Annotated in this window: 37 protein-coding genes; 18 read left to right on the top strand and 19 right to left on the bottom strand. The window is 39.5% G+C overall.

Translation table 11 applies throughout. From position 1 onward, the window contains the following. Positions 1-734 precede the first annotated feature (734 nt). Positions 735-3,212 carry an EAL domain-containing protein gene (locus tag AN944_RS19440; RefSeq protein WP_055026309.1) on the top strand — a complete coding sequence of 826 codons (2,478 nt, stop codon included), beginning with the start codon at positions 735-737 and terminating at the stop codon, positions 3,210-3,212. An 81-nt stretch (positions 3,213-3,293) separates the two neighbouring features. Here the strand turns inward: AN944_RS19440 and AN944_RS19435 are convergent, their stop codons facing one another. After that, a complete protein-coding gene (locus AN944_RS19435; protein ID WP_055026308.1) occupies positions 3,294-3,629 on the bottom strand; it encodes a hypothetical protein in 336 nt (111 codons plus the stop codon). 1 nt (position 3,630) lies between these two features. Beyond that, positions 3,631-3,900 (bottom strand): hypothetical protein, encoded by a 270-nt coding sequence (locus AN944_RS19430; protein ID WP_055026307.1) that lies wholly within the window; start codon positions 3,898-3,900, stop codon positions 3,631-3,633. Positions 3,901-4,127: 227 nt separating this feature from the next. Here AN944_RS19430 and AN944_RS19425 point away from each other — a divergent pair, with 227 nt between their 5' ends. The 5 genes from AN944_RS19425 to AN944_RS19405 all read left to right on the top strand — a co-directional run bounded on the left by AN944_RS19425 (position 4,128) and on the right by AN944_RS19405 (position 9,357). Beyond that, entirely contained in the window at positions 4,128-5,615 is a 1,488-nt protein-coding gene (locus tag AN944_RS19425) for an ATP-binding protein (protein WP_055026306.1), read from the top strand. A 6-nt stretch (positions 5,616-5,621) separates the two neighbouring features. Next, positions 5,622-6,317: a response regulator gene (locus AN944_RS19420; RefSeq protein WP_055026305.1), complete on the top strand. Its 696-nt coding sequence runs from the start codon at positions 5,622-5,624 to the stop codon at positions 6,315-6,317. A gap of 155 nt (positions 6,318-6,472) precedes the next feature. Next, the gene (locus AN944_RS19415) at positions 6,473-7,342 is read left to right on the top strand and encodes a 6-carboxytetrahydropterin synthase (protein WP_055026304.1); all 870 of its coding nucleotides are present in this window, start codon (positions 6,473-6,475) and stop codon (positions 7,340-7,342) included. A 301-nt stretch (positions 7,343-7,643) separates the two neighbouring features. Further along, on the top strand, positions 7,644-8,504 hold the full coding sequence (locus tag AN944_RS19410) for a M23 family metallopeptidase (RefSeq protein ID WP_055026303.1): 861 nt from the start codon (positions 7,644-7,646) through the stop codon (positions 8,502-8,504). Positions 8,505-8,592: 88 nt separating this feature from the next. Beyond that, positions 8,593-9,357: a DUF4344 domain-containing metallopeptidase gene (locus AN944_RS19405; RefSeq protein WP_144430231.1), complete on the top strand. Its 765-nt coding sequence runs from the start codon at positions 8,593-8,595 to the stop codon at positions 9,355-9,357. 104 nt (positions 9,358-9,461) lie between these two features. Here AN944_RS19405 and AN944_RS19400 read toward each other — a convergent pair whose 3' ends face one another. Together AN944_RS19400 and AN944_RS19395 are read right to left on the bottom strand one after the other, a co-directional pair. Beyond that, positions 9,462-10,019 carry a VOC family protein gene (locus AN944_RS19400; protein ID WP_055026302.1) on the bottom strand — a complete coding sequence of 186 codons (558 nt, stop codon included), beginning with the start codon at positions 10,017-10,019 and terminating at the stop codon, positions 9,462-9,464. A 53-nt stretch (positions 10,020-10,072) separates the two neighbouring features. Continuing rightward, the gene (locus AN944_RS19395) at positions 10,073-10,579 is read right to left on the bottom strand and encodes a murein L,D-transpeptidase family protein (RefSeq protein WP_055026301.1); all 507 of its coding nucleotides are present in this window, start codon (positions 10,577-10,579) and stop codon (positions 10,073-10,075) included. 181 nt (positions 10,580-10,760) lie between these two features. Here AN944_RS19395 and AN944_RS19390 point away from each other — a divergent pair, with 181 nt between their 5' ends. Together AN944_RS19390 and AN944_RS19385 are read left to right on the top strand one after the other, a co-directional pair. Beyond that, positions 10,761-11,609: an ion transporter gene (locus AN944_RS19390; RefSeq protein ID WP_055026300.1), complete on the top strand. Its 849-nt coding sequence runs from the start codon at positions 10,761-10,763 to the stop codon at positions 11,607-11,609. Further along, positions 11,606-13,120: an MATE family efflux transporter gene (locus AN944_RS19385; protein ID WP_055026299.1), complete on the top strand. Its 1,515-nt coding sequence runs from the start codon at positions 11,606-11,608 to the stop codon at positions 13,118-13,120. Before AN944_RS19390 ends, AN944_RS19385 begins: the two co-directional genes overlap by 4 nt. Positions 13,121-13,216: 96 nt before the next feature. On the opposite strand, the gene AN944_RS19380 is transcribed toward AN944_RS19385, so the two are convergent. The 4 genes from AN944_RS19380 to AN944_RS19365 form a co-directional block, all read right to left on the bottom strand. Then, positions 13,217-13,429, bottom strand: coding sequence for a DUF2986 domain-containing protein (locus AN944_RS19380; protein WP_055026310.1), 213 nt, complete (start codon positions 13,427-13,429; stop codon positions 13,217-13,219). Positions 13,430-13,676: 247 nt separating this feature from the next. After that, positions 13,677-14,132, bottom strand: a complete 456-nt coding sequence (locus tag AN944_RS19375) for a hypothetical protein (protein WP_055026298.1) — start codon at positions 14,130-14,132, stop codon at positions 13,677-13,679. Positions 14,133-14,336: 204 nt separating this feature from the next. Continuing rightward, the gene (locus AN944_RS19370; protein ID WP_055026297.1) at positions 14,337-14,693 is read right to left on the bottom strand and encodes a glutathione S-transferase N-terminal domain-containing protein; all 357 of its coding nucleotides are present in this window, start codon (positions 14,691-14,693) and stop codon (positions 14,337-14,339) included. A 199-nt stretch (positions 14,694-14,892) separates the two neighbouring features. Then, positions 14,893-18,003 (bottom strand): DUF748 domain-containing protein, encoded by a 3,111-nt coding sequence (locus AN944_RS19365; protein ID WP_055026296.1) that lies wholly within the window; start codon positions 18,001-18,003, stop codon positions 14,893-14,895. 304 nt (positions 18,004-18,307) lie between these two features. Between AN944_RS19365 and AN944_RS19360 the strand changes: the two genes are divergently transcribed. The 4 genes from AN944_RS19360 to AN944_RS21450 all read left to right on the top strand — a co-directional run bounded on the left by AN944_RS19360 (position 18,308) and on the right by AN944_RS21450 (position 20,410). Next, entirely contained in the window at positions 18,308-18,739 is a 432-nt protein-coding gene (locus tag AN944_RS19360; RefSeq protein WP_055026295.1) for a GNAT family N-acetyltransferase, read from the top strand. A gap of 92 nt (positions 18,740-18,831) precedes the next feature. Further along, entirely contained in the window at positions 18,832-19,533 is a 702-nt protein-coding gene (locus tag AN944_RS19355) for a DUF445 domain-containing protein (RefSeq protein ID WP_080917476.1), read from the top strand. Between the two features lie 264 nt (positions 19,534-19,797). After that, entirely contained in the window at positions 19,798-20,148 is a 351-nt protein-coding gene (locus tag AN944_RS19350; RefSeq protein WP_055026293.1) for a VOC family protein, read from the top strand. Next, entirely contained in the window at positions 20,117-20,410 is a 294-nt protein-coding gene (locus AN944_RS21450) for a DUF1289 domain-containing protein (RefSeq protein ID WP_408005094.1), read from the top strand. Before AN944_RS19350 ends, AN944_RS21450 begins: the two co-directional genes overlap by 32 nt. Before the next feature lie 141 nt (positions 20,411-20,551). Here the strand turns inward: AN944_RS21450 and AN944_RS19345 are convergent, their stop codons facing one another. The 6 genes from AN944_RS19345 to AN944_RS19320 all read right to left on the bottom strand — a co-directional run bounded on the left by AN944_RS19345 (position 20,552) and on the right by AN944_RS19320 (position 27,834). After that, positions 20,552-21,046: a GNAT family N-acetyltransferase gene (locus AN944_RS19345; RefSeq protein ID WP_055026292.1), complete on the bottom strand. Its 495-nt coding sequence runs from the start codon at positions 21,044-21,046 to the stop codon at positions 20,552-20,554. Positions 21,047-21,094: 48 nt separating this feature from the next. Beyond that, the gene (locus tag AN944_RS19340; RefSeq protein WP_055026291.1) at positions 21,095-21,322 is read right to left on the bottom strand and encodes a hypothetical protein; all 228 of its coding nucleotides are present in this window, start codon (positions 21,320-21,322) and stop codon (positions 21,095-21,097) included. 128 nt (positions 21,323-21,450) lie between these two features. Continuing rightward, complete coding sequence (asnB, locus tag AN944_RS19335) at positions 21,451-23,115, bottom strand: asparagine synthase B (RefSeq protein WP_055026290.1); 1,665 nt, start codon at positions 23,113-23,115, stop codon at positions 21,451-21,453. Positions 23,116-23,573: 458 nt separating this feature from the next. Beyond that, positions 23,574-25,247, bottom strand: coding sequence for a M28 family metallopeptidase (locus tag AN944_RS19330; RefSeq protein WP_055026289.1), 1,674 nt, complete (start codon positions 25,245-25,247; stop codon positions 23,574-23,576). Between the two features lie 299 nt (positions 25,248-25,546). After that, complete coding sequence (locus tag AN944_RS19325) at positions 25,547-26,293, bottom strand: HAD-IIA family hydrolase (protein ID WP_055026288.1); 747 nt, start codon at positions 26,291-26,293, stop codon at positions 25,547-25,549. 164 nt (positions 26,294-26,457) lie between these two features. Continuing rightward, positions 26,458-27,834, bottom strand: a complete 1,377-nt coding sequence (locus AN944_RS19320) for an L-serine ammonia-lyase (RefSeq protein WP_055026287.1) — start codon at positions 27,832-27,834, stop codon at positions 26,458-26,460. Between the two features lie 413 nt (positions 27,835-28,247). On the opposite strand from AN944_RS19320, the gene nagZ reads away from it, so the two are divergent. Continuing rightward, a complete protein-coding gene (nagZ, locus tag AN944_RS19315) occupies positions 28,248-29,267 on the top strand; it encodes a beta-N-acetylhexosaminidase (RefSeq protein WP_055026286.1) in 1,020 nt (339 codons plus the stop codon). Positions 29,268-29,396: 129 nt separating this feature from the next. On the opposite strand, the gene AN944_RS19310 is transcribed toward nagZ, so the two are convergent. From AN944_RS19310 to AN944_RS19300, 3 genes are all read right to left on the bottom strand, one after another. Further along, positions 29,397-30,434: a peptidoglycan binding protein CsiV gene (locus AN944_RS19310; protein ID WP_082420071.1), complete on the bottom strand. Its 1,038-nt coding sequence runs from the start codon at positions 30,432-30,434 to the stop codon at positions 29,397-29,399. Further along, the gene (gene mfd / locus AN944_RS19305; RefSeq protein ID WP_055026285.1) at positions 30,434-33,916 is read right to left on the bottom strand and encodes a transcription-repair coupling factor; all 3,483 of its coding nucleotides are present in this window, start codon (positions 33,914-33,916) and stop codon (positions 30,434-30,436) included. The genes AN944_RS19310 and mfd overlap by 1 nt, the downstream gene beginning before the upstream one ends. Positions 33,917-34,086: 170 nt before the next feature. After that, a complete protein-coding gene (locus AN944_RS19300) occupies positions 34,087-34,665 on the bottom strand; it encodes a PilZ domain-containing protein (RefSeq protein ID WP_055026284.1) in 579 nt (192 codons plus the stop codon). A 163-nt stretch (positions 34,666-34,828) separates the two neighbouring features. Here AN944_RS19300 and AN944_RS19295 point away from each other — a divergent pair, with 163 nt between their 5' ends. Genes AN944_RS19295 through lolE form a run of 3 tightly spaced genes read left to right on the top strand, consistent with a single transcriptional unit; the run spans position 34,829 to position 38,036 of the window. Next, positions 34,829-36,061 carry a lipoprotein-releasing ABC transporter permease subunit gene (locus tag AN944_RS19295; RefSeq protein ID WP_055026283.1) on the top strand — a complete coding sequence of 411 codons (1,233 nt, stop codon included), beginning with the start codon at positions 34,829-34,831 and terminating at the stop codon, positions 36,059-36,061. Further along, complete coding sequence (gene lolD, locus AN944_RS19290) at positions 36,061-36,789, top strand: lipoprotein-releasing ABC transporter ATP-binding protein LolD (RefSeq protein ID WP_055026282.1); 729 nt, start codon at positions 36,061-36,063, stop codon at positions 36,787-36,789. The genes AN944_RS19295 and lolD overlap by 1 nt, the downstream gene beginning before the upstream one ends. Beyond that, complete coding sequence (lolE, locus tag AN944_RS19285; protein ID WP_055026281.1) at positions 36,789-38,036, top strand: lipoprotein-releasing ABC transporter permease subunit LolE; 1,248 nt, start codon at positions 36,789-36,791, stop codon at positions 38,034-38,036. The genes lolD and lolE overlap by 1 nt, the downstream gene beginning before the upstream one ends. 44 nt (positions 38,037-38,080) lie before the next feature. Here the strand turns inward: lolE and AN944_RS19280 are convergent, their stop codons facing one another. Then, a complete protein-coding gene (locus AN944_RS19280) occupies positions 38,081-38,512 on the bottom strand; it encodes a hypothetical protein (protein ID WP_055026280.1) in 432 nt (143 codons plus the stop codon). A gap of 144 nt (positions 38,513-38,656) precedes the next feature. Between AN944_RS19280 and AN944_RS19275 the strand changes: the two genes are divergently transcribed. Beyond that, on the top strand, positions 38,657-39,229 hold the full coding sequence (locus AN944_RS19275; RefSeq protein WP_055026279.1) for a DUF924 family protein: 573 nt from the start codon (positions 38,657-38,659) through the stop codon (positions 39,227-39,229). A gap of 313 nt (positions 39,230-39,542) precedes the next feature. Here the strand turns inward: AN944_RS19275 and AN944_RS22035 are convergent, their stop codons facing one another. Continuing rightward, positions 39,543-39,611, bottom strand: a complete 69-nt coding sequence (locus tag AN944_RS22035; RefSeq protein WP_327272842.1) for a hypothetical protein — start codon at positions 39,609-39,611, stop codon at positions 39,543-39,545. A gap of 421 nt (positions 39,612-40,032) precedes the next feature. Here AN944_RS22035 and AN944_RS19270 point away from each other — a divergent pair, with 421 nt between their 5' ends. After that, the gene (locus tag AN944_RS19270) at positions 40,033-40,329 is read left to right on the top strand and encodes a hypothetical protein (RefSeq protein WP_144430230.1); all 297 of its coding nucleotides are present in this window, start codon (positions 40,033-40,035) and stop codon (positions 40,327-40,329) included. Positions 40,330-40,479: the final 150 nt, after the last annotated feature.

Here is a 40,479-nt window from a genome sequence, read left to right as displayed (position 1 = left end):
GAACTCAGTAGTGAAACGCAATCGCGCCGATGATAGTGTGGGGTCTCCCCATGTGAAAGTAGGTCATCGCCAAGCGCCTAATTTCTCTTCTAAGAGAGCAGATAGCCCGTTACTCACGTAACGGGCTTTTTTGTGTCTGATTGTTAAGTGAATTGAGTGCAACTAAAGACAGTGTGGACGATATGCCTATGTAAAAGTAGGTCATCGCCAAGCGCCTAATTTCTCTTTTAAGAGAGCAGATAGCCCGTTACTCACGTAACGGGCTTTTTTGTGTCTGTTTGTTAAGTGAATTGTGTAGCGTAAGAAAGTGCGGACGATATGCCTATGCACAAATAGACCATCGTTAAGTGCATAAGTTTTTCTTAATAATAAGTGACATAGACATGATTTTTAACGCTATTTGCTTTTTAATAAGATGAATTAATATCTTGTGCTTAAGGTATGATCATGAATGTTTGGGATAATTTCATTACATTCATTATAAGATTGGGTCGCTTTATTATTTAGAACACGTTCGTTTAGGTATTTTTTTGCTGATACCTCCGCAGCACAAAAGCGTATATAGATAGGTAGTTGTAAGTTTTGTGCTGCACTTTTGTTGAGCTTGTTTTATTTTGTTTGGGCACAATAATGATCTGGTTAGCATATACTGAATTAGGTTATTCAAATTTTGAATTTGGGGTTATATACTTTGCGAATTGATGACTACCACTTGGTAGGGATTAGCTAATATAATGCATAAATTAACAGAAGCTGCAGTGAATCGCTGGCAGCAAACTATCGATCTAGCAGCCAAAGCATTACATTCATCTGTATATGTCGTTTCTGTTGATGAACAAAGCCTATTAATCACATCTGAACATCAGATTGAATTACCTTGTGATTCAGTTTCTGAGTTTACCCATTTAGTGGTTAAAGAATGCAAAAGTCTTATCAAAGATTTTAATATTTCAACGTCACCGCTTAACGTAATCCATTCCGATTTTTGTCACCAAGACAAACGTTATAAGCTCTATAGTCTTCCTGTATATTTTGGTAATGACAGAGAGGGTCAAGTCATTTCATTTATATGCTCAGTGTGTGAGTTAACCCATGATTCACAACAAGTTGATGCGACTTTGCTTATGGCTGCCCAAAGTTTGTCGTTTCAATGTGAATTTGATGAAAATGTCCATTTAAACGGGATTAATTTACAGAATTTTATTAACGCTTTTGAAGAACATATCTGGATTAAGGACCTCTCTGGTCAATATGCTGTTTGTAATCAAAGTGTGGATATAGCTTGGAATAAATCACATTCTGAAATTATTGGCCAATATGATCACGATTTATTTGATTCTGATACGGCTGACTCCTTTGTTCAAGGTGATAGGCAAGCTGAAATAGAAGGAAAGCCAGTTGTTGTCGGAGAATGCGAACGGGTTGATGAAAATAACAAGCGACATTGGTTAGAAACTACAAAAGCGCCGCTCTATGACAGCCAAGATAAGCTGGTCGGTATTATTGGTATTACGCGTAATATTGCTCGACATAAAGAAACCCAAACGCAACTGTTATTAGCTGAAAGTGTATTTGAAAACACTGTTGAAGGCGTCTTAGTTACAGATCGCGACGGCAATATCACTGAGGTGAATGCAGCATTCAGTAAAATAACTGGATATGAGCGTAGTGAAGCATTGGGTCAAAATCCAAGAATTTTAAACTCTGGCAAACACGATTCACTATTCTTTTCAAAAATGTGGAATACCTTACTTGTAAAAGGTAAGTGGCATGGTGAAATTTGGAACCGACGTAAGTCAGGCGAAATCTTCCCTCAGTCAGTCACCATTAATGCGATTTACAGTCAAGAAGATAAAATTAATTACTTTGTCGCAGTGTTTGCTGACATTTCGACTCAAAAGCGTAATGAAGAAAAACTCGCTAATCTTTCTTATTACGATACTTTGACGCAATTGCCTAACCGGTTATTGTTTAGGTCAATTCTACAAAAGCGGGTTGAAAAAGCATTACATCAGCAAACACAATTAGCAGTCGTATTTTTTGATATTGATTTCTTTAAACATATCAATGACAGCTTAGGGCATGACGTTGGGGATAGATTATTAATCGAAGTAGGCGAAAGGTTATCTCAACTTAGTGGTGAGCATTGTATTGTGGCTCGACTTAGTAGTGATGAGTTTGTACTTCTACTGACTGATATTCATCAACATGAATTAATTTTACGTAAGATTAATAAATTAAAATCTATGATCGAACAACCTTTTAAGTTCGATGATAGGCCGCTTATAAGAGTTACGCTAAGTATGGGCGTGTCAGTATTCCCAAATGACACATTAAACTTTGAACAGCTATTACAAAATACAGATACAGCGTTACACATTGCTAAACAAAATGGACGTAACAATGTCACTTTTTATGATTCAACTATGACGCTCAATTCTGTTGAACATTTAAAAATTCAAAGTGCTCTGCACGAAGCTATTCAAGAGAATCAATTTCATCTTGTTTATCAGCCCAAACTATCTCTGCTTGATAGTAAACTTGTCGGTTTAGAATCATTGATCCGTTGGCAACACCCAGAACATGGTGTCATTTCACCTGCTGAGTTTATCCCGATTGCTGAGAAAACTGGATTAATTCATCAAATCGGTTTAATGGTATTAACGATGGCTTGTAAGCAAGGTAAAACCTGGCTTGAAGCAGGTTATCAATTTGGTCATTTAGCGGTAAATGTAGCGAGTTTGCAGTTTCAACGTTCAAGTTTTATTGACGATGTTGAAAAGGTGCTTGCTGACACAGGCTTTCCTGCTAATCGACTTGAACTAGAAATCACAGAAAGTTGTATGATGTATGAGCCTGAGAAAGTCATTAACGATCTAAAGCGATTAGGAAATATGGGTATTCAGTTATCTGTTGATGACTTTGGAACCGGATATTCATCATTAAGTTATTTAAAAAAATTGCCGATCAATGTACTAAAGATTGATCAATCGTTTGTCGCGGATATTCCTGATGACAGTAACAATACTGCGATTGCTAAAGCGATAGTTGCGATGGGGCATGCATTAAAACTGACCGTTATCGCTGAAGGTGTGGAAACGAAAGAACAAGCTGCTTTCTTGTTAGAAAATGGATGCGACCAAGCACAAGGTTACTTTTTCAGTAAGCCACAATTACCAGCAACCCTGACCCCAATACTGCCCCAAATGTAATGGTGTCTTGCATCGGTGTCATCTTCGCATTATTAGCCACTAATACCATGCTGTCATTCTATTATTCTGAACGCTTTTTAGTCAGTTAGGCATGAATAAATCTGAGTCTAGCTGACTAATCTGCCTTAAAATATCAACAAAAACCGTGGCCAAGTCTTGATATGATAAGTTACTTACATGTGGCTTTAATCCTTCTATAGACATTCTAAGACCACTTTGTTGAGCAATATTTAGTAAAGTAAGCTTTTCTGAGATTGATGTTTTCTCAACCTCAGAAAGCGAGTTAACCGCAGCATGAATATGATCATCTGTTATATCTAGTATGTGTAATTGATGCGTTAGCCGCCTATGGTTATCAGTCTTATTCCATTGGTTGACTTTAACATTCCTGGCAGATAAACAGACTTCAAATTGCATGCTAACCTCTATTTCCTTTAGAGCGGCCACGTTGTGGATGATTATCAGGCACTGCAACCAATTCATCATCCATTAGCTGGCACGTTGCTTCCACTTCATCTCCGTCTGGGGTTGTAATGGTGACGACATCGGCTTCATTTTTGTCCTCACAGATGTCATACGCTTCTTGTGGCGGTTTACGCATTTGACGTTCAGCAGCTTCAGTCATCAAGCCGGATGAGAAGCACAAAACCAGACTCAATACGGTAAAGCTTTTAAGTGTTTTAATCATTTGAGTTCCTTATCGCCTTAAATTGATAAACACAGTAACAATCAAGTATGTAGAAAATGTGCAGATTTTATGGAGTTTTAAAGGTTTGGTAGTGGGATTTGTGTAAGCTATATATACTGTTGAACTGTTTCCTAATTTATCCGTTAATTTATCAAGTTATGTGCTTGATTCAAAATGTAGATGCAATCATTTAGGGTAATTTTATAGAGCTTGTTGGGTTTGGTTTCATGAAGATATCTCAAAAACTTTTTTTAGCATTCATTGGGCTGACCAGTATTGTTCTTATCGCAACCTTATCACTTGCGAGGTGGAGTTTTGATCAAGGCTTTGTTAATTACATTCATTCCTTAGAAGAAGAACGGTTACATACATTATCCAATTCTTTTTCTTCTTTATATGGTCAATCAGGCCAAAGTTGGGATAACGTCTCTGTACAACAATTAAATACCTTGTTAAGAGTGTTTTCTGCAGACCCATTAAAGTTAGTTACCAATGGTGACAGGAAATTACCTCCTAGACCTCTTTTCGTTGATGCTATCAAAGGCGTTGATTCGGGTCCTGAAGAAAGAGTAAGGCGTGGGCCACCACCGCATTTACGAGATGCTAGAAAAGCAGGGCCGCCCAGAAGACTAGGCCCACCAACATCAATATATAATCCAGCGGGTGAGCGTTTAGCTGGTGATGCATTTGACGATATTGATGGCAGCATCAGCATGCCTGTTTTATATAACGATGAAGTCGTTGCCACGTTATACAGTAACCCTATTTTTGAAGTAAATAGTATTTCGGCTAAGGCGTTTGCGAAGCAACAATTATGGACCAGCATTTGGATAGGTCTACTTTGTTTATCGTTAGCCATTATTATTTCATGGCTATTGGCACGGGTGTTACTTATGCCTGTAAGAGAAGTTGTAAAAGGGATATCTCATTTATCTAAGGGGAATTACTCAGAACGCTTTAATTTAGACCGTCAAGACGAACTGGGGCTGCTAATGAATGATATTGATCACCTTGCTGTGACTTTAGAAAATACACGCAGTGCCAAAAATCGTTGGTTTGCCGATATCTCACATGAACTGCGAACGCCATTGAGCATTCTTTGTGGTGAAATCGACGCTATAAAAGCTGGCATCCGGCCTTTTAATCAACAGCAACTGACTTCACTAGAGCAGGAAGTGATGCGAATTAAGCATTTGGTTGACGACTTATATCAGCTTTCTTTATCTGATGTTGGCGGCTTAAAGTATCAGTTTGAGTCTCTTAATATTACCCAATGTATTAATGAAACATTAATATCACTAGAAGATAAGATCAGTGAAAAAGACATCGCAGTGAGTTTTACCGCTGATAAGCCCATTTTTATCACTGGTGATGCGATGAGGCTTCGGCAATTGTTAGCCAATGTGATTTTAAACTCAGTTGCCTACACTGATAGCCCAGGGCACCTATCTATAGACCTCATCACTGAGAAAGAACGTTTATTGATTGTATTTAATGACACAAAACCGTCTGTCGATGCATCAGAGTGCGAACTTTTATTTGACCCTCTACATCGGCAAGATAGCTCACGAGTTAGGCGAAATAATGGTGCAGGTCTAGGTTTAACGATTAGCAGAAATATTGTTGAGGCTCATGACGGGCTGATTAGCGCAAGACCATCTAATTTAGGTGGCCTATGTATTGAAATTGTTCTACCTTTGCAAAAAGAGTCATAAAAAATAATGAGTACAGATTACCCTAATATGAAAGTGTTAATTGTTGAAGATGAACAAAAAATTGCGCAAGTACTCGTTGATTTCCTTGAGTTAGAAGGCTTCGAGACTCAGGTGTTAAATGATGGGCTTCACGCTGTCGAAACCATTAAAAATGGCAATATTGATTTTGTTATTTTAGATCTCATGTTGCCTCATAAAGATGGTTTAACGATCTGCAAAGAAGTACGCCAATTCTCATCTATTCCTTTATTAATGCTCACGGCAAGAGTAGATGAAATTGATCGCCTTATCGGATTAGAGGTTGGCGCTGACGATTATGTATGTAAGCCGTTTTCAGCCAGAGAAGTCGTTGCCAGAGTTAAAACTATTTTACGTCGGATAGATGTTGAACCTAAAATTAGTGAAGATGAAATTGCTTATAAACATATTTTAATCAATATCCAGCGCTTTAAGTGTTTTGTTTCGAGTGTCGAAGTGGAGTTAACCCCTGTCGAGTTTCGACTACTACAAACCATGTTAAAACGTCCTGGGGTAGTTCATAGCCGTGATAGTTTAATGCAAGTTTGTTATGTCGATGACCGCGTAGTGAGTTCTCGTACCATTGATAGCCACATTAAAAACCTAAGAGCCAAACTAACAATGCACCAAACTCAAATTGACTTACTTCATTCAATTTATGGTGTGGGTTACAAAATAGAATAAGCCCCTTTGAAAACAATTTCATATTCTCAGCTTGTTTACTCGCTCCTAGCGCTTGTTTTGTTTAGAATAGCCAACAATATTTATTATTCCCTTTAGCCATTGCTATATTGGGATACGTTGACTGAGGCGGACTGTTTTTCTGCCTAGGAGCTTTAATGCAATTGTTTGTAAAAGATTTAACCGTTATTGATTTCTCTTATTTGTGTCCAATTCGCGGCATGGTGGGAGAAAGCTGGATTGTCGATGTATTGCTTGATGGCGGTCTGGATGAGCAGAATATGGTTTTGGACTTTTCAAAAGTTAAAAAAACCATTAAAAATACCATCGATGATGTCGCAGACCACCGCCTATTAATTCCTACAGCATGCAGTGAAGTGAGATGGCAGCAAAAGGGTGACAGAGTTTGGATGGATTTTTCAAGCCAACAAGGTGACATTCATCTTGCGTGTCCGTCACAAGCATTTGCACTTGTGCCTACCGAAGTGATTGACTTTGAAAGTGTTAATTCATTCTTAATCAAAGCGCTACGTGAAGCTTTACCTGATAATGTTGAAGGTATTAGCTTAACGCTTCGTAATGAAGTGTTAGATACGCCTTACTACCATTACAGTCACGGTCTTAGAAAGCACGACGGCAATTGCCAGCGTATCGCCCACGGACATCGTAGTCCAATTACTGTATTTGAAAACGGTATTGTAGCACCTAAATGGGATCAATATTGGGCCGATAGATGGCAAGATATATATTTAGGAAGTGAAGAAGATATTGTTGATCTCAGCACTCTGTCTTTATCAAAGCAAGCTAAAGTGAATGATGCAACTCATTACGGCTTTCACTATCAAGCCCCCCAAGGTGACTTTCAGCTTGCTATGCCTAAATCTTGCTGTGACATCATTCCCCATGACACCACAGTAGAGTTATTGGCACAATTTTTAGCAGAGTCTATGTCAAAACAGTCACCTGAGTCAGAATTTAAAGTGATTGCCTTTGAAGGTATTGGCAAAGGTGCTATTGCTGTTAAGTAGCTTGTTTTACAAAGCTTAATAGAGTCAAGATGCTCTATTAAGCTTTATACATTTTTCAAATCAACATCCCCTGATTAGTTCTTTTTAGCCTTACAAGAATCCTTTTATTCTCTTTTTAATCTATCTTTTATCTAAAAAGAGTGCTGTCTTGAATGGGTTAACTTTCGCTCATGATTAACAGTTTGAATCTATTAGTTTAAAACCATACTATTGTATAAATTGGCTGAAGAGATGCCTATTCGTTAATTCTTTAACGACCTGAATCTAAATAGAATACATACACACTAGGAATGCATCGTACATGTCTGACAATAAATGTAAAAAGTTTTGTGTGCTTTCACTGCTGAGTGCTAGTTTTATCGCTTTTACCGCTCATGCTCAAATCCAGCTTCAGGGACAATTTGAACAAGGTGCACTGATCCGAGGCGCTGTTCCTGAAGGTAGCGTTGTAAAACTTAATGGCGAAGCGATTCAAGTGACGCCTCAAGGTAAGTTTGCGTTTGGGTTTGAACGAGATGCCGCTAAAGAGCAAATGCTCGAAGTGGTATATCCGGACGGATTAACTGAATTAAAACCAATGACGGTCAAAGCAAAAGAATACAAAATTGATCGCGTCACTGGCATCAGTAAAAAAATAATGAAGCCGAATCCAGCTGCACAAGAACGCGCTGCTAAAGATGCGAAACTAACCCGCACGGCAAGAAATACATTTAGTGAACAAACGGCGTTCATGCAGGATTTTATCTGGCCTGTTACAGGGCGTATATCAGGGGTTTATGGAAGCCAGCGTGTATACAACGGTAAACCAGGCAATCCGCATTATGGTGTGGATGTGGCAAGACCAACAGGAACCGTTGTTGTTTCACCTGCCGATGGCGTGATTACTCTAGCTGAACCTGACATGTTTTATTCAGGCGGCACGCTTATTATTGATCATGGTTATGGTATTAATTCTACATTTCTGCATTTAAGTAAGTTGTATGCCAAAGTCGGTGATGTAGTGAAACAAGGGCAAAATTTAGCTGAGATTGGTGCAACAGGACGCGCTACTGGCCCACACCTTGATTGGCGCATAAATTGGTATCAAATGCGTTTAGATCCTGTCACCGTCGTGCCACCGATGTCAGAAATATTAGCTGCTGAGAAAGCTATAAAAGAATAATATTATCGATACAAATATTGATATAAATAATAAGTTAAGCCGCTGCTAAGTTTAGCTATTTATCACAGGGCGATGTAAGGAGATTATTATGAATAAATTATTGCTCGCCCTAATAATACCGATTTATTTGTTATCAGGTGTCAGCTTAGCATCGGAAAAAGCAAAAATGAGTGTAACTTATTTGCCTGCAAGTAAAGCTGATTTACGTTATCAAGGTATAATAAAAAGAAGTGAAATTAATCAGTTAGTACAAGCATTGGCTGAAACCTACTTCACTTTTAACAATCCTCTGCAGATTGAGTATGGGAGCCAAGATGGCCCTTTATATGACCCCAACTCTCACACCATTCACATCCCGTACTCATTTATCGTCGATTCAATAGACTATTTTAGCCAAAATGCTTATATGGCCGAGCTTGCTGACTCAGCGGAGCAAGCCGCAGTTGATGCGTTATTACATACGCTACTCCATGAGATTGCTCATGCTTATATTGCTGATAATGGTATTCCAATATTGGGCAAAGAAGAGGATGCTGCAGATAACTTTGCCGCTATTATCATGCTTAATTATATTGATGCTGGCGATGATGCCTTACTCAATGCAGCAGATTTGTTTGCTTTAGAATCAGAGCACCGCCCTGATTTTTATGAGCTAGGTGAGTATATCGATGAGCATAGTTTTGATTTACAAAGGTACTTTTCAAGCCTGTGTTTAGTCTATGGCTCTGAACCAGAAAAGTATCCGGCATTACTGAATGAAATTGAAAAGGATTATCGAGTTGATAGAAAGTCGTTTTGTATTGAACACTTTCAAGTCATAACAAAAAACTGGCAAGGTTACTTTGCTCATTAAATAAACCTATCCTATTAAATACATGTTAAACATTAGCCACAGGGTCAGGCTTACAAGTTTGTGGCTAGTGTTTTTGTATGACTAATGGCGAATAAAGTAAGACCTTATTGCTCACTAGCAATAATAGTTTCAATGCTATGAGGGTGAACTTTAATACAAATACCGTCTTTTTTAAAAGCAACCGTAGGGTTTGCTAATCGCTCATTATCACCTTGAGGTGAGCTTAACTTCACTTTGATATCAGTTTTTCCTTCAATAATAGCCGTTATTGATGGGACTTTTCTTGATAAATCCGAGATGAGTGCTTCACAAGTGGTTGCTGTAGTGGGCAAGACAAGTTCAATATGCTCCCAGCCTTCTTGAGGGTAAACCTTATCTGAAGGAAAGGGCAGTTCGACACATGGCACGCTAGCACCATTTAATTGCATTGGTGTATGTAATTTTATGATTAGGATAGGACGACCGTTAATCATATTGTTTGAGATCACTTGACCAGCTTGTTCAAATGCGTCAACAAGTAATTCAGCTTTCTCTTTGCTATTAACTCTCAGGGCGCAATGATCGCACTTTAGAGCTAAGTCTGCTAAACCTAATTGATGTAGGAAGTGAGTGATACGCTGGTTAAATTCAGGCCAGCTTTGCTGTAACTGAGCATAATTCATTAGGGATCCTGAAGGTGTTTTTATGGTTATAAGGTGGAAAAACGACGAACTGGCTAAGGCCAAATTTCAATGGGAGTTCCTTCTTCGATAACTAGCCACAATTCGTCCATCTCTTTATTCGTTACAGCAATACAGCCGTTGGTCCAATTAAACTGTTGCGCTTGCTCAGGTGTTAAAGGTGAGTTGGGGTTTTGGCCATGGATCATGATCATGCCACCAGGACTGACCCCTAAGGCACTTGCTCGCAGGCGATCTTCTTCATTTGGGTAAGAGATATGGATAGATTTATAAAAAGCACTATCAGATTTTTTATAATCTAACGTGTATCTTCCTTGGGGCGTTCGTTGGTCGCCTTCTTTAAGCTTATGTCCTTGAGGGGTATCGCCCATGGCAATGCGGTAGGTTTTTAGCTTTTGACCCTGATGGTAAATCGACATACTTGATTCAGATTTATTCACCACGACGAGGTCTACTTTTGCTTTAATAAGTTGATCGACTGAAGCATTGACGAAAGTAGGCGTGATAATGGCGAGCAAAAAGAGGTATTTAACCAAGTACATGAAGTCTCCAAAAGCAGTTTTTTCGATATGTTTATTATTAATAGTGTTAACATGAGGTTAATTCGTTAAGCAATCTAGCAGAAGCATCAATAATTGTCATAATGAATTTATTATTTACAAAGATAATACCGTATTTTTCATATTATGCGGTACTTAATTAATGGTCATTTTTGAGTGAACTATGACGTCAGAAGAAAAGCAAGACACGCCATTAAAACGGCATATACGCTCTGTCATATTTGGCACGGAAACTAAGCTAGGTCGATGGTTTGATATCGGACTCATCATTTGTATTTTATTCAGTGTATTACTGATAATTTTAGATACCATCGACAGTTATCATCAACAATATGGCCAAGCAATTTACTATGCTGAGTGGGCGTTTACTTGGCTATTTACGATTGAATACTTGTTGCGACTTTATGGCTCAATCAATCGCTGGGCATATATGCGTAGTTTTTACGGTATTGTCGACTTACTGTCGATTTTACCGAGTTTTTTAGCATTGATATTCCCAGGGGCAAACGTCTCATTAGCGTTCAGGATATTAAGGCTATTTAGGGTATTTAGAGTATTAAAATTATTGCGCTACCTCAGTGAAGGAAACTTGCTACTAAAAGCGATGATTCAGTCTCGCAGGAAAGTGTTTATTTTCTTCTTTTCAGTGAGCTTGATCATAATGGCATTAAGCGTCGTAATGTATGTGGTTGAAGGACCTGGAAATGGGTTTACTTCAATTCCAAAATCGATGTATTGGACCATAGTGACTATCACAACCGTTGGTTATGGCGATATCACGCCACAGACTAATTTAGGTCAGGCGATTGCTTCACTTACCATGCTAATTGGTTATTCAATTATTGCGATTCCTACAGGAATATTAACCGCTGAAATATCACATGAAATGGTTGCTGAGCGAGATTTAAGAAAGTGCAGCAATTGTGGTACTCGTGGCCATAATTTACAGGCTTTATTTTGTCATCACTGTGGTAGTGAATTAGAGCAACATCAATCAGAAGGGAAATCATGACCGAAGCTAAGTTTGTTCAAGGGTCGATTTTAAAGCACATTTTAGTCATGAGCTCAACGGCGGCAGTGGGAATTTCAGCGCTGTTTGTGGTCGATTTATTAGATATCTTTTTCTTAAGTTTATTGGGCGAAGTGGAGTTAGCTGCTGCGGTTGGCTATGCTGGTGCTATTTCATTTTTTACGACATCAATCGGCATAGGGTTGTCGATAGCACTGGGTGCACTGGTATCGAGAGCCGTTGGTGCTAAGAACATGGTTCTGGCTAAAAGGATGCTATTAAACAGTGCCGTTGTCTCGTTAATCACCAGTGTATTTGTAGCCATTACTGTATTTATTTTTATTCCTGAGTTACTTGCATTGGTAGGAGCTACTGGCGAAACCGCTGTACTTGCTGAGAGTTATCTTCGCATTTTAGTTCCTTCTTTACCTTTTATTTGTTTAGCGATGGCGCTTGGTGGGGCACTAAGAGCCATCGGTGATGCTAAGCTCTCTATGATGTCTACACTTGCAGGTGGTGGGGTTAACTTAGTCCTTGATCCTATTTTCATCTTTGCATTAAGTATGGGAATTGAAGGGGCAGCTGTAGCGTCAGTATTTGCTCGTATTGCGGTATTTGTTATTTCTGCTCGCGGCATTGTAGTTAAACATAAAATGTTGGGTAAATTTAATCGTCAACATTTTGTGGAAGATATTCGAACTATTTTTGCCATTGCTTTACCTGCAATGCTAACCAATGTGGCGACACCGATAGGTAATGCGGTAGTAACTAAAGCCATTGCAGACTTCGGTGATAGTTATGTAGCTGGTTGGGCTGTGTTAGGACGATTAATCCCTGTGTGTTTTGGGATGATTTTTGCTCTTAGTGGCGCAGTGGGGCCAATTATCGGCCAAAACTATGGCGCACTTGAGTTTGGCCGAGTCAGAGAAAGCTTAACAAAAGCCATTCAATTTTGTGTGGTATTTGTATTAGGTGTGTCGATTCTTTTATTTGCCCTTAAACATCAAATTGTGTCGGCATTTGATATGCAAGGAGAGGCTGAGGAACTGATTTTATTCTTTTGTAATTATATCGCTATCTTCTTTATATTTAATGGCATTTTATTTGTTGCTAATGCTTCATTTAACAATTTGGGTAAAGCGAAATACTCAACTTTCTTTAATGTAGGTAAAGCTACTATAGGTACAATTCCATTTGTGTATTTTGGCGCCCAAATTGGTGGGGTGTATGGCGTACTGATTGGACAGGCGGTTGGCTCTATTTTATTTGGTATCGGTGGGGTTTGGGTTGGTTATCGACTCATTGATAAAATTACCAATAAAGAGCATGAACAAAAACTGCATCAACAAGCCCAACAAACCGAAGACAGTGAAATAGAACTGGAAATGAGTCCTAGCTCTTCACCGCAATCGTCATCTTATGTGCATTTAGCCCAGTTAAATGAAGAGCCTTTGTGTGAAGAGATTATTCGAGATGGTGATTTAGACAACCCTTTATCATCAAAAGATAAGTAACTTATATTTCAAAATAAGGCCTATTAAATAATAAAGCCCAGAAACTATGACGTTTCTGGGCTTTATTTTTATCTAATTAGATAACAAATACTGCGGTTATTTTTCTTCAGCTTGGGCTTGTTCAGGCGAGGCTTCAGCTTGTGCCGCTTCAGCTAATTTCTGCTGCTCTTCTAATTCCATTTGAGCGCGAACGGCTTTCGAGATATACCCTACTTTTGGATTTTTTTGTGGGTTATCTTTAACGATTTTATTTTGCTTCGCTTTAGCCCGCTTAGCGGTCTTTTTGATCATTTGCTGTTTTCTGTTCATGGGACTTGCTAACTCGCTTAATGGTGCCGGTGGCACTTTACTGTCTAACTCACAACTACAAGAGTGCCTCATAGTTGCTTTAAATGATTAAGCTAAGTTTAGCTCAAACTGGCTGCAGGATATAGTTAAACTACTTATATAATCTATTGTGGGCGAATAAAGCAGTGTTGAATCAGTTAATGCTGCTTTTAATTAAGCAATAGGATACTTAGCTATAGATTAATGGGTGTTTGAAGTTAAGGCTTAATTAAAAGTTGCGGCTGAATTTTTCAATATCTTCAGCAGTTGCGCCGTCATTGCATTCGCCACGGATTTCTCCACGGCCTTCACTCACACTTCGGTTAAGGATCATGTAACCTTCTTTACAGTAACCAGTCATGTCGATGGTTTTTTGTAAACCGACTTCAACTTGTTGACCCCAAAGCTCTAATCGTTCTGCACGTTGTTCTTGCTCAATGGCATAACTTCGTGCGTTTTGGCGGCGGCGATCGATTCTTTGTTGATGGGGGAGTGGGTCTTCAATGCCACGGTCACTTGCCGTTGCAACTTTTGCTTTGTAAGTAAAAAGCTTAATACCTTCACCTTTTATGGAAGTGCTAAATTTATCTTTGAATTGTCCTGCATAAGCTTCAGGCTCCAAAGGGGCAGAAGTACATGCAGTTAATAAAACAATACTGATTGCAATAGCAAAAATCTTTAGCACCTGAATATCCCTTTACCTATTTCTAAAATCAACTGGGTCTATTAAAAACGAAATTTATTTTTATTGATAGTTATTTATAACGAATTGAGCACTTCGGTATTGGTGAGAAGAGTGTCAATTAACAAGGTGTTATCCCGCCTGTAAAGAAGCTATATGGCAGTCTACAAAAGTAAACTGCGACCATAGGTTTTACTGACGTTTTGACTATGCGTATTGCTTTTCTAGGTAAGCAATAATGTCATTGGATTCATACATCCACTGAGTTTTTCCATCTTTGTCTATTTTTAAGCAAGGTACTTTTAGTTGGCCACCTTGCTCAATGAGCTGCTGCTTATTGGCATCTTGTTTGGCATCGACAATCGCTATTTCTAAACCTTGTCTGCGAATCGCACGGCGTACTTTGACGCAAAATGGACATGCCGCGTACTGGTAAAGGGCTAAACCTTTTGTTTGCTCATCGATTTTTGCTTGCTCTGCAACTGGGCGCTGACGTTTTTTACCTGGAAATATAAAGTTAGCTAATAAGATAATACGACCGAGGATCCAACGAATAACAAACATACTGCTTCCTTTTTAAACTGGATGAATCAATTTAATTATATTTGTGGATGAATGCAGCATATAAAAGTGCACTTACATTCAAATTTAGCGACAGTTTACGTGATGTTATTCACAGATAATAGTCACTTGTGAGCCTTAACGTGTTTATCCTTGCAGGTTAAGGCTCAATTGCATTACCAGGCTTTGTTATACGGCAATGTTAATTAGCATCTAAAGTAAGTATTGCCTGTGCTTCTGATTCTTCCATATGCACCCGGCTTTCAAGAATGAACACTCTACTTGGGTCAATCAGTGCTTGCTCAACCAAGTAGGTTTTAACCGCTTTAGCACGTTGCTGGGCAAGTTGACCCAGTGCAGATTCACTAACGTTTTGTTGATTTAGCGTTAAGTTATACAGCGCGATATGCCATCTTGTTGCTAGTTCTTCTGCTGTAATTTCTGGTGCTTCAGCTTGTATTTGTTGTTTGATGAGTTGTGGATCTTGTTGAGTTTCATTTTGATATAGGTTCATTAATGCTGTCACTAACTCACCTTGAGTTGGAAATTGACTCGCAGATAAATTGGCTGGCAGTTCACTTATATCGAGCTTGGCGAGTGCAGCTAGTTTACTGTGCAGTTGTTGCTGCTGCAGCGCTTGTTGGTCGTTAACTAAATCAACGCTACCTTTAATGTTTAGCATCAATAATGGACGGTCATTCAGTGCACTTGCTAGTTTACTAAGCGTCGATTGTTGATTGGCATCAATGATGGCTTGACCATATTCAAAACTTACCTTATCCATTTCTTCATCACTATCAACAAGACCTGCAAGTAACGAAAATGGGGCCGTAATCGCTTTAGTTATCACATTGGTAATGGCCGTCATGATGATGCTGCCAAAACTAAAGCTTGGAGAATCCAAGTCACCATCTACATTGACACCTAAATCAATCACCCCGTGCCTGTCTTGTAATAAAGCAATAGCTAGGGTGATTGGCAGTGAGGTCGCGAGTGAACTATTACTTGGCTTACCTAGCTGTAACTGATCAACAACTAAATGATTGCTACCGACTAATTGATTATTTTCAAGCTTGTAGTTAAGAGCCAATGAGAGTTGGCCTTTATCAATATAATATCCAGCATAGGTTCCTGAATAAGGATTGATTGAGGTTAATTCTACTTTGTTAAAAGCAAGATTAAGATCTAGATATGGATTAGCAAGTAACGGGTTAACATCCCCTTTTAAAGTGACAGGCGCATACTTATCAATTTTACCTTTAAGACTCACTGATGCTCTTGTTTGTGGATTGGTTGAAATTTGGGTGATTTCGCCTGTTAGCTGCTCAATACCTGAAGCAAAATTAGGTGTAAGTGAGTTATCCGCAAAGAAAGCAGAGCTCTCTTTTAATCCGATACGGTTAATGCTAATAGCGAAAGCTGGCTCAGTTGAGCCTGTTGAACTGAGTTCGACATCAATAGGCGCTTCTTTTGACGCCGTGTCTGATTGGTCAATATCTTCAACCCCCTTACTGGCTGGCTGTACGATTAAGTCAGCAATATTTGTACTTCTGTCTTCAGCAATGACTAAGCGACTAAATAACTGGTTAAATTGGATTTCATCGATTAATAATGATCTTGCTAAATTATCGAATGTAAGCTGGTTTATCTTCATTGCATCCCAGTTTAGTAAGGGCTGCTTTAATACGTTATCTTTTATTTTTAAATCTAATACCGATGCTTGCCCTTTAAAAATGAGCTTTTGCTGATTGTTGGCACTTACGTGGCCCTTTGTATTAAATAAACCATCCTCTAAGGTGATATTCATAAAAGGAGCAATGTAAGGTTGTAGCTTGGTGAGATCCATATTCTGGTAATCAATATCAGCTTCAATGCTCATCAAGTTTGCATCGATCTGGCCTTGTGAGGCGAACTGGCTTTGGTCGTTAATCGATAAATCAAGTTGATAGTCAATCGGCACAGATAAATCTGATTTGATAACACCTGTTGATAAATTGATATTGGATATCTTCCAGAAATTACTCGTTTTGTTTGCCACACTTTCTGTGAGTTCAAACTGGTAATCATTAAGTTTGAATTGATGTAGCGTGACCAGCCATTGTTGCGCGCTGTTGTTATTGTCATGGCTCTTGAGATTATTGGGCGTAGCTTGGTTATCCGGTGCGTTATCTTTACTGTGTGTATTAACTGCTTGCTGCTGTTTAGGAGTGAACAACTCAACTAAGTTTATTCGTTTAGGCGCAACCGTTAACCAAAAGTCAGCATTGTTGGTTGTTAATAATGGGATATCGATGAGTTTTTCTTTAGAAGAAGCACTAAGACCTTCTAATGCTAATAAACTTATGGTTGCGACATTACGTTCAGTATCTTTTGTGACGATATTATCAAGTGCAATATCAGTATTAGTGAGCTCAATATTAACGGGTAATTCTGATGAGTCAACATTTGCCTCAAGTTGAGCGGCCACTGGTTCAGAAATGGCAAAATCAGTTGAAACATTCAAGTTTGCTGACGTTAATGACACATCAAACATACTGTCAATGAATGACCAATATTGCGGCAAAGTAATTTGAGTCAATGTAACCTGACCATTGGCTAATATAGGCGACAATTGAAATTGAGTGTTTAACGCTAAAACGCCTTTTTTATCATCAGTGATAGACAGGCTAATTTTATTTGCATCGACTGAATTAGCCAGTAAGGCATCGGTTTTAATCAATTGACCGTTAATTGTGATATTAGGGTAGGTAAGGCTTGATTGTGTTACCTTATCGTCAAAGTTAACACGCGCTTTGTTTAACTCAAATCGGTTAAGGTGAAGTGCTATCGGCGTTGCTTGATTGTCGCTTTCTGTTGGTTCCGAACTGTTGTTATTAGCCGCTAAAGTATCGAGAATATCGGAAAAGTTAAATTGATTTGAAGGGGTATTTAGGCGAGTGACTGCCCACTGGCTTCCTTCAATAGTGAGATAATCTAAGGTAACGTTAAGATTAAATAACGACTGCCAAAAGAGAAAATCAACCGATAGCGTTTCGATAGAAATGAAGTCAGTTGTGCTGTCTTTCTCCGCAATAGAAAAACCATGTAAGCTGGCTTCAAAAGTAAATGGGTTGATTTTAATATCTTCAAGGCTTACTTGTCTGCCAAGTTGTTCCTCAAGAATTTTTGGAAGCTGTTTTGAGGCAATAAACGGAACCAGTAAGCCTAAAGTCAAAATAAATAATAAGTAAATAAATGAAATTGTTATCGCAGCCTTCTGGTATCGAGGGCGATTTGAATAGGCGAGCTTCATTTTAGTCAACAACGACATCATAGTACGACTGCTTCTTTTGGTTTTAGACAGTGAATATTTTGACATTTTATCTAATTTATCGTTCAGTTACTTGCTTGTTTAAATATTTTTACAAAAAAGATTCACTTTTGTTTTTAAATGGACAAAAGTAGTATTTCAATTTAAGCTAATGTATTAATGAGATTTTTATTTTAAAATTGAGCTGACTGTTCTGCTATAACAGTAGAATGAACTCTCATCTGACTTATTTCGCAATTGAGCTGTATCATTCAGTAGCGATAAAGGATGGCAAGTGAACAGCAACAACATTTTCAAGGACGAAACAATGCAAATCCGCCTGGCTTCAGAGTTTGATACCGATGTATTGGTCAATTTATTTGATGAATACCGTCAAAGTATGGGGTTTAAATCTGAACCAAAAAATTGTCGAAATTTTGTGAGAACTCGTCTACAAGAAAATGATTCGATGATATTTTTGGCTTGGGAACAAGAGCATTGCCTAGGCTTCATCCAACTTTACCCGTCTTATTCTTCTTTATTACTAAAACCTGTTTGGTACTTTGACGATGTTTATGTCGACTCAGCCAGACGTGGCGAAGGCATTGCCGCTAAACTCATTGCTAAGGCCAAGTTATTAGCTGATGGTACTGAGGTTATTTTGGTTAAACGAACTAAAGTGCTCGATAACGAACTCGAGAAAAACTTAACTAACATGACCGAGACAGAAGGGATGTACTTATACCATTCCGATATGTAAGTGAGCGTTGATTTAATTAGCTTGTAAACTAGCATCTAGCCTTTGGAAATTGATAAAATGCCAAAGGTTTTTTTATGTCTGAGGGTTTTAGGTTGAATAAGAGTTTAGTCACTAACATCATTGCTGCATTATTTGTATTGGTAGGTTATGTTGCCGCTTTACCTATGGTGTTCACTATAGGGTTATTTGCGTTATCTGGTGCGATAACAAATTGGTTAGCTGTGCATATGCTTTTTGAAAAAGTCCCTGGTTTGTATGGTTCTGGTGTGATCCCTTCACGGTTTGAGGAGTTTAAAGCAGGCATTAAGCATTTAATGATGTCGCAATTTTTCACTCAAGAAAATATTGACCGCCTGTTAACAGAGAACAGTGCATCAGCCATTGATTTAACGCCAGTGATCGACAAAGTTGATCTTGAGCCGTCATTTGATGCGTTAGTTAATACGGTAGAAAACTCTTCATTTGGCGGAATGCTGTCGATGTTCGGCGGTACTGAAGCCCTAATACCTTTAAAAGAGCCTTTTATTGAAAAGATGAAAGCGTCGTTAACTGAACTAACACAGAGTGAAGAGTTCAATCAGATTTTAGTTAATGAACTAGAACAGCCCAACGTGATGGCTGATCTGCAAGCTAAAGTATCTAACATTGTCGATCAACGTTTGGATGAGTTAACTCCAACAATGGTTAAAGATATTGTTCAAGAAATGATACGTAAACATTTGGGCTGGCTAGTGGTGTGGGGCGGTGTTTTTGGCGGTGTCATCGGAGCAATTGCAGCAGTGCTTCAAGCCTAATAACATTTCGTTATTTAACACGCTAACAGCCTCTGTTAAGTGTGTATTTGGCGCTATTTAAATGCTTCAAATATTACCTCAGCCACCATTACTAAGGTGGCTTTTTATTCCATTATTTTCATCAATCTGGACAGTAAGTTTAGTTGAGTTATTCGACATCCGTTGATAAATCCACTATTTTGGATAATCAGAATCAACTTTTTCGACATCTTATCGCTTAATTTGGGCTGGATGACCATTTCGCCAATAACTAAGGGAATGCTTATGTCAAATCATCATAAAGTCAATTACTTAGAAATACCGGTTAACGACCTAACTAAAACAAAAACGTTTTTTTCTGACGCTTTTGGTTGGCACTTTAAAGATTATGGCCCTGAATACAGCTGCTTTTTGGACGTTGGCATTGATGGTGGTTTTTATTTGTCATCAACTCACTTTAACCTTGAAAAAGGTTGTCCGTTAATCGTGCTTTATAGTCAATGCCTTGAAACCAGTGAACGTAAAATTTTGGCTGCTGGTGGATTGATTACTAAAGCTGTATTTAGCTTTCCTGGTGGGAAAAGGTTTCATTTTAGTGATAATAATGGCAACGAATATGCCGTTTGGTCAGAGTAAAATGGCCAACTTAAAGACTAATAACATTGCTGAAAATCAACAAAATACGATCGTTAATTCACCTTGTATCGGCAATTGCTGTTTAGATGAGCAAGATGTGTGTTTGGGTTGTCACCGAAGGTTAGATGAAATATTGGGGTGGCATAAAATGACCGACAACCAAAGAAGAGAGCTTATACAGGCACTATCTCAACACAGGCACTATCTCAACGATCAACGGCGCCTAAATGAATTGTCTTCTAGGCGAATTATTACCTTCTGAAGTGGTTAATTGATAACCCCAACGATACATTACAAACATATGTGAGGGCCAACCAGGTAGCAGTTGAGACGACGGAGTGATTGCTCTATCTCATTATTTCAAAATATTGTTTTTCCAAAATATTGTTATTTCAAAATATTGTTATTGCTCAGTCTCAGTTTTAAATAAGCTAAACCCACGAGCCTGATAATTTTTTAAGGCGCTAGGATGGTCTAAAGAGCACGTATGTACCCATACTCGCTTAGTATTTGGTAGTGCCCAAGCTTGCTTTATAGCTTCACTAAGTAAGTAGCCGCCCATTCCCTTACCGATAAACCTTACTCCTAGTCCAAAGTACATTATTTCAACTTGGCCGTTGGTTTGCTGTTGCAGCTCAAAATAGCCTGCTGGTGAACCTTCAAAATAAGCAACGTACAAATGTAAGTGAGGATCTTCGCTATAGCTTTTCCATTGTTGCTCTGACCAGCCCAATTTGTCGGTCCACTCCCACGCTTCCCCAACAAACTGATATAGAAACCGATTGAATTCAAACTGGGGAAGCTTGGCTTTAGTGACAATTAAACCTTTAGCATCTGATTTTGCGTTTATTTGACTTGCATGGGTCATTTCTAAATGAAAAATTGTCACATCAGACATGGAAAACCTTTAAAAATAGCTGGAGCAGTGATTATAAGATTGCAGATATCAACTTACTGGTTCTAAAGGCGAATTATCTTTAATCATGACTAAAACTGCAATATAAATTAGTGCTAAAGGTGGAAAGAATGCGAGTAAGAAGCCAATCGCTGTGGCTAACTTAGGTGAAGAGGTTTTTTTACTCCCTAATTTATAACTGCTCCATGTAATAAAAATGGTAAATGGCACCCAAAGCACCACGAGTAATTGTCCAATAAAAGCGGCATTAATTGACATTATTTAATCCTTTAAATATTGAGTTTATAAGTAACTGTTAAACTAGCATTGAAAATATAGCATAAAAACAAACATAAAAAAGCCATCGACAGTCGATGGCTTTTTAATTAATAGGTTATTTATAACAACTAATAAGCACTGTCATGGACGTTTTTAACAGCACGACCTGAAGGGTCATTAATGCCTTGTAAACTCTCATCCCAAAGTAATGCTTCAGGTGTAGAGCAAGCGACCGTTTTCCCGCCCGGTACTGTTTCTGCTGCAGATTCTAATGGGAAGAACTCTTCAAAGAAGCAACGATAGTAATAGGCTTCTTTTGATTCTGGCGTGTTGTAAGGGAATCTAAATTTAGCGTTGGCTAATTGTAAATCATCCACTTGCTCTGCAGCGATGTCTTTAAGGCCATCAATCCAAGAGTAACCAACACCATCACTGAATTGCTCTTTTTGACGCCAAACGACTTCATGTGGCAATGCATGTTCGAATGCTTCACGTAAAATGTTTTTCTCAATACGACCTTCTTTTGACATTTTAGCTTCTGGATTGATACGCATAGCGACATCCATAAACTCTTTGTCTAAAAATGGAACACGTGCTTCTAGTCCCCAAGCCGCCATGGCTTTGTTTGCTCGTAAACAATCAAATAGGTGTAATTTATCGAGTTTACGTACTAACTCTTCGTGGAATGCTTGTGCATTAGGTGCTTTATGGAAATATAAGTAACCGCCAAATAATTCATCAGCGCCTTCGCCTGAAAGCACCATTTTAATGCCCATCGCTTTAATTTTACGGGCCATTAAGTACATTGGTGTCGCTGCACGAATAGTCGTAACGTCATAGGTTTCAAGGTGATAAATAACTTCTTTAATCGCATCTAACCCTTCTTGGAAGGTGAAATGGATTTCGTGGTGAATTGTGCCAATTGCATCGGCCACTTTTTGGGCTGCGATTAAATCTGGTGCGCCTTCTAAACCAACAGCAAATGAATGTAGCTGTGGCCACCAAGCATCGGTTTCGCTGTCATTTTCAATACGACGTTTAGCAAAGGTTTGCGTAATTGCCGAAATAACTGATGAATCTAACCCGCCTGATAACAATACACCATAAGGTACATCTGACATTAATTGACGTTTAACCGCAGCTTCTAAAGCATCTCGCAATTCTTCTTTACTCGCGGCATTGTCTTTTACTGCTTCAAAATCTTGCCAATCACGTTGGTAGTATTGGGTTAATCCTGCGTCTTTAGAATAGTGGTAATGGCCTGGTGTAAACTCTTCTACTGTTTTACATACCGGCATTAACGCTTTCATTTCTGATGCGATGTAATAGTTACCTAGACTGTCACGACCAGAATAAAGCGGGATAATGCCCATATGATCACGGCCAACTAGAAATGCATCTTGTGCTTTATCGTAAAGCACAAACGCAAAAATGCCGTTTAGTTTATCTAAAAAATCGACGCCGTATTCTTGATATAAAGCTAAAATCACTTCACAGTCTGAGTTTGTTTTATAACGGTATTTTTCGCCTAGCTCTTCTTTTAGCTGTTTATGGTTATAAATCTCACCATTTACTGCCAGTACAATGTTGTCATCTTCACTAATTAGCGGTTGTGCGCCGTGGTCTACGTCAACAATCGCCAAACGTTCATGTGCCAAAATTGCTTTATCGTCAGCATAAACACCTGACCAGTCGGGTCCACGGTGGCGCAGTAGCTTAGACATTTCTAAAGCCACTTGACGCAATTCTTTTGCGTCTGATTGAATATCTAATATTGAAAAAATTGAACACATAATTTGGCTCCAGAATCGCTATATCTACACTTAATAATCTTTATCTGGAAATTACTTTGACAGTATTTTTCTCAAGGTTCAACTGTAATTTTTGAATAATCGTCAATGTTATTGGGTTTTTGGTTGGTTAAATCTGTTTTTGTTGGCTTTGTTTTTGAGGTTTATCTATTTTTTTGTTGCTACCATTGATGAATATTTATTTTGACTGGGTAGATAGCCCAAGAATTTTAAGATTGTGGAATCGAAAGTGATTAAATTTTTCAGGTATTTTAATAGGGGAGGCTTGAGGTAGTTTTATACATAAAATCCCTTGAGGTATACAAACTCAAGGGATATTAATTAAAGATACTGTTAATACGACTTATATTGTTAAAGGTCAATGCTATTAACTCATTGCTGGATTAACTCAATGTGCGATTAGCTCAATATGTTATTAATTCCTGCAAAATTAGCAAAGGTTAGTCCTTTGCTGGTCTAAGCGAATTAAATTCCGAACCTTGATAATAGCCAGGCCAATCATCGTTATTGGCTAAAGATTTCGCTGATTCAAAATACACGGCTAAATCTTGTAAAGCGCCAGAAAGGTCCCAGTCTTCATGATAATGATCGCAAACACTGTGATAGCATCCTTTCATTTTTTGTTGCATCGCTTTTTTATACTCTGCAGTTTCGTCATCTAGCGGAATACTACCACCACCAGCAAATACCGCTGGTACCCCTAATTTTGCAAAGCTGAAATGATCAGAGCGGAAAAATCTGCCTGATGCAGGGTTACGTTCGCGAGTAGCGTGACGGTTTTGTTTATTTGCAGCATCAATTAAATAGCGCTCAAGTTCTGACTGGCCTTTGCCAACAATGGTGTAATCTTGCGTCTTGCCATAAACATTAGTGCTATCAAGGTTGAATACCGCAACGGTTTTATCAATCGGGTAGATTGGATTTGCAGCATAGTAACGCGATCCCAACAGCCCTTGTTCTTCACCTGTTGTTGCTATAAAAGTTAATGAACGTTTCACGCCTTGGCCATTTTTGGCTTGTGCAGCAAATTGACGTGCAATTTCCATTATCCCAGCTGTTCCCGAGGCATTATCTAATGCACCGTTATAGATGTTATCGCCATCTTTGCTTGGGTCTATACCAATGTGATCCCAGTGAGCTGTAAATAGAATGTGTTCATCGCTTGCTTCAGTTCCCTCAAGAGTTGCAACCACATTATAGCTGTCAGCGTATTCAGCCTTGCTGGTAAATTGAATATCTGCGGTTTGATTTAACTCAAGATGTATCGCGCTATCTGCAGCACGTGCCATTAATGGCTCCAATTCAAAACCAGCTTTTTTGAACAAGGCATTAGCGCTTTCCATAGTCATCCAACCTTCAACAGCAACGCGTTTATCTTGCTCGGCTTGATTTAAGACAAGATCTTGTTGTGCACCAGTCCAGCTGTTTTCAACAACAGACCAAGGGTAAGATGCAGGAGCCGTATCATGGATTATGATTGCACCTAATGCACCTTGACGACTGGCTTCTTCAAACTTATAGCTCCAGCGGCCGTAATACGTCATTGCTTTGCCGTTGAATTTATCTGACTCTGGGTGAGCAAAACCTGGATCGTTAACTAAAATGACCGCTATCTTGCCTTTCATATCAAGGTTTTCATAATCATTCCATTGATACTCAGGTGCATTAACTCCGTAGCCAACAAACACCAAAGGCGCATTTTTAATATTAACCCCACCTTTATCGTGACGGCTTCCCAGTACGATATCTTGGCGATAATGCATATCAATGCCCGCCAAGCTGATAGCTTGGTCTTCACTTGCGGTATAACTCACCATAGGAACCGGTTGTAAAAAGCTGCCTTGATAAGCGCCTGTTAAACCCATTTCAGTAAATGCTGCAGATAGGTAATCAAGGGTGAGTTTTTCTCCTTTTGTTGTCGGGGCGCGGCCTTCAAACTCATCTGATGATAAGGTCTTGATATCGTTTCTAAAACGAGATTCATCAAACGTTACTTTTGTATCTGTAGATACCGCAGAGGTGTTTTTTTCCGCTTGGTTCGGAGCAGTAGGGGCATTTTGTGGGCTACAAGCCGTGATGAGTGCTAACGCACAAAATGGCAGCAATTGCTTCATAGGTTGTCCTATTGTTATTTTTAGTCTTAATCCGAGTTAAAACCGCTCAATGTAGTAGAAATGCGGTTTTACTATGCAGGCATAATGAATCAAGCCTATATTGCATTCAATAGAGAAGGCTTGAAATTATGTTACCTAATGTTAATCAGAGAAATTTTCAGTTATTTAAACTGTTAAATAACTTTTTTGCTGATGTAAATATGGGATTATGCTAGTTAGCCTCTGAGATCTTGATACCTAAGAGGCTAATTTTAGCTGAGTGGATGACTTGAGTAGATAAATGGAGTTTTTGTCGGAAATTAAACGACGTCAATATCGCCAGCACATTTAAACACATGATTAGGCCTGAACGGTTCTTTGTCGATATCTGCCATTTGGCTGACACCACTGGTGACTAGAATCGTTTCAAGACCCGCTTGAAAACCTGCCAATATATCGGTGCGCATGTTATCGCCAATAATGACGGTATTCTCTGAATGGCCTTTAATGTGGTTTAACGCTGATCGAATAATCCATGAGCTAGGTTTGCCCACATAAAATGGCTTTTTACCGGTAATGCGTTCAATTGGTGAGCATAAAGCGCCACAAGCAGGGCTGTATGCTGGACCATGAGTGTCGGGGTTTGTAGCAATAAAGCGAGCACCATCAGCGATAAAACGGGACGCTTTGTGGATCATGTCCCAGTTAAATGAGCGAGTCTCACCAACAATCACAAAGTCAGGGTTAATATCAGTAATCGTAAAGCCAGCGTTGTATAGCTCGTGAGTCAGGGCGCCTTCACCAATAACGTATGCTTTACTGCCTTTTTGGTGCTTTAAAAAGTCCGCCGTTGCCATTGCAGAAGTGTAAAAGCTACTTTCAGGAACATTAATGCCAGCAGCGCCAAGGCGGTTTTGTAAATCTTTTCCTGTTTGAACAGGGTAGTTGGTAAGAATAACCAGTGGATTTCCTTGCTCGAGCACTCTGTGGATAAATTTATCACTTCCGGGGATCAGTTTATTGTCGTGCAGTAAAACGCCATCGATATCGCAGATAATATTTTTCATTGATTACTCTTTATTGATGAATGCTTTCATCATATAAAGGCATTTTTATGTAAAAAACAATCGTAGCGTTCATGATTTGAGCAAAAAAAGCGAAAGTGAGCTTTGGGAGAGGGATGCGGAACCATTTTTGGTGACTCCGCAAAAAACAATTTATTGTGGATAGGTTAACACTCAACGATATTGACTGCTAAGCCACCTTTGGCCGTTTCTTTGTACTTACTACGCATGTCTTTACCGGTGTCCATCATTGTTTTTATCACTTTATCAAGTGTGACTTTATGGTTACCGTCGCCACGCAACGCCATACGAGAGGCGTTAATTGCCTTTACAGCGCCCATTGCATTACGTTCAATACACGGTACTTGCACTAATCCGCCAACAGGATCGCATGTTAATCCAAGATTATGCTCCATACCGATTTCTGCCGCATTCTCTACATGCTCTACAGTGCCGCCCATAATTTCTGTTAGTGCTGCAGCTGCCATTGAACAAGCTACGCCCACTTCACCTTGGCAACCCACTTCCGCACCAGAAATAGAAGCATTTTTCTTATACAAAATACCGATAGCAGCGGCAGTGAGTAAGTAACGACAACAAACATCAATGTCCACTTCTTGTACAAAAGTATGGTAGTAACATAAAACCGCTGGAATGATGCCAGCTGCGCCATTAGTCGGAGCGGTGACGACGCGATCGCCTGCAGCGTTTTGTTCATTGACTGATAACGCAAATAAATCGACCCAATCCATTGCTGTTAATGGATCCATATTATTACGGCCTTCGGCTTGTAAGCGGCGATATAAAGCGGGTGCACGTCGACGAAGTTTAAGGCCACCAGGTAGCATGCCTTCTTTTTGATAACCACGTTCGATGCAGTTTTTCATCGTTTGCCAGATGTCCCATAAGCCCTGTTTTACCTCTTCTTCAGAAGCAATACTCAGTTCATTGGCCATCATTAATGACGAAATGCTTAAACCATTTTCACAACACACATCAAGAAGTTGCGTGGCTGAATCAAAATCATAAGGGGCTGATTTTATCGGTGTTGCAGGTGAGGCATTCGTTTGGGTGATTTCATCTTCATCTAGAATAAAACCGCCACCGACAGAATAATAAGTACGTTCATAGATACAGCTGCCTTCGCTATATGCATATAGCGTCATTGCGTTGGCGTGAGCAGGTAAACTTTTACGACGATGATAAGTAATCCCGTTATCACGGGTAAATTTGACTGTTCGTCCATCTGCAATCGTTAGGGTTTGATTGGCTGATACTTGCTCTAAAATGGCGTCGATGGTGTCAGTATCAACGGTATCAGGATCTTCGCCCATTAATCCAAGAATGACCGCTTTACCTGTGCCATGACCTTTACCCGTTTGGCCTAAAGAGCCAAATAGTTCTGAGCGTAATTCATCGGTTTGCGCAAGTATATTTTGTGCAGCTAAGTGCTGCATAAATAACTTACCAGCCTTCATTGGACCGACAGTATGGGAGCTTGATGGTCCAATACCGATTTTAAACATGTCAAATACACTAATCATTGTTATCAACCTTTAATTCAGTCGTTTTTTATTATAGTCGTTTATTATATTCGTCGTGTTGTTTGAGATAGATTTGCTAGCATAATAGCCTGCGTCAATGTGTCACTATATGCAGATAACAAAACAAGTAATAGGCGGGTTGTTTTCGTTATTAATTGTTTCTCTATAGGAGATTTCTCTGCATAATAGTCGCCACTAAACATGTTTAGATTAATGGCTTAAACATAATCTAGGTTCAAATCACGATAGTTATTTTACTGAGTATCCCATACTTTTTACGAGTTCGTTCATTAGATTTTTTTATGCGACTTACTTCACATTAGTTGAGGTTATTGCAAGGGGGAACTCAAGGGTGACTATTCATAAATATGAACAATTATGAGGTTGTACTGCCAATATAAACAGGAGCTCTCGTGAGTTATTTAATGATGGATTTAGCTGGCCATAGCGTTAGCGAAGAAGAGGCGAGCTTACTCTCGCATCCACAAGTTGGCGGAATTATTTTATTTACCCGCAATTTTTCTAATAAAACACAATTGATTGACTTAATTAAATCTGTTCGGCAAATACGTCCTGAATTATTGATTGCTGTTGATCATGAAGGTGGCCGAGTACAACGGTTTAGAGAGGGCTTTTCACTTATTCCTGCCATGGGGGATATATTACCCGCAGCCGCTGGAGACATAACACTTGCGCAAAGCTGGAGTAAAGAACTGGGCTTTTTGATGGCAGTTGAATTACTTGCTTGCGACATTGATTTAAGTTTTGCTCCAGTGCTAGATGTAAACGGCATTAGTGATGTGATTGGTAAACGCAGTTTTAGTGCCGAACCTAGTCAAGTGAGCGCGCTGGCTGAATCGTTTATTGAAGGAATGAATGAAGCAGGGATGGCCGCAGTAGGAAAACATTTTCCTGGTCACGGCAGTGTTAAAGCGGATACCCATGTTGCTATGGCAGAAGACAATCGAAGCCAAGCACAAATATTTGAACATGATATGGTCCCTTTTAAGCAACTTATGGGTAAAAAATTACTCAATGGGGTGATGCCAGCGCATGTGGTTTATAGTCAGTTAGACCCGAACCCTGCTGGTTTTTCTTCTTTTTGGCTGCAAAAGGTATTAAGACAAGAGCTTGAATTTGATGGGGTGATATTCTCTGACGACTTAGGTATGAAAGGAGCTTCTTTTGCGGGAGATTATCTCGGTAGGGCTAAAGCGGCTTTAACAGCGGGTTGTGACATGATTTTAGTGTGTAATGACCCCGAAGGCGTTAACACGCTTTTAGCTAATTTTGAATGGCCGCAAACACCACCAAGTGTTAATGCGACCAAGCTTAAAGCAAATAAGGAACAAGTCATGAGCGCCTTAGGTTGTGAGGAGCGTTGGCAAAAAGCCCAGCAACTTGCCAATCATATAACACACTCACAAGCGTAAACTGGCCAATAAAAAACCGAATGACATAAACAGATTTGTTCATGTGCATTCGGTTTAGTGATACTCATGCTAACGGAATCGTTTGCTCAACATCTGACCAGACTATATTAGATTCAATCAGTTTTGCGCTTACTTTAATGATTCATGGCTTGCATTGCCTTCAGTCATCAATGTCGGAGTATCATCACTAAGTGGTTGAGCACTTTCCTCAAGCGATTCTTCCAAAACTAGATCTTCTGGCTTAGTGGTTGTCGGTTGTTCCATTTTTCTAATTTGCATCACAATCCCCATTTTAGGGTGGTCAAAGTAGTGGATTTCACCTGATCTTACTCGTCTGTTTTGCACCATAGGGATAGATTGCAAAAATGGACTTAATACTTTTTCATTTTCCGCTTGGGTGCTGTATTGATAGTAATCATTTTGCACCACTTCTTTTTGGATGGGTTTACGAAGCGCCAGTCGTGTTTCGATAAATAAATAATGACTTAAGTAAATATTGATATTGCCATCAAGCTCCCACACTGGGGTCGTTTTGGGTTCATCAATAAAGCTGCCAAATGATGAACTGAAGTCAAAAGTTGAAAACTCATCTTCTTGCTGTTCTGTGACTGGGTTACCAGCGTATTCGAACTGTTCTGAAAAATCTTTACCTGCGTAGATGCGAATCGGTTTGGCACGGTTGCGGGACTGCATATCTTGTTGCCATGTCATATGCAATAAACTACGCACGTCTCGTTCACGCTTTACAGCGCTGATTATCTCGGCAAATTGGCTCTGGGACTCAGCTAATAAAATTGGCCCTTCACCTAAATAGGCGACTTGAGGTTCATCGGCAGAAATAGAAAAAGGCACCTGACTTGGGAAGGTGGTTTTATTGGCACTGACCAATGGATCTTGGCAATCAACTTCACCACTCGTCCAGTCTGTTGATGTGCAGCCTGATAACCCTAATGCAACGCCAGTGATGTCGTTACTGATCATAGGGGTAATTAAGTCGACATTTTTGCGATTAGGCGCAACTGCGGCATTTTCTTGCCATTGTTCTAGGCTGTTAGATTGTCTTTCAAACACGAAAACTTCGACTTCAAACCAAGACTTGGCTTGAACACTTACTGACGAACTTATCGCTGTGATAGCGGCAATTGATATAACAAGGTTACGCAGCACTAGTGGGTTTCTCCAATACGGTGTTGAGCTAATTGTTCTAGTAACGTCTTCACTAAGTCTAGACGTTGTTTGCTGGTTTCAGCAGGGATAGTGAACTTTAACTTATTTGAGCCTTCCATTCGATAAATTTGTGGCTGGCTTTGTAATAAACCAATGATGAACATAGGATCTATTTTATGGTCGTCATTAAACTCTATGCTACCACCTTTGGCATGCATCTCAATCTTACTGGCGCCTAACGCTGTTGCTTGGTGTTTGTATAAGGTTAGTTCCATTAAGTTGCGAGTAGGATCTGGCAGTAGACCAAATCTATCAATGAATTCAACTTTGAGTTCATCTAGCATTTTTTCAGTTTCGCAATTGGCAATACGTTTATATAAAGACAAACGCATATTAACGTCTGACACATAGTCATCAGGGAGTAGGGCTGGAATACGTAATTCAATCTCACATTGTGAATTTAGCATGTAAGCTAGCGACGGCTCTTTGCCTTCTTTTAATGCTTTAACTGCTGATTCCAGCATTTCCATATATAGACTAAAACCAATTTTAGAAATATGGCCGCTTTGCTCGTCACCTAAGAGCTCGCCCGCACCACGAATCTCTAAATCTTGTGTGGCTAACATAAAGCCTGCGCCTAAATCTTCTAAGGCATCAATTGCGGCGAGTCGTTTACGAGCATCTGCGCTCATTAATTTTGGATGTGGCGTCATTAAATAGGCATAAGCTTGGTGATGCGAGCGACCCACTCGTCCCCGTAATTGGTGCAATTGTGCAAGCCCAAATTTATCAGCACGATCGATAATGATTGTATTGGCGCTAGGTACATCGATACCAGTCTCAATAATGGTTGTACATACTAATACGTTAAATCGTTGGTGGTAAAACTCTGACATGACTTTCTCAAGTTCACGTTCTCGCATTTGACCATGAGCGGTAACGACGCGAGATTCAGGTAATAATTCGCGAATGTCTTGGGCACATTTTTCAATGGTTTCGACATTATTGTGCAAGAAGTAAACTTGGCCACCACGCAGTATTTCCCGCAGTATAGCTTCACGTACCGTTGCAATATCGTACTCACGAACAAAGGTTTTTACAGCTAAGCGTTTTGCTGGTGGGGTTGCGATAATAGATAAATCTCGCATCCCCGACATTGCCATATTTAAGGTTCGTGGGATTGGGGTTGCTGTTAATGTCAGGATATCAACATTTGCCCGAAGTGCTTTAATTTTTTCTTTTTGGCGGACACCAAATCGATGCTCTTCATCAATGACAAGTAAGCCTAAATTGTCAAAGTTGGCTTCAGCTTGGAGTAATTTATGGGTACCAATAACAATATCGACTTTGCCTTCAGACAATTGTTTAAGCACCCCATTTTGCTCTTTTACAGAGCGAAAACGTGACATGACCTCAATGACGACCGGCCAGTCTGCAAACCGATCTTTAAAGTTTTCATAATGCTGCTGAGCAAGCAGGGTGGTTGGTACTAATACTACCACTTGTTTGCCTGCATTGACTGCGACAAAAGCCGCTCGCATAGCAACTTCAGTTTTACCAAAACCGACATCACCACAAACCAGTCTATCCATGGCCATTGGCGCTTGCATATCGTCAAGCACAGCTTCGATTGCGGTTTCTTGATCGACAGTTTCTTCAAAAGGAAAACCTTGAGAAAATTGGGCATATTCTTCAGCTTCAATTTTCATTGCATCGCCAGGTCTGGCTTGTCTTCGGGCGTAAACATCGAGTAATTCAGCGGCAACATCACGAATTTTCTCAATGGCTTTTTTCTTGGCTTTAGCCCACGTTTCGTTACCTAGTTTATTTAAGGTCGGGCTTTCATCGGCGCCCACGCTGTAACGACTAATAAGGTGCAGTGATGATACTGGAACATATAATTTATCGCCGCCAGTATATTCAAGCTGTAAGTACTCAGCGACTAAACCACCAGTATCAAGTGTGACTAAGCCTTGATATAGTGCAACACCGTGTTCAAGGTGAACGATAGGTTCACCGACTTTTAATTCAGCTAAATTTTTGACTAATACATCAGAGCTGACTTGCTTTTGTTTTTCTCTACGTCGTTGCTGAGAAATCCGTTGTCCGAATAATTCAGTTTCACAAATAACGCTGATATCACCTTTAGGCGTATCGTGAATAACACAGCCTCGTGATAGCGGCGAGACAATTAACCCAATAGGATCTTTTGCCTTGATGTAGTCATCTAAATGATTGAACAACTTAGGCTTAATATCGATTTTGCCTAGCAACTCAATTAATGCTTCACGTCGACCTTCTGATTCAGCACAGAACACCAATTGTTGATGTGTTTGATTATATTCTTGCAGACTGATTAATGGCTGCTTGAGTTTGTGATTGGCATTGATATCAGGCAGCGCAGACACACTAGCGTGTTGCGCTTTGTCATTTTCATCACTAGGTAGAGCAAATTGCGAGCGCTGATAGCGTTTGAATTGTGCAAATAACTCATCGATGAGCAGATACAGTTCTTGTGGCGCGAGTAAGGGGCGTAAAGGATCAACTCTACGGTCTTCATAGCGGCTGTTGATTTCACTTAAATGGTGCTGACTTGCTTGTTCAATATCACCCAGTGTAATGAGCTGAGTGTTCTCTGGAATATAATCAAACAGGTTGGCTGTTTCATCAAAAAACAGTGGTAGGTAATTCTCAATACCCGCAGGCATAAGGTTTCTACTCACGAGCTGGTAAACCGACTCTGCTTCTTTTGAGATGACCTCAAATCGACGACGGTAACGCTGCCTAAAGCCTTCGATTCCGGCACTGTCAGTAGGAAACTCTTTTGCTGGCAGCATTCTTACTGCGTCTATTTCTTGCTGAGAACGCTGGGTTTCAGCATCAAAGTATCGAATTGATTCGACTTCATCGTCAAATAACTCAATTCTTAATGGTTGATCTGACCCCGTCGGAAAAATGTCTAGAATAGAACCACGAATCGCAAATTCGCCGTGCTCGTATACTTGGTCAACAATGTAATAACCCGTATCTGTTAAATGTTGTCTTACTTGTTGGAGACTATAAGTGTCGCCTTTTTTCAGCAACATGACATTTGCAGTTAAAAATGATTTAGGCGGCAGTTTAACCATGAGCGTGTTAACTGGCACAATAATAACATTGTGTTGTGTTTGGCTCATTTGCGCTAAGGTTTCTAACCGTTGAGAAATCAAATCTTGGTGCGGTGAAAAACTGTCGTAAGGCAAGGTTTCTCTGTCAGGAAACAAGCAGACATTGACGTCGTAATGAGACAATAAGTAACCGAGTTCAACTTCAAGTTGTAGCGCTGCTGGCGTATCACTTGTGACAATTAGAGTTGTGCCAGAATGTTGCTGAATTAAACTCGACAGGGTAATGGCTTGAGATACGCCCCCTAGTGTTGCTAATGTCTGAAATTGTTGGCCTTTTTTTACACTAGGCGGTGTTAAAACGCTAAAATTCTTCATTGAATTATTAAGTTTACTTCTGTCAATGTGTGATGTTCCAGCCGATACTAATAAGGGACTCAATAGTAAAAGTATTGGTAACGGATATGAATAAAAGCAAGCATCCTCATTGCCTTTATTATTGGCTTACTATTATAAGCTAGCCAATAACAAGTTGCAGGCAAATATTATTAGTCAGAGGCTTGTTGGCGACTTTGTTTTCGCATTTTCAACATTTTTTGCTGCACATTTAAACTGGCTTTGACGAGTTGCTCTACATCAGAGTCGAGTATCTGGCTAAATTCGAATGTTACAAGGTAGCCGTTTTCGGTGCTTTGGCACTGACTGACTTGGCATAAACATAATATCGCAACGAGTTCACTGCTGATGTAAATCGAAGATTTAAAGTAATCGCCAATGGTGAGGGGATCAGGGCTGACGATGCTTATACCGCTGCCACCAAATTGGGTACCTTGATAACGCTCACCCGATTGCACTTCTTTTTCTAACACATGCTGTAACACTAAATCGACTTTACGTGACTGTAATTTTAAAAAGTCGACCACAGCTTTTGCTTCATTATCTAATTGACGTAGCTGCAATAAGCAATTGGCTTCAAGTTCTTTGACTTCTGACAACAGCTTAAGCCCAACAGACTGCATTGAGCGAAGATCCTCTTCTGTTGGGATAGCGTTAGATTCAGGCCAAGTTTCCAAATAAACATTGAATTGATGAGGCACAGTAAAATATGCGTTAGATTCAGTGAACAAGGTTTGCCTCTTTATTTATCAAACTAATACCCCTATTATCATGCCCATCTTTATCATTTAGCAAGTTTTAGCCTGCTTACGTAAATAAACGGCTGTTTTTCATGCATAATAGACTCACTAAGCCGTTATATTTACTTTCTACACTCGGGGTGCCGTTTCCTTTATGAACTTTCGGTTTTCATTATTCATTGGCTATCGCTACTGGCGAACCAGAAAAGCGAATGCGTTCGCATCCTTCATTACCTTTTTTGCCGTATCAGGTATCTTTTTAGGTGTTGCTGCACTGATTATTGTTAGCTCTGTGATGAATGGGCTAGAAGGTCAACTTAAACAGCGTATTTTAGGTGCAGTTCCGCAATTAACTTTAGTTTCAGAAGCTGGGTTTAATGATTGGCAAGGTGATACCAGTATTATTGTTCTGCAAAATGGTATCCATGGCATTGCTCCATCAGTAACCACCCAGGCGATGGTGCAATCCAATCAAAATATCAGTGCTGTTCAAGTGTATGGGGTTTTTCCTGAATATGAACAGGACTTATCTGCAATTATCGCAAATACCTATTCAAGTGCGTTTGAGCAGCTACAAGCGGGTAGTTATAACATTGTTTTAGGCAGTGAATTAGCTCGTAAACTGTCTATTAATATTGGTGATAAAGTCAGATTATTAAGCGGTGATGGAGTGGTCTACTCTCCGTTAGGACCGGTACCTAGTCAGCGTAAATTTACCGTGGCTGGCGTATTTGAAATGGGATCACAAGTTGATGCGGCACTTGCGTATGTTCATTATCAAGATGCAAGGCGATTAATGCGAATTAACCCTAAAGAGATTAACGAGCTAAGAGTGTATTTAGCTGATCCGTTTTCTGCACCGCAAGTGGGTGAGAAAATCACTGCAGATCTCGCTCAACAAGGCATATCCATTACCACTCGTGATTGGCGTGAAGGGTTCGGACACTTGTTTGCAGCCGTTAAAATGGAAAAGAACATGATGTCGCTGATGTTATCGCTAATTGTTGCCGTTGCAGCATTTAACATTGTGTCAGCGCTAGTGATGATGGTGATAGACAAAACTACCGATGTCGCAGTGTTAAAAACACAAGGTTTAACCACTCAAGCGGTGATGAACATTTTTATCGTTCAAGGCTCACTGAATGCCATTATTGGCCTCGCACTTGGTGCAATTGTGGGTGTAATGATTACGTTGAATTTGAATATTATTTTAAATGTGCTGGGCATATCAGTTTTAGGCGCAGGGCAAATGCTACCTGTTGAGGTATCACTAAGCCAAATTAGTATAATTGTGGTGGGCACGCTAGCAATGACATTAATTGCCACAATTTATCCAGCATTAACCGCTGCGCGGGTTCAGCCTGCCACTGCTTTGAGATATGAATAATGAATGATAAAACCTCAGTGATCCTGCAAGTAAGTCAGGTTTGTAAACAGTTTCATGACGGTGAAACGACAACAAAAGTGCTGTCAAATGTCGATTTGAGTGTTTATAAAGGTGAGCAACTGGCCATTGTGGGGAGTTCTGGCTCTGGTAAAAGTACCTTGCTGCATATTATGGGGACTTTAGATATTCCAACATCGGGTGAAGTGACACTGGATGGTGAGAATTTGTATACCTTATCGGCATCAAGACAAGCTGAAATTCGTAATCAGGATTTAGGCTTTATTTATCAGTTTCATCATTTATTGCCTGAATTTTCAGCGATTGAAAATGTGGCGATGCCAGCCTTCATTCAAGGTCGTGATAAAAAACAAACGTTACAAGAAGCGCAGGCATTACTCGAAAGAGTAGGGCTAGGTCATCGACTTCAACATATACCCGCACAACTATCTGGTGGTGAGCGCCAGCGTGTAGCCATTGCTAGAGCGTTAATCAACAAACCTAAACTTGTTTTGGCTGATGAGCCTACAGGCAACCTTGATGCAAGCAGTGGCGATAGTGTATACGAGCTTATTCGTGAACTTGCCCATCAACTTGGCACTGCGTTTGTTGTCGTAACCCATGATTATAAATTAGCGGCGAAAATGGATCGCCAGCTAACCATGAAAGATGGAGTTCTACAAGACATGGCTGATATTTCGGTTCAACCAACAGCAGCGGACAAGCATTAATGAAGTCTTTATTACCGCTAACGATAGGTTGGCGATTTTATCGCGCTAGACAATCGAATGGTTTTATTGGATTTATTTCTTTTGCTTCTACAGCAGGGATTGCCCTTGGTGTGGCTGTATTAATTCTGGTGCTTTCTGCAATGAATGGCTTTGAAAGAGAATTAGAACAACGTTTGTTAGGTGTGGTCTCCCATGGTGAGTTGTTAAGTGTTAATGAGCCGCTACATGATTGGCAAGCGATTGCTGAAACAGCCACACACATGCCAGATATTGTTGCTACAGCGCCATTTATCAGAATGCAGGGATTAGTGCAAAAGCCGGGTGGTTTCCAAGGAATTGTGCTTAACGGTATTGAGCCTAAATATGAGCAGTCAGCTTCAACTCTTGCTGAATTTATGCCAGAAGAAACATGGAATACCTTATCGGTAGCTGAAAATAATATCGTTTTAGGTCGTTCGTTACTCGATAAATTGGGTTTAGATATTGGCGATACCTTATCCATGTATACACCTGATATGAGTCAATCAAATACATTGTCGGCTGCAAAGAGTCATCGCTTTATTGTTGCGGGAGTTTATGATGTTGGTGGCGAAATAGAGTCAACACAGGCTTATGTTTCAATGGCATATTTAGCTAACATACTTAAACTGCCAGCCAATTCAGCAACTGGGCTTAGGATCACGGTTAATAATGTATTTAGTGCGCCACGCATTACTCGAGATTTAGGTTATGCCCAAAGTCAGTACTTACATTTAAATAATTGGACTCGCTCACAAGGGCATTTGTATCAAGATATTCAACTTGTGAGAATGGTAATGTATTTGGTGCTGGCTCTGGTGATTGCTGTGGCTTGTTTTAATATTGTGTCTACGCTTGTGATGGCTGTCAGGGACAAAAGCTCTGAAATTGCTATTTTGATGACCATGGGCCTAAAACGACCAGCAATAATGTCAATATTTATTATGCAAGGTGGGTTGAATGGCTTTTTAGGCTGCACTATCGGCGCTGTAATTGGGGTGTTGTTAGCAACGAACCTGAGTGCTATCGCCAGTGCAATAGAGCAAACTTTAGGAATACAGTTACTCGCTTCTGATATTTATTTTATTGATTTTTTACCTTCTCAACTACAACAGCAAGATGTCATAGTTGTTGTGGCAATGGGGTTAGTCATGAGTTTATTAGCGACAATTTACCCCGCTTATAAAGCAACAAAAATAGCACCTGCTACAGCTTTAGCTGGCCGATAAAGGCAAAAATAAACGCGCTGAGGCGCGTTTATTTTGTTGCCTCACTATTCAAATCGACTTTTAACAGCATCCCAAATACCTAAAGAGGTGTCAGGAAATAGGTCTATACCTAACCAAGACTTCAATAGATATAAAAGTAATAAGCCGAATAAGGTACTCATCAAAATAAACCCTCCGATGGTGGCAAACATCATTAACATTGACATATTCTTTTCTCGACGGGTGTAAGCACGCTTGTTTTTACCCAGTAAAAAAACGTAATAAAATCGCCATTTGATAAAGGGAAATTTAAAGGTTCCTCGACTATCTAAAAAATGGCCTCCCCAAGTATTTGGGCCTAAGGCCATTTTTATTGCATTGAGCTGTTCATCAGTAAAGGTTTCTGCAATATTTGAAGGACTGCGCTTGAGCACTTTTTCGATAAGAGGATCTTGTCTGATAGACTTGCTGGAAGACGTGTCGGGAGTATTAGCCATATTAGGTCCATAATTCCTACTATCAAATGACTTAGTAAAAGATGACTAAGTGTCTAAATTAAACCTAGCATATATTTGTTGAGTTACTGAAATTAGTCATGAAAATGAAGATAAATGACGAATAAAACAATAAAGGATTAGTTGATGAGTAATTGCATAATAAGTCATGAATTGAATGGCGATGCTGCCAACATTATTCAGTTTTGGTTTACTGATATTGACTCCGATTTATGGTTTACAAAAGACAAGGGATTTGATGCGACGATTAAGCAACAATTTAATCATTTTCACCGTCAAGCTATAGCCGGAGAGTTATTCCATTGGCGTAATACTGCGTTAGGTCGTTTAGCAGAAATCATCGTATTAGATCAATTCTCAAGAAACCTTTATCGAGATTCATCCAAAGCCTTTGCTTCTGACTCACTGGCTTTAGTATTGGCGCAAGAAGCTATTCATTGTGGTGACGATAAACGGCTCAAGCCGACAGAGCGAAGTTTTTTGTATATGCCTTTCATGCACAGCGAATCACTATCGATTCACCAGCAAGCATTAACGTTATTTAAACAAGATGGCTTGGAGTCTAATTATCAATTTGAGCTAAAACACCTAGCGATTATCGAAAGGTTTGGACGATACCCTCATAGAAACATGCTGTTAGGCCGTGAATCTACAGAAGAAGAACTGAGGTTTTTACAGCAACCGGGTAGCCGTTTTTAAAGCGGACTTCCATGTGGAGACAAATTGGGTAAAGGAAACTTTGATCATTAATCAAGGATAATTACCTTTTCTATACATCTGTATATATTTGTGTGTGATTGGCGGCGGTTGTACAGGTGTATAGTTAGTGTCGCAACTATTATTCCCCGGTGATATTAAATGAGCGAGTTATTAAATAAACATGGTTTCTCGCGAGTGTAGCCACGACATTAACCTAATAATGCAGAAGGAATTGCAACCCTCTCAAACCTCGCGTTTTCGAGAATTGCTTCTTCTTGATGTGGTAAGTTATTGAATGAATTGCCACCCATTGTTAATGGTTCTTATCATTAAATATAATAAATGCCTTAATCCAAAATAAATAAACCTTCTCAGTTTTTATACTGTAGCGTCGAGTACGTAATTCTTTTTAATAGATTCAATGAACGGTGATGAACGCATAAATATCCTACTGGCATATGGCTGTATATACATATAGTTATATGCCGATGTTACATAAATGCAAACTTTGCTTCTCGTTATGTAAATAGCCAAATTTTCATTTTATATTTTAAAGGTTTTTAAGATACTGAAAATAATTAACTTTTACAGTAAGACTATTTACATAACGACCCCAAATAATTCTCGGTTAACTCAATTCTCGTTTTTATCCTTAGTTAAGCTGATTGATTTAGATAATGGTGGCTGTTAAGTTATTAAAATTATTAATAAATAGAGCTGCTAGTGATCAAGTTTTGGTAAAGTACCTAAGGGTGTTTATCGGAATTCTCGCTAATACGCTGTTATGTTTCAAGGACGAGTCTGTGAATGTTGTGCAACTAAATAAGTATTTTCAAACAGCTCTATTGTTTAATATTCCAAAAAGTTTAAAACGACTGTCTTTTCAAATATCAAAAAATACCTTAAATGTTTTAGCTGTTTTTGAAACTGAGCCTAAAGAATTTGAAATGGATTGTATTTACTCTGTTACTTCTGAGGTACTTGGAAATTTTCCAGGAGAGTTATCTCATTCTGTTTGTGCAAAAGTAGAAATGGAATCGACAACCGTTGCCGATTTAAGTAATCTTGTTTTTGCTAGATACGATGCCGAAAAGTATTGAAACATAACAAGAATTTAAAGTGGGACTGCTAACAGTTTGCTCGGTTTCGCTGCGCTACACAATTTTAGCAAACTATTATCAGCCCCTTAAATGGGCGTTAGGCATACAGGGAAAGAATGAGAGATATCGCCACCAATGAGCATTATTCTG

The organism is Shewanella sp. P1-14-1 (assembly GCF_001401775.1).
Taxonomy (GTDB): domain Bacteria; phylum Pseudomonadota; class Gammaproteobacteria; order Enterobacterales; family Shewanellaceae; genus Shewanella; species Shewanella japonica.
The sequence above is the reverse complement of the archived record's forward strand: the minus strand, read 5'-3'. Positions and strand labels throughout refer to the sequence as shown.

Bases quoted from the DNA above. Each gene is read 5' to 3' on its own strand.
- AN944_RS19440 (WP_055026309.1), top strand. From the start codon at position 735: ATGCATAAATTAACAGAAGCTGCAGTGAATCGCTGGCAGCAAACTATC.
- AN944_RS19435 (WP_055026308.1), bottom strand. From the start codon at position 3,629: ATGCAATTTGAAGTCTGTTTATCTGCCAGGAATGTTAAAGTCAACCAA.
- AN944_RS19430 (WP_055026307.1), bottom strand. From the start codon at position 3,900: ATGATTAAAACACTTAAAAGCTTTACCGTATTGAGTCTGGTTTTGTGC.
- AN944_RS19425 (WP_055026306.1), top strand. From the start codon at position 4,128: ATGAAGATATCTCAAAAACTTTTTTTAGCATTCATTGGGCTGACCAGT.
- AN944_RS19420 (WP_055026305.1), top strand. From the start codon at position 5,622: ATGAGTACAGATTACCCTAATATGAAAGTGTTAATTGTTGAAGATGAA.
- AN944_RS19415 (WP_055026304.1), top strand. From the start codon at position 6,473: ATGCAATTGTTTGTAAAAGATTTAACCGTTATTGATTTCTCTTATTTG.
- AN944_RS19410 (WP_055026303.1), top strand. From the start codon at position 7,644: ATGTCTGACAATAAATGTAAAAAGTTTTGTGTGCTTTCACTGCTGAGT.
- AN944_RS19405 (WP_144430231.1), top strand. From the start codon at position 8,593: ATGAATAAATTATTGCTCGCCCTAATAATACCGATTTATTTGTTATCA.
- AN944_RS19400 (WP_055026302.1), bottom strand. From the start codon at position 10,019: ATGAATTATGCTCAGTTACAGCAAAGCTGGCCTGAATTTAACCAGCGT.
- AN944_RS19395 (WP_055026301.1), bottom strand. From the start codon at position 10,579: ATGTACTTGGTTAAATACCTCTTTTTGCTCGCCATTATCACGCCTACT.
- AN944_RS19390 (WP_055026300.1), top strand. From the start codon at position 10,761: ATGACGTCAGAAGAAAAGCAAGACACGCCATTAAAACGGCATATACGC.
- AN944_RS19385 (WP_055026299.1), top strand. From the start codon at position 11,606: ATGACCGAAGCTAAGTTTGTTCAAGGGTCGATTTTAAAGCACATTTTA.
- AN944_RS19380 (WP_055026310.1), bottom strand. From the start codon at position 13,429: ATGAACAGAAAACAGCAAATGATCAAAAAGACCGCTAAGCGGGCTAAA.
- AN944_RS19370 (WP_055026297.1), bottom strand. From the start codon at position 14,693: ATGTTTGTTATTCGTTGGATCCTCGGTCGTATTATCTTATTAGCTAAC.
- AN944_RS19365 (WP_055026296.1), bottom strand. From the start codon at position 18,003: ATGATGTCGTTGTTGACTAAAATGAAGCTCGCCTATTCAAATCGCCCT.
- AN944_RS19360 (WP_055026295.1), top strand. From the start codon at position 18,308: ATGCAAATCCGCCTGGCTTCAGAGTTTGATACCGATGTATTGGTCAAT.
- AN944_RS19350 (WP_055026293.1), top strand. From the start codon at position 19,798: ATGTCAAATCATCATAAAGTCAATTACTTAGAAATACCGGTTAACGAC.
- AN944_RS21450 (WP_408005094.1), top strand. From the start codon at position 20,117: ATGGCAACGAATATGCCGTTTGGTCAGAGTAAAATGGCCAACTTAAAG.
- AN944_RS19345 (WP_055026292.1), bottom strand. From the start codon at position 21,046: ATGTCTGATGTGACAATTTTTCATTTAGAAATGACCCATGCAAGTCAA.
- AN944_RS19340 (WP_055026291.1), bottom strand. From the start codon at position 21,322: ATGTCAATTAATGCCGCTTTTATTGGACAATTACTCGTGGTGCTTTGG.
- asnB (WP_055026290.1), bottom strand. From the start codon at position 23,115: ATGTGTTCAATTTTTTCAATATTAGATATTCAATCAGACGCAAAAGAA.
- AN944_RS19330 (WP_055026289.1), bottom strand. From the start codon at position 25,247: ATGAAGCAATTGCTGCCATTTTGTGCGTTAGCACTCATCACGGCTTGT.
- AN944_RS19325 (WP_055026288.1), bottom strand. From the start codon at position 26,293: ATGAAAAATATTATCTGCGATATCGATGGCGTTTTACTGCACGACAAT.
- AN944_RS19320 (WP_055026287.1), bottom strand. From the start codon at position 27,834: ATGATTAGTGTATTTGACATGTTTAAAATCGGTATTGGACCATCAAGC.
- mfd (WP_055026285.1), bottom strand. From the start codon at position 33,916: ATGAAGAATTTTAGCGTTTTAACACCGCCTAGTGTAAAAAAAGGCCAA.
- AN944_RS19295 (WP_055026283.1), top strand. From the start codon at position 34,829: ATGAACTTTCGGTTTTCATTATTCATTGGCTATCGCTACTGGCGAACC.
- lolD (WP_055026282.1), top strand. From the start codon at position 36,061: ATGAATGATAAAACCTCAGTGATCCTGCAAGTAAGTCAGGTTTGTAAA.
- lolE (WP_055026281.1), top strand. From the start codon at position 36,789: ATGAAGTCTTTATTACCGCTAACGATAGGTTGGCGATTTTATCGCGCT.
- AN944_RS19280 (WP_055026280.1), bottom strand. From the start codon at position 38,512: ATGGCTAATACTCCCGACACGTCTTCCAGCAAGTCTATCAGACAAGAT.
- AN944_RS19275 (WP_055026279.1), top strand. From the start codon at position 38,657: ATGAGTAATTGCATAATAAGTCATGAATTGAATGGCGATGCTGCCAAC.